Below are 56,533 nucleotides of genomic sequence, written 5' to 3' on the forward strand. Positions count from 1 at the left end.
GGTCGCCCGGGAACTCTACGACGACGCCAACGCGATGCTCGACGACATCATCGCCGACGACCGGTTCACCGCGAAGGGCGTCTACGGCTTCTGGCCGGCGCACGCCGAGGGCGACGACGTCGTCATCCACCCGGACTCCGGTGCGGTGCGCATCCCGATGCTGCGCCAGCAGACGAAGAAGCCGCTCGGCCGGGCGAACCGCTGCCTGTCCGACTTCGTCGCGCCCGAGGGCGACCACCTGGGTGCGTTCGCGGTGTCCATCCAGGGCGCCGAGGTGATGGCGAAGGAGTTCGAGGACGCCCTCGACGACTACAAGTCGATCATGGTGAAGGCGCTCGCCGACCGGCTCGCCGAGGCGTTCGCCGAGTACGCGCACCGGCAGGCGCGGCGCGAGTGGTTCGAGCCCGACGCCGACCAGCCGGTCGAGGAGCTGCTCGCGGAGAAGTTCCGCGGCATCCGCCCCGCCTTCGGGTACCCGGCCTGCCCGGACCACACCCAGAAGCGGCCGCTGTTCGACCTGCTGGGCGCCGAGGAGCTGGGGATCGGGCTGACCGAGTCCTACGCGATGACGCCGGCGGCCGCGGTCAGCGGGCTGATCTTCCAGAACCCGGGCTCCCGCTACTTCACCGTCGGGCGGGTCGGCAAGGACCAGATCACCGACTACGCGCAGCGGCTCGGCATGGACGTCGTCGAGGTCGAGAAGTGGCTCCGGCCGAACCTGGGGTACAACCCGGATGCCTGACCCGACGCCTGAGCTCAGGGGTGTCCTGCTCGACATGGACGGCACGCTGATCGACTCCGAGAAGGTGTGGGAGGTCGCGCTCAACGACCTCATGAAGCACCTCGGGGCCGATCCGCTGCCGGTCGAGGCCCGGCGGGAGTCGGTCGGCGGGTCGCTGGACTCGTCGCTGCGGATCTGCTTCCGGGAGGCCGGGCGGGACCCGGACACGGTGCCGCCCGACGAGTACCGGGAGACCGGGGAGTGGCTCTACGACCGGGCCGGTGAGCTGTTCGCGCACGGCGTGCCGTGGCGGCCGGGTGCCCGCGAGCTGCTGGTCGCGCTGCGCGTCGAGGGCATCCCGGCCGCGCTGGTCACCAATACCATCCGGGTGCTGGTGACCCGCGCGCTGGACACCCTCGGCCCGGAGCACTTCACCGCGATCGTCCCGGGCGACGAGGTGGCCGCGCCCAAGCCGGGGCCGGAGCCCTACCTGCGCGGCGCCGAGCTGCTCGGCCTCGACCCGGCGGGCTGCGTCGCGGTGGAGGACTCGCCGACCGGCGCGCTCTCCGCCGAGCGGGCCGGCTGCGCAGTGCTGGTGGTGCCGTGCGAGCTGGACGTGCCGCCCGGCGAGCGGCGGGTGCAGCGCAGCACCCTCGCCGGGGTGACCCCTGCCGAGCTCGGCGCGATCCTGCGCGAGGTCCGCGCCCGGACCTGACCGGACGGGCCTCCGGTGGCCACGGCGCCGTCGGAGGCCCCGTCCGGGACGGCCGGGTGTTGCGCCGAACCCGCTCGGGCGGCTCGCGAGCGGTTCGGTTCCGTCGACGAACGGCCCGTCCTGCGCCGGTTGGTCACACCGGGTGAACCACCCGGCGCCGTGCGTTGCCCGCATGGCTCCGGAACCCGGGTACCCGCCGGTACCGCCGGACGCACCCTTCACACTGGTGCGGAAAGGGGTCGATGCACGTGAAGACATTCGACGAGCTGTTCGCCGAGCTGCAGGCCAGAGCCCGGGAGCGGCCGTCCGGGTCGGGCACCGTCGCGGCGCTGGACGCCGGGGTGCACGCCCAGGGCAAGAAGGTGCTCGAGGAGGCGGGCGAGGTGTGGATCGCCGCCGAGTACCAGGGCGACGACGAGCTCGCCGAGGAGATCTCACAGCTCCTGTACCGGCTGCAAGTGATCATGATCCAGCGCGGGCTCACCCTCGAGGACGTCTACAAGCATCTGTAGCGCCGCGAGGGCCCGGCACCACCAGCACTTCCCGCACCGACGATTCTCAGGAGAGCGTCATGCTCCGCGTGGCACTGCCGAACAAGGGCACCCTGGCCGAGCCCGCCGCCACGATGATGCGCGAGGCCGGCTACCGCCAGCGCACCGACTCGCGTGACCTCAGCGTGGTCGACGAGGAGAACGAGATCGAGTTCTTCTACCTGCGGCCCAAGGACATCGCGACCTACGTCGGCAAGGGCGACCTGCACCTGGGCGTCACCGGTTTCGACCTGATGGAGGAGTCCGGCAGCCAGACCCAGGAGCTGCTCGCCCTGGGCTTCGGCCGCTCCCGCTTCCACTTCGCCGGCCCGGCCGACAGCGACTGGAAGCTGGCGGACCTCGACGGGCGCAAGATCGCCACGTCGTACCCGCGGCTGGTCCGCTCGTTCCTGTCCGGCAAGCGGATCGGCGCCGAGATCGTGAAGCTCGACGGCGCCGTCGAGATCTCCATCCAGCTCGGCCTGGCCGATGCGATCGCCGACGTCGTCTCGTCCGGCCGGACGCTGCGCCAGCACGGGCTGCAGGTCATCGGGGAGCCGATCGCGACGTCGCAGGCCACCCTGATCGAGCGCGAGAAGCGCCCGGACCGGGTCGAGAACAGCGAGACCACCGCCATCAAGCGGGTGTTCGCCGACCGGCTGCAGGGCGTCGTGCTCGCCCGCGAGTACCTGATGATGGACTTCGACTGCCCCGAGTCGCTGCTGCCCGACGTGGAGAAGGTCGCGCCCGGGCTGCAGGCGCCGACCGTGTCCCCGCTGCGCAAGGCCGGCTGGGTCGCGGTCCGCACCATGGTCCCGGCGAAGGACACCAACCGGGTGATGGACACGCTCGCCCGGATCGGCGCCACCGCGATCCTGACCTCGGAGATCCGCAGCTGCCGCGCGATGTCGGTGAACGGGCACGGCCACGGCTGAACCGCCGGCCGGCCGCGCCGGGCCGCCCGGCCGCCGGGCGGCTCAGCGCGCCCGGACGGTGAGCGCCTGCGCGATCCGGCCCACCTGGCCGTGCCCGTCGAACAGGGTCGCCGAGCAGGTGCCCAGCCCGTCCGGCCCGACGACGGTCGCCGCGTCGACGCCGATCCACTCGCCGGCCGGGGCGCGGTGCAGGTGCACGGTCAGCTCGGTGTTGACGAACAGCCACTCGCGCACGTCCAGCGGGGCCGCGAAGCCGTTCGCGCAGTCCGCGGCGACCATCAGCCGCTCCAGCGGGTCCGGCTGCTCGCCGTCGACCAGCGGCACCCGCATCCGGACCCAGCCGCGGCCCGGGCCGGGATCGGCGAGCCGGCTGCCGTCCAGCCACGACCACTCGACGGCGTCCAGGAAGCCGGGCAGCCAGCCGTCCGGCCGGTCCAGCCCGATCGAACCGGTGTCCGGACCGGGCATCGGTTCGACGGCGCCCTGCTCGACGGCGGCGGTGTCGCCCGCCGCGAGCCGCCACGCCCTGGCGCGCAGGACGTCCCGGTCGCCGGCCCGCATCGTCGCCGAGAGCAGCTCGATGGTGCGCCCGGGCCGCTCCACCTGAGCGGTCACCGTGACCGGCCCGGCGGGCACCGTGCCGAGCACCTCGACGGTGACGCGGGCGATCCGGCGGGGTGCGTCGTCGCGGGCCGGCAGCCTGCGCATGGCCCGGGTGAGCAGCGCCGACGGCGGGCCCATGTGCTGGGCGTCGGCGAACCAGGGGCCGGTGGTCGACCGCGTGGCATCGAACCCGGCTCCGGTCGGGTCGGTCGGGTCGGTCGGGTCGTCGGTCCGGCGGTAGAAGGCGTCCACGACGCTGATCATGCCTCGCCGGTCGGCGCCGCCGCGTCGCCGGGCCAGCCCGGGTAGGGCGGCGGGACCCCGCCCCAGGCCGGGCAGCGTTCCCGGTGGTCGCAGGTCCGGCAGGCCGGTCCCCGGTTCGGCCGGAAGTCCCCGCCGGGTGCGGCCCGCCCGATGGCCGTCCACAGGGCGTCGAGCAGCCGGCCGAACCGGCGCAGCTCGGCCTCGTCGGGCCGGTAGGTCAGCACGGTGCGGTCGGCCAGGTACAGCATCCGCAGCTCGTCCGGCATCCGGCCGCGGGCCAGCAGCACCGCGAGCGCGTAGAACTTCAGCTGGAACAGCACGGCGCCCTCGAAGCCGTCGCCGGGCGTCGAGCCGGTCTTGTAGTCGACCACCCGCAGCGAACCGTCCGGTCCCTCGTCGAGCCGGTCGAGGATGCCGCGCAGCGGGACCGGTCCGCCGGGGCCGGTCAGCTCGGTCTCGATCCGGTTCTCGACCGCGGTGACCGGGACCGCCGCCGGATCCTCCAGGGTGAAGTAGGCGTCCAGCAGCGCGGCCGCCGAGTCCAGCCAGTGCGCCTGCTCCTGCGGTCCCTCGAACAGGGTGGCCGTCTCCGGCCAGGCCGCGGCCAGCTCGTCCCAGCAGGGGCCGAGCAGCTCCCGCGCGACGCCCGGGGTGCGCTGCGCGGCGGGCCGGGCGAACAGGGCCTCCAGCACCGCGTGCACCAGCGTGCCGCGCACCTGCGCCCGGGTCGGCGGCTCGGGCAGCCGGTCCACCGCGCGGAACCGGTACAGCAGCGGGCAGCGGCGGAAGTCCGCCGCGCGGGACGGCGAGAGCGCCGGCGGGCGACGGGCGGTGACGGTCGGGCCGGGGCCGGGGGTGGGGTTGGAGGTGGCGGTGCTGCCCGGGCCCGCGCCGTCCCGCGGCGGGGGAGCGGGCGGCGGGACGGTCACCGGCGCAGGCTAACCCGGCCCACCGACGGTTCCGGCGGCCCGGGCCGACCCCCGGCTCCGGGGCGGCGGCCCGGCGTGGATAGCGTCGTCGCCCGTGCCCGACCCCGTTCCGACCGCCACCGCCCCCAGCACCCCCTCCGCCGGGCCCGAGTCCCAGCGCCGCCGCCGGGGCGGCCCGTTCGTCGCGGGCGACCGGGTCCAGCTGACCGACCCGAAGGGCAGGCACTACACGCTGGTGCTGGAGGAGGGCGGCGCGTACCACACGCACCGCGGCCAGATCGCGCACGACGACCTGATCGGCGCCCCCGAGGGCAGCCTGGTCCACTCCGCGGCGAACACCCCGTACCTGGCGCTGCGGCCGCGACTGGCCGACTACGTGCTGTCGATGCCGCGCGGCGCCCAGGTGATCTACCCGAAGGACTCCGCGCAGATCCTCATGTGGGGTGACGTGTTCCCCGGCGCGCGGGTACTGGAGGCCGGCGCCGGGTCCGGCGCGCTCACCTGCTCGCTGCTGCAGGCGGTCGGCCCGGCCGGGCGGGTGATCTCCTACGAGGTGCGCGACGACCACGCGCCGCACGCCGTGCAGAACGTCGAGACGTTCTTCGGGCACCGCCCGCCGCACTGGGACCTCACGGTGGGTGACATCCGTGAGCACCGGGGCGAGGTGGACCGCGTCGTGCTGGACATGCTCTCGCCGTGGGAGGTGCTCGACACGGTCCGCGACAGCCTCGTCCCCGGCGGCATCCTGGTCGGCTACGTGGCGACCACCACGCAGCTGTCCGTGCTGACGGAACGCTTGCGCGACATGCAGTGCTGGACCGAGCCGGAGGCGTGGGAGGCGATGGTCCGGCCGTGGCACGTGGTCGGTCTGGCGGTCCGCCCGGAGCACCGGATGATCGCCCACACCGCGTTCCTGGTGACCTCGCGCCGGCTCGCGGACGGTGTCACACCGCCCCGTCAGCAGCGCCGTCCGACGGGTCGCTGACACCTCCGTCCGGGGCAGCCGGTTAGCCCGTCAGGGGGTATTGCTCCGATGCGGCACGCCCGGCGTGGAACAAGAACTTCACAAAGTCCCATCCGTGTGGACGTGGCGGTGACGGGCGGGAAGCCGCAGAGTGACGTCATGGTGCCGACCGGCTGAGGCCCGGATCACCGGTTCGACGCACCGCCGCGGTACCCCCGCCCGGGTACCGTGGTTGAACGGAACACGGAGGGAGGCTGCCGTGAACCACCCCTACGACGACGGTCCCGGCAGGCATGATTTCCACGCTGGCCGCGACCTCGGCCCGGCCGAGGCCGCCGAGCAGATCCGTCATCTCGAGAACGAGATCGCGACGCTGCGCCAGCGGCTGAGCGAGACCCCCCGGCACGCCCGAGTGCTGGAACAGCGCCTTGCCGAGACCACGAGCAGGCTCTCCGCACTGAACGCACGCAACGAGAAGCTCACCGAGACCCTCAAGGAGGCCCGGGGGCAACTCGTGGCGCTCCGCGAGGAGGTCGACCGGCTGGCCCAGCCACCGTCCGGCTACGGCGTCTTCCTGGCCCGCTACGACGACGACACGGTGGACGTGTTCACCTCCGGTCGCCGGATGCGGGTCCCGGTCTCGCCTGCGGTCGAGGCGAGCGAGCTGCGCAGCGGCCAGTCGCTGCGGCTGAACGAGGCGCTCACGGTGGTCGAGGCGATGGGCTTCGAGCAGGTCGGTGACCTGTACTCGTTGCGCGAGATCGTCTCGAAGCCCGGCGCCGACGGATCGGCGGGCCGCGGCCTGGTGATCGGTCACTCCGACGAGGAGCGGGTGGTGTGGCTCGCCGCGCCGCTGTTCGACCTCGGCCAGGAGGAGGGCACCAGCCCGCTCAAGGCCGGGGATCACCTCATGGTCGACTCGCGGGCGGGCTACGCCTACGAGCGGGTCGCCAAGGCCGAGGTCGAGGACCTCGTGCTGGAGGAGGTCCCGGACATCTCCTACTCCGACATCGGTGGCCTGTCCCGGCAGATCGAGCAGATCCAGGACGCGGTGGAGCTGCCGTTCCTGCACACCGAGCTGTTCACCGAGTACGAGCTGCGGCCGCCGAAGGGCGTGCTGCTCTACGGCCCGCCCGGCTGCGGGAAGACGCTGATCGCGAAGGCGGTCGCCAACTCGCTGGCGAAGAAGATCGCCAAGCAGCGCGGCGACAACCCGGACGAGGGGCGTGCGTTCTTCCTCAACATCAAGGGCCCGGAGCTGCTCAACAAGTTCGTCGGCGAGACCGAGCGGCACATCCGGCTGATCTTCCAGCGGGCCCGGGAGAAGGCCAGTGCCGGCACCCCGGTGATCGTGTTCTTCGACGAGATGGACTCGATCTTCCGGACCCGCGGCTCGGGTGTGTCCTCCGACGTCGAGACGACCATCGTCCCCCAGCTCCTCGCCGAGATCGACGGCGTCGAGGGCCTGGAGAACGTGATCGTGATCGGCGCGTCGAACCGGGAGGACATGATCGACCCGGCGATCCTGCGGCCGGGCCGGCTCGACGTGAAGATCAAGATCGAGCGTCCGGACGCCGAGGGCGCGAAGGACATCTTCTCCAAGTACCTCACCGAGACGCTGCCCATCCACGCCGACGACGTCGCCGAGTTCGGCGGCAGCCGCAAGGCCTGCGTGGACGGGATGATCCAGCGGATCACCGAGCGGATGTACGACGAGTCCGAGGAGAACCGGTTCCTGGAGGTCACCTACGCCAACGGTGACAAGGAGACCCTCTACTTCAAGGACTTCAACTCCGGCGCGATGATCCAGAACATCGTCGACCGGGCGAAGAAGTCCGCGATCAAGTCGGTGCTCGAGTCCGGCCAGCCGGGCCTGCGGGTCCAGCACCTGCTGGACGCGATCGTCGACGAGTTCGCCGAGAACGAGGACCTCCCGAACACCACCAACCCGGACGACTGGGCCCGGATCTCGGGCAAGAAGGGCGAGCGGATCGTCTACATCCGCACCCTGGTCACCGGCAAGAACGAGTCCACCGGCCGCGCGATCGACACCGCGTCGAACACCGGCCAGTACCTGTAGCACCCCGCTCCACCCGACGGGCCCCGCCGCACTCCGCGGCGGGGCCCGTCGGCACGTCAGGGCAGCTCGAGGGCCAGCAGCCGGGAGCCGAGCGACTTGCCGTGGGTGTCGAGCTCGGTCGAGACGGTCACCCCGCCGCCGCGGATCCCGGTGCAGACGAACTGCAGGCAGGCGACGATCGGGAGCTCGTGGCGGGTCACCGCGCCGCCGACCCAGGGATCGAGGAAGGCGCGCACCCGCTCCGCGGTGAGCTCCGCGACCAGCAGCGGAAAGTCGGCGTCGTCGCGGGGGACGACGGTCAGCGTCGCGACGGTGCCCTTGTCCCCGGCCCGGCACCGGGCGATCTCATGCAGCCGCACGTCGGCCCTCCAGCAGCGTCACCCGCGGCTCGACCGCCGAGCGCGGGACCAGTGTCGACAGCACGCCGACGACCTCGTCGACCCGGGAGCGGAAGCCACCGCCACCGGCCGGACCGTTCGTGTAGAGCGACTCGACCTCGTGCGCGAGCGCGTCCAGCACGTCCCGGTCCGTGCCCCGCGCCGCGAGCCGCAGACGGCAGTCGCCGACGCCGCCGCGGACCTCGATCCGCGGGGCGGCGCCGAGCCCGCGGACCCGTTCGCCGACGATGTCGGCGGCCGACCCGGCTCCGGGCCGCGGCGTTCGGCCCGACGTAGGAGATCTCGGCCTCCACCCGGTGCCCGGCCCGGTAGCCGACGCTGACCTTCAGCTCGTCCGGCCGGGCCCGGCCGGCGGCGCCGTCGACCCGGACCCGGTCCGGACCCTCGTCGGTGACCCGGACCCCGCCCAGGTCCAGCACGACGTCCGGGGTCCGGTAGGCGGTCGGGTCGGTGACCTCGTAGAGCAGCTGCTGGCGGACGGTGTGCCGGTCCAGCCGGCCACCGGAGCCCGCCGGTTTGCCGAACACCGCGCTGCCGTCGGCCCGCACCTTGGCCCACGGGAAGCCGAGGTCGGCGGGCCGCTCGACGTCCGAGTGACCGGGATCGGCGAAGTAGCCGCCGGTCAGCTGGCCGGCGCACGCCAGCAGGTGCCCGACCAGGGTGCCCGCGGCGGCCGCCGGGACGTCGCCGGGCCGCCAGCCGAGACGGTGCGCGAGCGGGGCCAGGAACAGCGACGGATCGGCCACCCGCCCGGTCACGACGACCACGGCCGCGGTGTCCAGCGCGGGCAGCAGCGCGTCCGCCCCGAGGTAGGCGGTCGCCGACACGAGCGCGCCGTGTGCGGCGAGCGGCCTGCCGTCCTCCAGGGCCGGGAGTCCGGGTCGATCCGGTCCAGGACGTCGTCGCCGGTGACGACCGCGACCGGGGCGGTGGAGCTGAGGCGGTCGAGCAGCGACCGCACCACCCGTCCGGCGGCCGGCGGGTTCGCGGCACCCATGTTGGTCAGCACCCGCACCCCCCCTGGCCAGGGTCTCGGGCAGCAGCGGCGCCAGCCGCCGCTCCAGCCGTGGGTCGTAGCCGGCGGCGGGATCGGCCAGCCTGCGCTGCTGGCCGAGCGCGATGGTGCGCTCGGCCAGACACTCCAGCACCAGGTCCTGCAGCTCGCCGGTGCGGGCCAGCTCGACGGCCGGGTCGATCCGGTCACCGGCGAACCCGGCGCCGCAGCCGATCCGGGTGGTGGTGGCCATGCGGGGTCCCGGTGCGCGACTGCCAGGTGCACTCCAGCAGCCCGGCGAGCGGAGCCGCGGGCAGGAACTCCCGGTATCCCACGGCCGCCGAGCCTACGACGCACCGGAGCCCCGGTCCGCGTGGCGCGGACCGGGGCTCCCGGGGGGTGCGGTGGGACTCAGGCGGCCCGCAGGACGGCCTGGATCTCCAGCTCGACGGTGACCTTCTCGCTCACGACGACGCCGCCGCCGTCCATCGGCATCGCGATGTCGACGCCGAAGTCCGACCGGTTGATCGTGGTGGTGGCGGTGAAGCCGGCGCGGGTGCCGCCGTAGGCGTCCGGCCCGAAGCCGTTCACCTCGAGCGCCAGCTCGACCGGCTTGGTGACGCCCTTGATGGTGAGGTCGCCGTTGACGACGAGATCGTCGCCCTTGGCCACCACGCCGGTGGACGTGAAGGTCCAGGTCGGGTACTTCTCCACCTCGAAGAAGTCGGCCGACTTGATGTGGCCGTCCCGCTGCTCGTTGCCGGTGCTCAGGGAGGTCGCGTCGATGGTCGCGGTGACCGTGGAGTCCTCGATCGACTCGCCGGTGACGATCTCGCCGGTCAGCTGCTCGAAGCGGCCGCGGACCTTGCTGACCATCATGTGCCGCACGACGAACGACACGTCGCTGTGCACCGGGTCGATGTCCCACGTGCCTGCGACGTAGTTGGGGATGCTGGTCATGGGGAACGCCTCCGATGTGGTGGTGCTGCGAAACTTAGTTGAACTCTCACTTGTTGAGAGTGATACTAGGACCAACAAGATGAGCGCTCAACAATTCCGGAGGGTGACGTGGAGCACACGCGCTGGCTCGACGACGACGAGCAGCGGACCTGGCGGTCGTTCCTGGCCGCCCAGCGTCTGGTGCTGGACCGCGTCGAACGTCGCCTGCAGTCGAACGCGGGGATGCCGCAGGCGTACTACGAGATCCTGGTGCGGCTCTCCGAGGCGCCCGGGCGGACCCTGCGGATGAGCGTGCTCGCCGAGTCGGCGTGGTCCTCGCGCAGCCGGCTGTCGCACGCGGTGGCCCGGATGGAGGAGGCCGGCTGGGTGGTCCGCCGGTCCTGTCCCACCGACCGCCGCGGCCAGCTCGCCGAGCTGACCGACGAGGGATTCGAGGTGCTCCGCAACGCGGCGCCCGATCACGTCGAGAGCGTGCGGGAAGCTGTCTTCGACGGGCTCACCGCGGCGCAGCAGGCCGGGCTCCGGGAGGCCTGCGAGACCCTCGTCGAGTACCTGTCCGGAACCGGGCAGTGGCCGGTGACCCGTGACGCAGGACCGGACGGCCCCGGCTCGGCCCGGGCGTCCTAGGCTGGGCGCATGCCTCATTTCGACGTCGTCGTGCTCGGAGCCGGACCCGGTGGATACGTGGCGGCCATTCGTGCCGCCCAGCTCGGCCGCAGTGTGGCGGTGATCGAGGAGAAGTACTGGGGCGGCGTGTGCCTGAACGTCGGCTGCATCCCGTCCAAGGCGCTGCTGCGCAACGCCGAGATCGCGCACATCGTCACCAAGGAGCAGAAGACCTTCGGGCTCTCCGGCGACGTGACGCTGGACTTCGGCGCCGCCTTCGACCGCAGCCGCACCGTCGCGGACGGCCGGGTCAAGGGCGTGCACTTCCTGATGAAGAAGAACAAGATCACCGAGATCGACGGCTTCGGCCGGTTCACCGGGCCGGGCGAGATCGAGGTCGACCTCACGAAGGGCGGCTCGGAGACCGTCACCTACGACGACGTGATCATCGCCTCCGGCTCGACGGTCAAGCTGCTGCCGGGCACCGAGCTGTCCGAGCGCGTGGTGACCTACGAGGAGCAGATCCTCACCCGCGAGCTCCCGGAGAGCGTCGTCATCGCCGGCGCCGGCGCGATCGGTGTCGAGTTCGCCTACGTGCTGGCCAACTACGGCGTCGACGTCACCATCGTCGAGTACCTGGACCGGCTGCTCCCGCTGGAGGACGCCGACGTGTCCAAGGAGCTGCTCAAGCGCTACAAGAAGCTGGGCGTGACCGTCCGCACGTCGACCAAGGTGGAGTCGATCGCCGACGACGGCAAGGGCGTCACGGTCACCGTCTCGGACGCCAAGGGCACCCACGAGCTGCGCGCCGACAAGGTCGTGCAGGCCATCGGCTTCGCCCCCCGGGTGGACGGCTTCGGCCTCGACAAGCTGGGCGTGGAGCTGACCGAGCGCGGCGCGATCGCGATCGACGACCGGATGCGGACCAACGTCGAGCACGTCTACGCGATCGGCGACGTCACCGCGAAGCTGATGCTCGCGCACGTCGCCGAGGCCCAGGGCGTCGTCGCGGCCGAGACCCTGGCCGGGGCCGAGACCCAGGAGCTCGACTACAAGATGATGCCGCGGGCGACCTTCTGTTCGCCGCAGGTCGCCAGCTTCGGCTACACCCAGGCCGAGGCCGAGCAGCTGGCCGACGAGAAGGGCTGGAAGGTCAAGGTCGCCCAGTTCCCGTACACCGCGAACGGCAAGGCGCAGGGCATGGCCGAGCCGAACGGCTTCGTCAAACTGATCTCCGACGACACCCACGGCGAGCTGCTCGGCGGGCACATCATCGGTGCCGAGGCCACCGAGCTGCTGCCCGAGCTGACGCTGGCCCAGAAGTGGGACCTGACCGTCCACGAGATGGCCCGCAACGTGCACGCCCACCCGACCCTGTCGGAGGGCCTGCAGGAGGCGATCCACGGCCTGGCCGGCCACATGATCAACCTCTGACACCGCCGTCACGCGGCCGTCGGGCCCGTACCCCGCCCGGGGTGCGGGCCCGACGTGTGCGGTGCGGGGGTGCGGCCGGCGTCAGTCGGTGGGCCGGCCGGGCTCGCGCCCGGCGGAGTGCTCGCGGCGCGTCGACGGGCGCTGTACGTCGCGCTTCTTCTCCTGGCGCTCCGCGGCGAGGGCGGCCTCCACCGCGGCCTGCACGGCGGCGGTGTTCACGTCGGGATCGATCAGCCGGGCGGCGGCGAGCGAGCGGGCCGAGACCGAGATGCTGACCATGCGGGACTCCAGAGTGTTGCGTGGGGGACTGGCGGCGGGTGCCGGTGCGGACCGGGAGGTTCCACGCTGGGCCCTCCCCGTCGTGTCGTCGCGCGACCCGCCGGGTGTTAACCGATCCAGTGCCCGGTGTGGGTGATCTGCGTTACCCGTCGGTAAACGGGCAGGCGGGGACACTATCCGACGGCGTCGCCGAGCCATCTGCGGGTGACCACACGGCCGTCGGGCACCCAGGGGTAGGCCGGTGGGTCGAGCCGGGACCGCAGCTCGTCGAGCGTCCACCAGCCGCCCTCGGCGACCTCGGCGGGCTGGTGCACCACCGGACCGTCGCAGAACGCCTGGTAGGCGTGGATATGCGCGCGCAGCCCGTGCTCGCCGTCGGTGCTGCGCAGCGCGACGGCGGTGCTGGCGTGCCACAGCGACCGGGCGTAGACCTCGCCCCGCTCGGCGACGCCGGTCGGCCTGCCGTCGGCGTCGAGCACCGTCAGACGTTCGCGTGCGGGGTCGGTCACGCCCGCGATGATCGGACAGTGGCCGATGCCGCCGCGCGGCGGGGTCGCGCCGTGCCCGGTGACGGTTAGGCTCGGGTAATGCAGTCTCGCGCAGGGAGCCGGTCGTGACGGCGCGGCGGATCATGGGCACCGAGGTCGAGTACGGCATCGCGGTGCCCGGCGACCCGACCGCCAACCCGGTGGTGACCTCCACCCAGGTGGTGCTCGCCTACGCCGCGGCCGCGGACGTGCCGCGCAACCGGCGGGCCCGCTGGGACTACGAGGTCGAGTCGCCGCTGCGCGACGCCCGCGGCTTCGACCTGTCGTCGCCGTCGCTGGCGCCGCAGCTCGACACCGACCTCGACGACCTCGGTGCGGCCAACGTCATCCTGACCAACGGCGCCCGCTTCTACGTCGACCACGCGCATCCCGAGTTCTCCACCCCCGAGGTGCTGACCCCGCGCGACATCGTGATCTGGGACAAGGCCGGCGAGCGGATCATGCTGGAGGCCGCGAGCCGGGCGGCGACCGTGCCGGGCGCGCCCCGGATGCAGCTCTACAAGAACAACGTCGACGGCAAGGGTGCGAGCTACGGCTCGCACGAGAACTACCTGATGGCCCGCAGCACGACGTTCCCGTCGATCGTCACCGGGCTCACCCCGTTCTTCGTGTCCCGCCAGGTGGTCTGCGGCTCCGGCCGGGTCGGGCTGGGCCAGCAGGGCGACGATCCGGGCTACCAGCTGGCGCAGCGCGCGGATTACATCGAGGTCGAGGTCGGCCTGGAGACCACCCTCAAGCGCGGCATCATCAACACCCGCGACGAGCCGCACGCCGACGCCGACAAGTACCGCAGGCTGCACGTCATCATCGGCGACGCGAACCTCTCCGAGGTCGCCACCCTGCTCAAGGTCGGCACCACGGCACTGGTGCTCGACATGATCGAGCACGGCCGGTCGTTCGAGGACCTGCGGCTGGCCGAGCCGGTGAAGTCGGTCTCCCGGATCAGCCACGACCCCAGCCTGCGGCAGACCGTGCCGCTGGCCGACGGCCGGCAGCTGACCGGGCTGAACCTGCAGGAGGAGTATCTGACCCGGGCGGTCGCCCATCTGGAGCAGACCGTCGGGAACGACCGGGCCGGTTGGGACCCGGACACCCGTGAGGTCGTCGAGGAGTGGGAGTCGGTGCTCACGGACCTGGCCCGGGACCCGATGCTCACCGCGGACCGCCTGGACTGGACGGCGAAGCTCAAGCTGCTCGAGGCCTACCGCGAGCGGGACGGCCTGACCTGGGCGTCCGGTCGGCTCGGCATGGTGGACCTGCAGTACTCCGACGTCCGGCTGGCCAAGGGCCTGTACAACCGGCTGGTGACCCGGGGGTCGATGCGCAGGCTGGTCTCCGAGGAGCAGGTGATGGCGGCGATGACCGAGCCGCCGGAGGACACCCGCGCGTACTTCCGGGGTACCTGCATGAGCCGCTACCCGGTCGAGGTGGCCGCCGCGTCCTGGGACTCGGTGATCTTCGACCTGGGCCGCGAGTCGCTGGTGCGGATCCCGACGCTGGAGCCGCTGCGGGGCACCCGCAAGCACGTGGGGGAGCTGTTCGAGGCGGTGTCCAGCGCCGAGGAGCTGGTGGACAAGCTCACAGCCCACTGAATCGGCACTGAATCGGCACTGAATCGGCACCGGCCCGGCACCGGCCCGGCACCGGCGACCCGGCACCGCCCAACAGGCGATTTTGTCGGTGCCGATCGGTAGGGTGAGTACGTACCGGATGTGCTCCGGTGCGCTCCGGTGGTGGCCACCGGTCGCACCGGTCGGGTCCGGTGGGTCTCGAGTGACTCAGCGCGAGGAGGAGACGTCATGTCGCAGGAGCAGACGAAGCGCCAGGGCGGTGGCGACGGCGACGACGAGTCCGCCGAGGGTGCCTCCGGATCCGGGCAGGAGCGCCGCGAGAAGCTCGGCGAGGACGTGGACACCATCCTCGACGAGATCGACGACGTCCTGGAGGAGAACGCGGAGGACTTCGTCCGGTCCTACGTCCAGAAGGGCGGCGAGTGACCCGATCGCGCCGCGCCGGCTGACCGGCGTCGCGCGGGCGGCACGCCCGTTCCCGTACTACCGTCCCGGCCGGGTCCGCACCAGCGGGCCCGGCCGTGCCGGAGGCCCCGCCGCCCGGCGGCGCGTCCGGCGCACGCAGCTCGAACGAGAGGCACGTACCCGAAGATGGAGTTCCGGCCGTCGGTCACACCCGGGATCGTGCCCGGGCACCACACAGGTCAGCTCGGCACCTTCCTCACCGGATCCGAGTCGTTCACGGATTTCGTCGGGGCCACGGCACCGCACCTGCTGCCGGGCGCCGGGATCGCGGCCTCGCCGGCGCAGGGCGGGAACGCCGCCGACACGCTCGGCGTGCCGCACGGCACCACGATCATCGCCCTCACCTACTCCGGCGGCGTCGTCATCGCCGGTGACCGGCGGGCCACCAGCGGCAACATGATCGCCCAGCGCGACATCGAGAAGGTCTTCGTCACCGACGAGCACTCGGCCGTCGGCATCGCCGGCTCGGCCGGGATCGCCGTGGAGATGGTCCGGCTGTTCAGCGTCGACCTGGAGAACTACGAGAAGCTCGAGGGCGTGCCGCTCTCGCTGGACGGCAAGGCGAACCGGCTCGCCGGGATGGTCCGGCAGAACCTGGGCGCGGCGATGCAGGGCTTCGTCGTGGTCCCGCTGTTCGCCGGGTACGACACCGACATCGCCGATCCGGCCCGGGCGGGCCGCATCGTGACCTTCGACCCCACCGGCGGCCGGTACGACGAGAACCTGGGCTTCCACGCGGTCGGCTCCGGCTCGGTCTTCGCGAAGTCGTCGCTGAAGAAGCTGCACGACCCGGCCGCGGACCTCGCCGGCGCGGTCCGCACGGCGATCGAGGCGCTCTACGACGCGGCCGACGACGACACCGCCACCGGCGGGCCGGACGCCGTCCGCCGGATCTACCCGGTCGTCGTCGGGATCGACGCCGACGGAGCGGTCCGCCGCGGCGAGGACGAGATCGCCGCCGTCGTCGAGCAGGTGATCGCCGGGCGCCGGGAGCGTCCCGGCGGACCCTCCCGCTGACCGACGTCCGCCGCCGCCCGCACCGTACGAGCCACTGGAGCGCTCCCCATGACGATGCCGTTCTACTCCTCCGTCGACCAGCTGCTGCGCGACCGCTCGGAGCTCGCCCGCAAGGGCATCGCCCGCGGTCGCAGCGTGGTCGTGCTCACCTATGCCGGCGGCGTGCTGTTCGTCGCCGAGAACCGTGGCACCTCGCTGCGGAAGGTCTCCGAGATCTACGACCGGATCGGCTTCGCCGCGGTCGGCCGGTACAACGAGTTCGAGAACCTGCGCACCGGCGGCATCCGGATGGCCGACTACCGCGGCTTCACCTACGACCGGCGGGACGTGACCGGCCGGATGCTGGCGAACGCCTACGCCCAGGCCGTCGGCACCGCATTCGTCGAGCAGCAGAAGCCGTTCGAGGTCGAGCTGTGCGTCGCCGAGGTCGGCGAGCGCCCGGACGGCGACCAGCTGTACCGGATCACCTACGACGGCTCGATCACCGACGAGCCGCGGTTCGTGGTGATGGGCGGCCAGACCGAGCCGATCTCGACCAAGCTGAGCGAGACCTACGAGGCGGGCCTGGAGCTGGAGGCGGCGATCGCCGTCGCGCTCGGTGGTCTGCAGGTGCCGGGCGCCGATCCGGCGTCGGGCGGCAACGGCAGCAACGCCCAGCCCCGGGTGCTCGGGGCGGACGCGCTCGAGGTCGCGGTCCTCGACCGGACCCGGGCCCGCCGCACCTTCCGCCGGATCGACCGGGACGCGCTGGCCGGGCTGCTGCCCGCCGCCAACCGCGGGACCGCGGAGGCGGAGCCGGGTGTCGCCGGCGGTGACGACGCCGCGGCCGCCGAGGGCGCCCTGGACGACGGCGGCGACTCCTGACCCGGTTCTCCGCCACCACCGAGTCCGAGGCGGTCGTCACCGCGGACCGGATGGCGGTGTGGCGGGTGCTGACCGATCCGCGGCTGCTGCCGAAGCTCACCCCGCTGCTGAGCCGGATCGACGCCACCGAGGACGACGAGGGCACCTGGTGGCGCTGGCACATGGTGCAGCTCGCCGTCCTCGGCGTCGGCATCAAGCCGGTGTTCACCGAGCGGATGACCTTCACCGAGGGCAAGCGGATCGAGTTCACGCACGTCCCGCCGCCGGGTGTCACCGAGTGGGCGGGCGCGGAGGGCCACTACGCGCTCACCGACGCCGAGCCGGACGCCGACGGGACGCCCGCCACGCACCTGGAGATCGCCCTGACCCTGGACGTCGACCTGCCGCTGTCCCGGCTGGCGGCCCCGGTCGTGACCCGGACGATGCGCGCGACCATGGACATGACCGGCGACCGGTTCTCGGCGAACCTGCTGCGGCACCTGGATGCCCGGGAGCGCTGACCGCGCGGGCTCGGCGTTCGGCCGCCGGCCGCGAGCCGGGATCGGCCAGGAACCGGATGCGCTCGGTCGCCGGGTTGTGCCGGGTGTTCTGGAACGCGGCGATCCGCCACCGCTGCTGGACCGGATCCGGGTGCCGCTCGGCGAGCTGATGGCCGGGCTCACCGGGCCGGAGCGGGCCGGCGTCGCCCGGTACCTGGCGGTGGCCGAACGCGCGTTCCGCGAGGCACTCGACGAACCCGGTCCACCCCTGGAATGATTGAACGAGCAACTACGTTGGGGCGTGCATGAGCGACTACGTGTTCGGACTGGACACCTTCGGCGACGTTCCGACGGACGACGGGGGCGCGCTGCTCTCGCATCCCCGTGCCATCCGGCAGGTGGTCGACGAGGTGGTGCTGGCCGACGGGGCCGGCGTCGACGTCGTCGCCCTGGGGGAGCACCACCGCCCCGAGTACTCGATCTCCACCCCGGAGACGGTGCTCGCCGGGATCGCCACCCGCACCTCCCGGATCCGGCTGTCCTCCGGTGTGACGGTGCTGAGCTCCGACGACCCGGTGCGGGTCTACCAGCGGTTCGCCACCCTGGACGCGCTCTCCGACGGCCGGGCCGAGGTGATCGTCGGTCGCGGCTCGTTCACCGAGTCGTTCCCGCTGTTCGGCTACGACATGGGCGACTACGAGGTGCTGTTCGACGAGAAGCTGGACCTGTTCGTCACGCTCCTCGACGAGAAGCCGGTCAGCTGGCAGGGCAGCACCCGGGCCGCGCTGGACGGCGTCGAGGTGTTCCCGAGGGCGGGCCGGCGGATCCCGGTCTGGGTCGGCGTCGGCGGCTCCCCGGAGTCGGTCGTCCGCACCGCCCACCACGACCTCGGTCTCATGCTCGCCATCATCGGCGGCCCGCCCCAGCGGTTCGCCGCCTACGTCGACCTCTACCACCGGGCCGTCGAGCAGTTCGGGAACCAGCCGCACCCGGTCGGGATGCACGCGCCGGGCTTCATCGCCGACACCGACGAGGAGGCCCGGGAGATCTTCTACGCGCCGTACAAGGCGCAGATGGACCTGATCGGCGCCCAGCGCGGCTGGCCGCCGATGGAACGGTCGCGGTTCGACGCCGAGATCGAGCAGGGTGCGCTGCACGTGGGCTCCCCGGAGACGGTCGCCCGCAAGATCGCCGACTCGGTGCGCGCGGTCGGTGCCCGGCGCTTCGACCTGATCTACACCGTCGGGCCGCAGCCGGTGTCGGCGCGGCTCAAGGCGGTCGAGCTCTACGGGACCCGGGTCATCCCGATGGTGCGGGAGCTGCTGGCCTGATCCCCGGTGCCGCGCGGTCCGTCCCGGGCCCGGGTCCCGGGTCCGGGGCGGCGGCGACCGCGCGCCCGGCGGCGGCCCGCAGCGCCGCGCCGAGCGCGCGTAACGGCGGCAGCGCGGCGTCCTGCTCGCGGGTCGCCAGCACCAGCGACCGCCCGATCGCCGGGGTGCAGGACAGGAACCGCACCCCGTCCGGCGGTGGGGTGACCGCCACCCCGGGCACCACGGCGACCGCCACCCCGGCCCGCACCAGGGCGAGCTGGGTGGCGAAGTCGGCGAACAGGTAGCGGATCTCGGGCTCGACGTCGTTCGCCCGCAGCAGCTGCACCAGCGCCTCGTACGGCTCGGTGCCGGCCGGGCTGGATGCCCACACCTCACCGGCCAGCTCACCCAGCGGGGCCGGGTCGCACTCGGCGACCCGGTGCCCCTCCGGGACGGCGAGCAGCACCGGCTCGGTGACCAGCGTCGTCACCCGGACCCCCGGCGGCAGCCGGGCCGGCCGGTGCGTCCAGCTCTCCAGGAGCACGGCGTCGAGATCGCGGGAGCGCAGCGCGGGCAGCAGATCGACCACCTCGCCGTCGTGCACGGTGGGCACCAGCCGGGGATGCTCGGCCGCCAGCGCGCCCAGCACCTCGGGGAACAGCGCCCGCAGCGCGGAGGCGACCGAGCCGATCCGCAGCGGCCCGGCCACCTCGTCCTGCAGTGCGGCCAGGTCGCGCTCGGCGTCGGCGACGGCCCCGGCGATCGCCGCGGCGTGCCCGGCGAGGACGTGCCCGGCCGCGGTCAGCCGGATGCCGCGGCCGTCCGGTTCGACCAGCCGGGTGCCCGCCTCGCGTTCGAGCCTGCGCAGCTGCTGGGTGACGGCCGGGCCGGTGATGTGCAGCGCGGCCGCTGCCCCGCCGACCGAACCGTGCTCGGCGACGGCGGCGAACACCCGCAATCGGTCCCAGATAATCACGTAGCCACTCTAACCAGTGCACCACACAAACAGTCATTAGCGCTTCCGGGTCTTGCTGGGGACGCTGGATCACGTGACCGCTCCCGCCGCTTCCCGCACCTCCCCGCCCACGCCGACCGACCCGCGGACCATCGGCGCGCTGCTCGCCGGGGCCGCGGTGCTCGCGTGGACCGGGATCCTGGTCACGCTGACCGGGGCCGACCCGGCGACCGCGTCGTTCTGGCGGTGCGTGCTCGCGCTGGTGGTGCTGGTGCCGTGGGCGCTGGCCGAGTACCGCAGGCACGGCCCGGTGACGGTCGCCGCGGCCGGCTGGGCGCTGCTGTCCGGGGTGCTGCTGGGGGCCGACTTCCTGCTGTGGACCCGGGCGGTGCTCGACGCCGGGTCCGGGATCGCCAACGTCGTGCTCAACGTGCAGGTGCTGGCGCTGCCGCTGATCGCCTTCCTGGTCGCTGGGGAGCGGATGGCGCGCACCCAGCTGCTCCCCGCGCCGGTGCTGCTCGGCGGGATCCTGCTGGCCGGCGGGGTGCTCGGCGCCGGGGCGGGCGGACCGGCCCCGGTCCGCGGTGCGGTGCTCGGCACGCTCGCCGGGATCGCCTACGCCGGGTTCCTGTACCTGAACCGCCAGGTGTCCCGCCGGAACCCGCGGCACCTGGTCACCCCGGTCGCGCTGGCCACCGTCGGTGCGGCGGTGACCTGCGGGCTCGTGGGTGTCGGGGGCGCCGGGATCGCGTTCGACCTGCCCGCCGCGAGCTGGGCCTGGCTGATCCTGCTGGCGCTGGCCGGGCAGGTGGTGGCCTGGGTGCTGATCGGGCGGGGGACCGCCGGGATGGCGTCGGGCACGGCTGGGGCGCTGCTGCTGGTGCACCCGGTGCTGTCGGTGCTGCTGGGCATGCTGGTGCTCGACGAGCGCCCGACCGCCTGGCAGCTCGCCGGCTGTGCGCTGGTGGTGGTCACGGTCGCCGCGGTGGCCCGACCGGCGCGACCGGTCGGAACGGCCCGATCGGTCCGATCTGCCCGGCCGCGGGCCACGCGTACCGCGATCCCGGCCTCGTCGGGCTGACCGGCCGGCTCACAGCTCGATGCGCTGCTCCCCGGTGTAGACGTTGCCGGTGTCGCCGCGCAGGAACCCGACCAGGGTCACGCCGGCCTCGTCGGCCAGCTCGACGGCCAGCGACGACGGTGCGGACACCGCGGCCAGCACGGGCACCCCGGCCATCACGGCCTTCTGGACCAGCTCGAACGACGCCCGCCCGGAGACCATCAGCACGGTCCCCGCGGCGGGCACCCGGCCGTCCATCAGCATCCGGCCGAGCACCTTGTCGACCGCATTGTGCCGGCCCACGTCCTCCCGGGCCACCAGCAGCTCGCCGGTGGCGTCGAACAGCGCGGCGGCGTGCAGCCCGCCGGTGGAGCCGAACACCTTCTGCCGCTCGCGCAGCCGGTCCGGCAGCTCCAGCAGTACGGTGCGGGGGAGCCGCAGCGGATCGGCGGCGGGCGAGTAGCGGGACTTGAGCTTCACCGCGTCCAGCGAGGCCTTGCCGCACACCCCGCACGACGACGTCGTGTAGAAGTTCCGTTCGAGCGACACGTCCGGCGGTTCGACGCCGGGTGCCAGACCGACGTCGAGCACGTTGTAGGTGTTGCGGCCCTGCTCGTCGAGCGAGTCGCAGTAGCGTGCCGTCGACAGGTCGTCGCCGGACCCGATCACGCCCTCGGTGAGCAGGAAGCCGTGCGCGAGCTCGACGTCGTGGCCGGGGGTCCGCATGGTGACCGTCAGCGGCGAGCCGTCCACCCGGATCTCCAGCGGCTCCTCGGCCACCAGCGTGTCCGGGCGCCGGCGGGTGGTGCCGTCGGCGTTGAGCCGCAGTACCGGGCGCCGGACCGTCAACCGTCCCATCTCGTCCTCTCCCTCCGGTCGCGACGGGTCGGGCGGATCGGGTCGCGGCCGGACCCCCAGGGTAGGAGCCCGGCCGTAGGATCGCCCGCGTGCGTGGCTACGGGGGGCGCCGGACGGCGGCCGGGATCGTCCTCGCCGGTGGCCGGTCCTCGCGGATGGGTGTGCCGAAGGCCGATCTCGACTGGCACGGTGCGGCGCTGCTGACCCGGACCGTCGCCGTGCTGTCGCGGGCGGTCGACGGCCCGCTGGTGGTGGTGCGTGCGGCCGGGCAGCCACTGCCGGAGCTGCCCGGCGGCACCGAAGTGCTCGACGACCCGGTGCCGAACCTGGGGCCGCTCCCGGCGATCGGGACCGGGCTGGCCGCCGTCGCGAACCGGGTGGACGTCGCGTTCGTCGCCTCCACCGATCTGCCGCTGCTGCATCCGGCGTTCGCCGCGCGCATGCTGGACCGGCTGGCCGGGCACGACGTCGCGCTGCCGGTCGCACACGGCCACCACCAGCCGCTCGCGGCCGGCTACCGGGCCGCGCTGGCCCCGGTGATCGCGGAGCTGACCGACGCCGGTGAGGGGCGGCCGCCGTCGCTGTTCGCCCGGGTCGGCGTGTGCCGGATCGACGAGGCGTCGCTGCGGTCCGACCCCGTGCTGGCCCGGCTCGATCCGGGGCTGGACTCGCTGGTCAACGTCAACACCGCGGAGGAGTACGCCGCCGCGCTGCGCCGGCCGGCGCCTGCGGTGAAACTGCACGGTGCCGGCGGCACGACGGCGGCCCGGGCGGCGACGGCGGGTGGTCTCGGCGGGCCGGTCGTCGCGGTGGGGGAGACGGTGGCCCCGGCCGGGCCGCTGCCGGCCTGGTTCCCGCTCGTCACCGGCGACGAGCTGCGCATCGGATGACGGTGCGCCCGGGCCGGCGGCCCCGGGTGCCCCGTGATCCGGCGGCTCAGGTCGGGTCCGCGTCGCCGCCGGGGATCCGGAGCACGGCCCGCAGGAACCCGGCCAGCGCGTGCCCGACGTGGTCGGCGACCGGTTCCCGGGGATCGAAGCCCCACCACAGCAGCGTGCCCTGCCAGTAGGTCGCGAGCATCCCGCCGATCCCCGGCGGGGCGCCGGACGTGCCGGCCAGGCAGCCGTCGAGCACCCGGGTGAGCGTGCCGCGCCAGACCGCGCCCCGGGCCCTCACCTCGGGATCGAGCAGGTCCTCGCGCAGGACCAGCAGGGCGTCGGCGTAGCTGTCGATCCCGCCGTACTGCTCCGACAGCCCGGACAGGAAGGCGATCGCGCCGTCCGGGGTCGGCTCGGCCGCGTCGCCGAGCTCGGCGGTGCGGTGCTCCAGCCGGTCCCAGGCGTGCAGCAGCGCCCGGCGCAGCAGGCCGGCCTTGGTTCCGAATCGTTGCACCAGGGTGGCCGGCGCCAGCCCGGCCGCCCCGGCCAGGGCGGCGAAGGTGAGCGCCTGCGGGCCGCGCACGTGCAGGAGGCCCAGCGCGTGGTCGAGGACCTCGGTATCGGACATCAGCTTGTGGCGGGGCATGGCGTCATCGTATATATAAACGAGTATTCGGTTATGAAGGAGGGCGCATGACACTCGCCGGGCGGGTCGCGCTGGTCGCCGGGGCGACCCGCGGAGCGGGGCGCGGGATCGCGGTCGAGCTGGGGGCGGCGGGGGCCACGGTGTACTGCACCGGCCGGACCACCCGCGCGCAGCCGTCCGAGTACGGCAGGCCGGAGACGATCGAGGACACCGCCGACCTGGTCACCGCGGCCGGGGGCACCGGGATCGCGGTCCCCACCGACCATCTCGACCCGGCTGCGGTGGCCGCGCTGGTGGATCGCGTCGAACGCGACCACGGGCGGCTCGACGTGCTGGTCAACGACATCTGGGGCGGTGAGCTGATGGTGGAGTGGGACGTCCCGGTCTGGCAGCACGACCTCGCGAACGGCCTGCGGACGCTGCGCCTGGCGATCGAGACCCACCTGGTGACCGCGCACCACGCCCTGCGGCTGCTGTCGCGCACCCCGGGCGGGCTGGTCGTCGAGGTCACCGACGGCACGGCCGACTACAACGCGCAGAACTACCGGCTCAACGTCTACTACGACCTGGCCAAGGTCGCCCCGATCCGGCTGGCCCGCTCCTGGGCGCACGAGCTGCGCGGGTACGGCGGCACGGCCGTCGCCGTCACCCCGGGGTGGCTGCGGTCGGAGATCATGCTGGAGCACTTCGGCGTCACCGAGGACACCTGGCGGGACGCCCTGGAGCGGGAGCCGCACTTCGCGATCTCGGAGACGCCGCGGTTCGCCGGCCGGGGGATCGCGGCCCTGGCCGCGGATCCGGACCGGCACCGGTGGAACGGGCGGTCCACGTCGTCCGGTGAGCTCGGGCGCGAGTACGGCGTGGACGACCTGGACGGGTCCCGGCCGGACGCGTGGCGGTACGTGGTGCAGGTGCAGGACGCGGGGCTGCCCGCGGACACCACCGGGTACCGGTGAGCGCGGTCCGCCCCGGTCGCGGCGCCTCAGCACCGGCCGGGCGGCGAGCGCCGCGGCCGCGAGCACCGCCACCCCCGCGCAGAACCCGATGCCCGCGGTCCGCAGGTCCCACACCTGGCTCGCCGCGCCCAGCCCGATGATCGGCGCCGAGATCGCGACGTGGAGCACCACGAAGTAGGCCGACGTCACCCCGGCCCGCTGCCGGGGGGCCACCCGGGCGCGTACATCGGGATCGGCATCGTGATCCCGATCATGACCATGGCGAAGGTGGTCGCGAGCCCCCGCGAACGCGGCGGACGGTCTCGGGCGGACGATGGTCGGGGCCTTCCGGGGACGTGGGGTTGCAGGATGCAGCGGGCATGATCCTCGTCCGGTTCCGCCGTCGCCGCCCGGCGGCCCGCCCGGCCGCATCCGGAACGCTCCGTCAGCGTGGCGAACGACGCCCACCGGCCGGGCCGGTCAGGGCCTGCGGCGCAGCACGTGCAGGTCCACCCCGTCCGGCAGCGGCCGGGTCCGCACGATCCACCGGTCCTTGTTCTCCGCCAGCCAGCGGGGCGTCTCCGGCCGCCCGGGATCGGTCAGCCACACCGCGGCCCGCCTGCTGGTCACCCGGGGCAGCAGCGCGGTGAGCGCCGCCGCGGCGGCCGCGCCGTAGAGCACGTCGGAGGCGAGCACCAGGTCCCAGCGGGTGGCGTCGAGTACCGGGTCCCGGCCGTCGAACGAGGCGGCGGCGGTCTCCACCCGCAGCCCGGACCGGCGCGCGTTCGCGGCGGCCCAGGCGACCGCCGCGGGTGACCGGTCGGTCGCGACCACCGGCACCGCGCCGGCCCGGGCGGCGACCAGCGACGGCAGCCCGAGGCCGCAGCCCAGCTCCAGCACCCGGCGTCCGGCCAGCCGGGACGGGCCGGCCCGGTCGACGGTCGTCGCGAGTGCCACGGCGGAGGGCCACAGCCGGGCCCAGTGCGGCGGGTGCAGCTCCTCGACGCCCTCGGCGACGGTGACGGCGTCGAACCCGACCGCGTCCGGGTCGGCCGGGCGGAGCAGGGTCAGCGGCCCGCGGGGGAGCGCGATCCGCTCCAGCACGCCCGGCCCGGTCGGTCCCTGCAGCCCGGGCGACGGTGATGTGCCCTCAGAGCCCGGCACGGTGCGTCCAGCGACCCCCGACCAGCGTCCCGGCGACCGGCATCGCCCGCAGCGTCGCCGGGTCGCACGAGGTCGGGTCCGCGTCGGTGAGCACGAGATCGGCGCGAGCGCCCTCGGTCACGGCCGCGACCGAACCGGGCACCACCCCGAAGGACGCGCCGAGCGCGGTGGCACGGCCGATCTCCTGCTCGGGATGCCAGCTGTCCCGCCCGTCGGCCGACCGGTGCACCGCCGCGGCCAGCGCGACCCACGGGTCGAGCGGGGCGACCGGGGCGTCCGAGCCGAGCGCCAGCCGGGCGCCCGCCCGGTGCAGCGAGGCGAACGCGAACGCCCGCCCGGTGCGGCCGGCCCACAGCCGGTCGGCGACGTCCCGGTCGTCCAGCGCGTGCTCCGGCTGCACGCTGGCGACCAGGCCGAGCGCGGCGAACCGGGGCACGTCGTCGTCGGTGAGCAGCTGGGCGTGCTCGATCCGGCCGCGCGCACCGGTGCCCGCGAACGCGTCCAGCACCAGGGTGTTCGCGTGGTCCCCGATTGCGTGCAGGGCGGCGGTGAGACCCGCCGCGTGCGCCCGGGACAGCAGGGGGAGCAGTTCCTCGGGGGGCACGACCAGCAGGCCGCACGGATGGTCGAGGACCACCCCGGGCGGCGCCGGATAGGGGTCGTAGCAGTAGGCGGTGCGCGTGTTCAGCGACCCGTCGGTGATCACCTTCAGCGGTCCGGCGGTCAGCAGCCCGCCGGTGCCGTCGACGACGTCGCCGGAGCGCAGACCGGTCGCGATCATCGCGTCCAGCCGGTCCGGCCAGACCGACGCCTCGACCCGCAGCCCGGTCACGCCGGCGTCGATCCGCCGCTGCCAGTCCGGCAGCGACCAGGGGGCCTCGAAGTCCACGACGCCGACCACCCCGCGGGCCGACGCCGCCCGCGCGGCCTCGGCGACGAAGCCATCGAGCACGTCGGCCGCCACGTCCTGCAGCGCGACGGTGACCTCGAAGAACTCGGACTCGCGGATCCGGCCGGTCGGATGGCCGGGATGCCCGAACCGGGCCGCCGCGGCGCCGTTGAGCCAGCCCTGGTGCAGGTCGCCGGAGACCAGCACGACCGGGACATCACCCGCCGCGGTCCGGGACACGGCGTCGAGCAGCGAGCGGTGCGCCTCGTCGGGCCACAGCGCGTCCCGGAAGCCGAAGCCGACCAGGACCTCGCCGGGCGCCGGCGGGTCCGTGGCGATCCGGTCGGCGACCAGCGCGGCGCACCGGGCGGCCGACCGGGCCCCGGACAGGTCGAGCCGGCGCCGGGCCAGCGACCACTGCGCCATGTGCACGTGGTGGTCCCACAGCCCGGGCAGCAGCGAGCGGCCGTCGCACTCGACGGTCTCGATCCGGGTGCCGGCCGGTTCGAGCCCGCGCCCGACCGCAGCCACCCGGTGCCCGGACAGCAGCACGTCCACCGGCTCGCCGAGGCCGTCGCAACCGGGCAGCAGCGGGCGGACCGACCGCAGCAGCAACGGCGTCATCCCTGGTAGGGGCGGTCGCGGCCGGTCCAGCGGTCCTCGTCGCGCCGGTAGACCGGGATGGGCCGCTCGGCGACCCGGAACGTGTAGCGGCCGGCCTCCTCGACCACCTCGCCGTCGGTCGCCAGCATGCTCGGCTCGAGCAGCTCCACGTCCAGGCGCGGCACCTCGCGCTGGTGGTAGACCCGGCTGTGGCCGAGCGCGCCCAGGATCAGCGCCAGCACCACCCGCAGCCGGGAGAACCGCACGTCGGCGCGCAGCCAGCGGATGTCCAGCAGGCCCGAGTCCAGCGTCGGCCGCCAGGCCGGCACGGCACCGCGCGGGTGGTAGGGGCCGTTGCCGACGAACAGGAACCACACCTTGTACCAGCGGTCGTCGATCTTGACGCTGATCTTCTCCGAGCGCCGCAGCACCGTGATCAGTGCCGCCGCGAAGGCCGGCCACTTGCCGTAGCGCGGCTGCCACTGCTCGCGCAGCCGCACCAGCTCCGGGTAGGAGCCGATCGAGGCGGTGTTGATGAAGTAGCGGGTGCGGGTGACCGAGGCGTCCTCCGGATCGTCCAGCCGCCCCGGGTGCGCCTCGACGAGTGCCAGGTCGACGGCGACCGCCTCACCGGCCTGGGTCGCGTCCACCGCCTCCTGGGTGTCGTAGACGCCGACGTCACGGGCGAAGTGGTTCAGCGTGCCGCCCGGGACGACGACCAGCGGCAGCCCGTACCGGTCGGCCACCGCCGCGGCGGTCGCCACCGTGCCGTCCCCGCCGGCCACGCCGACCGCGCGCACCCACTGCCCGCGCTGCGCGATCGCGTCCTCCAGCATGTCCTCGACCTTCAGCCCGTCACCGACGACGAGATGGTGCGCGGCGGGCAGCCGCTGCCGGACCTCGTCGGAGACGTCGTGGTCGGGCGGCCCGGAGAACGGGTTGGACACGATGACCAGGCCGTCGCCGTGCGGCAGCACCGGCACCGTGTCGATCGGCCGGGCCCGCGCCTCGTCGCTCGGCCGGACCGGCCACCAGCGGCGGGTCAGCTGCGCGACGCCGGTCCCGACGGCGGCGCCGGCCAGCACGTCGGAGGTCCAGTGCACCCCGACGTGCACCCGCGACCAGCCGACCAGCGCGGCCAGCGGCACCACCACCGGCGCGGCCCGCCGGTGCTCCAGCACCACCGCGGTGGCGAACGCGGCGGCCGACGCCGCGTGCCCGGACGGGAACGACGACGACGACGGCGGGTCGCTCACCGTCCGGTACACCGGGAGCCCGGCCGCGGCCGGCCGGCGCCGGGGCAGCAGCGGCTTGAGGACCGCGTTCGCGGTGAGGCTGGTCAGCGCGATCGACGCGACGCCGCGCAGCGCCGCCTTGCGGCTCGCCCCGCGCCGCGCCGCCAGGATGCCGGCGACGGCGAACCACAGCAGGCTGTGATCGGCCGACCGGGTGAGACGGCGCAGCGTGGTGTCCACCCGGCTCGGCGGGCGGCTCGCGATGAAATCGGTGATGCCCTGGTCGACCTGCGAGACCGTCGCGATACCCCCGTCCACCCGGCGGGACCGACGTGCGACGCGCTCGAACCATCCGCTCACAACACTGACAGTAGAGGGGGTCGGGCGCCTACCCTGAAGGGCATGCAGCGTCGGATCTTCGGGATCGAGACGGAGTTCGGTGTCACGTGCACCTTCCACGGGCAGCGCCGTCTGTCCCCGGACGAGGTGGCCCGCTACCTGTTCCGGCGGGTCGTGTCGTGGGGCCGTTCCTCCAACGTCTTCCTCCGCAACGGTGCCCGTCTCTACCTCGACGTCGGTTCCCATCCCGAGTACGCCACCGCCGAGTGCGACTCGCTGACCCAGCTCGTCGCGCACGACAAGGCGGGCGAACGCATCCTCGAGGACCTCCTGGTCGACGCCGAGCGCCGGCTGGTCGACGAGGGCATCGGCGGTGACATCTACCTGTTCAAGAACAACACCGACTCGGCCGGCAACTCCTACGGCTGCCACGAGAACTACCTGGTCGCCCGGCAGGGCGAGTTCTCCCGGATCGCCGACGTGCTGCTGCCGTTCCTGGTCACCCGGCAGCTGATCTGCGGCGCCGGGAAGGTGCTGCAGACCCCGCGCGGCGCGGTGTACTGCCTGTCCCAGCGGGCCGAGCACATCTGGGAGGGCGTCTCCTCGGCGACCACCCGGTCCCGCCCGATCATCAACACCCGCGACGAGCCGCACGCCGACGCCGAGCGCTACCGCAGGCTGCACGTCATCGTCGGCGACTCGAACATGTCCGAGGTCACGACCCTGCTCAAGGTGGGTTCGGCGACCCTGGTGCTGGAGATGATCGAGGCGGGCGTCCAGTTCCGGGACTTCACCCTGGACAACCCGATCCGGGCGATCCGGGAGATCAGCCACGATCTGACCGGCCGCCGCCCGGTCCGGATGGCCGGCGGCCGGGAGGCCAGCGCGCTGGACATCCAGCGCGAGTACCACGCCCGCGCCGTCGAGTACCTGCAGAGCCGCGGGCACGAGGACAAGGTGATGGAGCGGGTCGTCGAGCTCTGGGGCCGCACACTGGACGCGGTCGAGCAGCAGGACCTCTCGCTGATCGACCGCGAGATCGACTGGGCGATCAAGCACCGGCTGGTCGAGCGGTACCGCAACAAGCACGACATGGAGCTGTCCAGCGCCCGGATCGCCCAGCTCGACCTGGCCTACCACGACGTGCGGCGCGGCCGCGGGCTGTTCGACATGCTCCAGCGCAAGGACCTGGTGGACCGGGTGACCGACGACGGCGAGATCGAGGCCGCCAAGGACACCCCGCCGCAGTCCACCCGGGCCAAGCTGCGCGGCGACTTCATCGCCGCCGCCCAGGCCGCCGGCCGCGACTTCACCGTCGACTGGGTGCACCTGAAACTGAACGACCAGGCCCAGCGGACCGTGCTGTGCAAGGACCCGTTCCGGGCCGTCGACGAGCGGGTGGACCGGCTGATCGCCTCGCTGTAGCCGCGCTGCGGGTGGCCGCCGCGGCGGCCACCCGCAGCAGGGTTCAGGACTGGATGCTGTCCGGCTGCGCGACCCGCCCGAAGCGGGACTCCGACGGATCGGCGAACACGTGCAGGCCGAACCGGCGGGACAGCTCCCGGCAGACGGCCACGCCGCGCACCGAGTTGCCGTGCCGGTCCAGCCCGGGGGAGTAGACGCCCAGGCCGAAGTACCGCGGCAGGGTCCCCATGATCCCGCCGGACACCCCGCTCTTCGCCGGGATGCCGACGTCGTGCGCCCACTCGCCGGCGGCGTCGTACATGCCGCACATGCTCATCACGCTGATCACCGTGCGCAGGTGCTCGCGGTGCAGCGCCGTCTCGCCGGTCAGCGGGTTGACGCCGCCGTTGGCCAGGGTCGCCGCCATCACCGACAGCTCCGGCGTGGTGACCGTGATCGAGCAGGCCGACAGGTAGACGAACAGGTTGTCGTCGATGTCGCCGTGCAGCATGCCGAGGCTGCGCATCAGGTACGACAGGCCCAGGTTGCGGTCGTTGGAGACCAGCTGCTCGTCCAGGATCTGCTGGTCGACGGCCAGCTCCGGGTTGCCCGTGTAGGCCCGGTAGCGCTCCAGCAGCCGGGCGACGCGCTCCTCCTTCGACGACCCCTCGACCAGGTTCGCCGCGACCAGCGCGCCCGCGTTGATCATGGGGTTGAACGGGCGGTTGTGCACGTCGTCGAAGGTGATGGAGTTGAACGGGTCCCCGGAGGGCTCCACGCCGACGGCGTCCAGGGTGGCGTCCAGCCCGTTGTCCTCCAGGGCGAGCCCGTAGGTGAACACCTTGGAGATCGAGTGCAGCGGGAACCGGATGTCGCAGTCACCGACCCGCCACTGGGTGCCGTCGATGTTGGTCCCGGCGAGCCCGAACTCGTCGGCGCGGGCCTCCATCTCGGCCGGGTAGTAGCTGACGACCTCCTCGCCGGGCAGCAGGCTCCCCCGGCCCGCGGTGCAGGTGTTGCGCAGGTCCTCGAGCTGCTCCTGGACCAGCTCGCGTTCCTTCTGGGCGACCATGTCGTCCCTCCCCGTCGACGATGTGGACCACCGCAACGTAGAGGTCCGGCGGCCGGCTCGCGCTACAGCCCCTCCGGCAGCCAGCCGTCCCCGGACGGGTACATCTCGGTGGCGTCGTCCCGACGGCCCGGTCGCACGATCCGGCCCAGCCGGGACTCCGACGGATCGGCGAACACGTGCAGCCCGAACCGGTCCGACAGCGCCCGGCACACCGCGACCCCGCGGGCGGAGTTGCCGTGCCGGTCCAGGCCGGGGGAGTGCACGCCGACCCCGATGGCGTCCGGGATGACGGCCAGGATCGCACCGGACACGCTGGACTTGGCCGGGATGCCGACGTCGTAGTGCCACTGCCCGGCGGCGTCGTACATGCCGCACATGCTCATCACGCTGAGCACGTCGCGGGTGTAGGTGCGAGGCAGCGCCGGGACGCCGGTGAACGGGTTGGCGCCGCCGCGGGCGATGGTGGCGGCCATCGTCGAGAGCTCGACGCTGCTGACGCACACCGAGCAGGCCGCCAGGTACACGTAGAGGTTGTCCTCGATGTTGCCGTGCAGCATGCCGAGGCTGCGCATGAGGTAGGACAGCGAGACGTTGCGGTCGTTGGAGACGAGCTGCTCGGCGAGGATGTCCTCGTCCACGGTGAGATCGGGGTTCCCGGCGTAGATCCGCAGCCGGGTGAGCAGCCGCTCGACCTTCTCCTCCTTGGTCGAGCCGTGCACGAGGTTCACCGCGACCAGCGCCCCGGCGTTGATCATGGGGTTGAACGGGCGGTTGTTGACCTCGTCGAAGCTGATCGAGTTGAACGGGTCGCCGGAGGGCTCCACGCCGACCCGGAGCATGACCTCCTCGCGGCCGTTGTCCTCCAGGGCGAGGCCGTAGGTGAACACCTTCGAGATGGAGTGCAGCGGGAACCGGACGTCGGCGTCGCCGACCTGCCACTGGGTGCCGTCGACGTCGGTGGCGGCGATGCCGAACACGTCGGCGCGGGCCGCCATCGACGGCGGGTAGTAGGAGACCACCCGGCCGTCCGGGATGCCGCCGGGGCGGCCGACGACCTGGTGCAGCTCCTCGAGCTGCTGCTGGACGATCTCGCGCTCGGTCTGCTCCATCCGCCCCCTCCGCCGTCGCTCGGCGCGGGGGCCCGTCCCGCCGCGACCGGTGCGCAGCGGAACCTAGATCACGCGGACGGCTCACTCGATGCCGGGCATGATCCTCCGCCGGAGCTCGGCCAGCTCGTCCTGCACCTCCGGGTCCGCGGGGCCGGCCTTCTCCGGGGCCGGTGCGATCCCCATCGCGCGCAGCAGCCCGGTCGCCGCGGCCGCCGGGTCGCCGGTCTCGCCGAGGACCGGGTGCAGCCCCTGTTCGGCGAGATGGTGGAACACCAGGTTCACCACGGTCCACGGGTTGTACGTCTCCTGGTCGGGCGTCACGGGGCCACCTCCACGTCCGGCGTCGTCGCCGCCGACGAGCCTTTCCCCAACACGCAGGGCCGTCAACAGCCCTGTCGCAGGATGAGACACCCGGTCGCGCCCGGTCCGGTGTGTCCGGGGCGACCGGTGCGGGCGGGTGCGCGCGGATACGATGCCGGGGTGTCCTCCGCCCGCGCCGAGCGACTGGTGAACCTGGTGCTCTGCCTGATGTCGACGCGGCAGTTCCTGTCCGCGGAACGGATCCGGGCGACCGTGCCGGGCTACGCCGAGGCGGCGAGCGACGAGGCGTTCTTCCGGATGTTCGAGCGGGACAAGGCGGAGCTGCGCGAGCTGGGCGTGCCGCTGGAGACCGGGCAGAACTCGGTGTTCGACACCGTCGAGGGTTACCGGATCGCCCGCGCCGACTACGAGCTGGGCGAGATCGAGCTGACGCCGGACGAGGCGACCGTGGTGGCGCTGGCCGGGAACCTGTGGGACTCCCCGGAGCTGGCCGGTGCCGCGCACGGGGCGCTGGTGAAGCTGCGGGCGGCCGGGGTGGAGGTCGCGGAGAACCCGGCGGCGACCGTCCGGACCGGCCTGCACGCCGGCGAACCGGCGCTCGCGCCGCTGCTGGCGGCGACCCGGACCGGGCGCGCGGTGCGGTTCGCGCACCGCCGCGGCGGGCCGGCCGGCGAGCCGGTCCTGCGCGAGGTGGAGCCCTGGGGGGTGGTCTCCTTCCGCGGCCGCTGGTACCTGGTGGGGCACGACCGCGGCCGGGACGACGTGCGCTGCTTCCGGCTGTCCCGGATCCACGGCGAGATCCGGACGACCGGGCCGGAGGGCGCGGTGCGGGTGCCGGACGGGATCGACCTGCGGGAGATCGTGCGCCGCTCCGCGGGGCCGCCGCCGGTCTCGGGCACGGCGCGGGTCTGGGTGGCCGGTGGCCGGGCCGCCGGGCTGCGCCGGCTGGGCCGCGAGATCGGCCCGGCCGAGCACGCCGGGCGCGCCGGGATCGAGATCGAGCTGGACGTGCGGGACCGGGAGACGGTCGCCCGCTGGCTGGCCGGGCACGGGCCGGACGTCGCCGTGCTGGACCCGCCGGAGCTGGCCGGTGCGGTCCGCGCGCTGTGGGCGGGCGCCGCGGACCTCGCGACCGGGGCCGCCCGGTGACCCGGCACGGCGTCGCGCAGCGGCTGCCCCGGCTGCTGTCCCTGGTGCCCTACCTGCGGGCCCGGCCCGGGGTGCCGGTCGCCGAGGCGGCCGCCGACTTCGGCGTCGACGAGAAGCAGCTGCGCCGCGACCTGGAGCTGCTCTGGATGTGCGGGCTCCCCGGCTACGGCCCCGGGGACCTGGTCGACCTGTCGTTCGCCGGGGACACGGTGGACGTCGTGTTCGACGCGGGCCTGACCCGGCCGCTGCGGCTCACCACCAGCGAGGCGACGGCGCTGCTGGTCGCGCTGCGGGAGCTGCACCAGGCGCCGGGCGTGGTCGACTCGGACGCCGTCGCCCGGGCGATCGGCAAGATCGAGGCCGCGGTCGGGACGGCGGGGGAGCGGGCCGGCGTGGTGAGCGTCGAGTCCGGGACCGCGGACCGGGAGACCACCGCGGTCGTCCGGGGCGCGCTGGACCGCGGGCGCGCCCTGCGCATCGTCTACTTCACCGCGGGCCGGGACGCGGTGTCCCGGCGCGACGTGGACCCGATGCGGCTGGTCGTCGCCGAGGGCCGCGGCTACCTGGAGGCGTGGTGCCGGCGGGCGGCGGGCGTCCGGATGTTCCGGCTGGACCGGGTCGAGCAGGCCGAGGAGCTCCCGGAGCCGGCCCGCCCGCACCCGGAGGCCGAACCGACCGACGTCACGCACGGCCTGTTCAGCCCGCGCTCGGAGCACCGGCACGCGGTGCTGGAGCTGGACCCGCAGGCGCACTGGGTGGCCGAGTACTACCCGGTGGACGACGTGCGGGCCCCGGAGCCGGGAGCCGACGGCCCGGCGCCCGGGCCCGGCGGTGTGCTGCGCGTGCTGATCCGGTTCGCCGACCCGGACTGGCTGGTCCGGCTGGTGCTGGGGCTGGGCGGGCGGGCCCGGATCGTCGAGCCCGCCGAGCTGGCCACGGCGGTGCGCGAGCGCGCACGGGAGGCCCTCGCGATGACTGACGGAGCGTGACAGTACGATCACGTTCGGCTTCGTCGCGGGGACGTGAACTCGCGATGACGATCGCTTGGTTCATGCCGGGCACACAGGGACGGCACAGGTGCCGTGCGTAGACTCGGCCAGGTCGAGATCGACGGAGGTTGACACCATGCCCGGTGGCTACGAGTGGCTCATCATCATCGCGGTGCTGCTGCTGCTGTTCGGCGCGAAGAAGCTCCCCGAGATGGCGCGTTCGGTCGGCCAGTCCGCCCGCGTGTTCAAGGGTGAGATGAAGGGCCTCAAGGAGGACGACGCCCGCGCGTCGGGCACCGAGAAGGCCACCGCAGACACCCCCGGCACGACCACCGCACAGGCCGTGCCGCAGGAGCTCCCGGCCGCACAGCGCCAGGGCGAGCCGTCCGCGCAGCAGCCGCAGGAGCGCGGCGCGGGTTCCACGAACTGAGGTATCCAGCGCCGTGAAGTCACCGTTCCGTCGGAAGCGCACCGTCAATCCCGACGGGACCATGACGCTGATCGAGCATCTCTACGAGCTGCGCAACCGGCTCGGGATCTCGCTCGCCGCGATCGCGGTGACCACGGTGTTCGGCTACATCTGGTTCGAGGTGTCGTTCTTCGGCTGGTCCAGCCTGGGCGAGCTGCTCAAGGAGCCGTACTGCTCGCTCCCGGCGACCGCGCGGGCGTCGTTCAACGCCGACCCGAACTCGTGCACGCTGCTCGGCACGACGCCGTTCGACCAGTTCATGCTGCGGCTGAAGGTCGGCGCGACGGCCGGGGTGATCCTGGCCTGCCCGATCTGGCTCTACCAGTTCTGGGGCTTCATCACGCCGGGGCTGCTGAAGAAGGAGCGGCGCTACGCGCTGAGCTTCGTCTCGGTGGCGGCGCTGCTGTTCGTCACCGGCGCCGTGCTCGCCTACCTGATCATCCCGCAGGCGCTCGGCTTCCTGCTGACCATCGGTAGCGAGATCCAGACGACGGCGCTGACCGGCTCGTCGTACTTCTCGCTGGTCGTCAACCTGATCGTCATCTTCGGCGTCAGCTTCCTGATCCCGCTGGTCGTGGTGGCGCTCAACGCCGCCGGGGTGGTCACCTACGCGGCGCTGGCGAAGGCCCGCCGCGGCCTGGTCTTCGGCCTGTTCGTGTTCGCCGCGATCGCGACGCCCGGGCAGGACCCGATCTCGATGCTCGCCCTGGCGTTCGCGCTGACGCTGCTGTTCGAGGGCGCGATCCAGATCTGCCGGTTCAACGACCGCCGCAAGGCCCGCCGGCGGGTCGAGGAGGGCTGGGACGGGCTCGACCCGGACACCCCGTCGCAGATCGACACCACGCCGTCCCGGCTCGACGGGCCGTCCCGGATCGACGAGCCGTCCGACGCCGCGGGCAGCACCCGGACCGCCGCGCCGCCGGTGGCGACCCGCCCGCCGGACCCGACGCCGCCGCAGCGCCGTGACGACCCGGCCCCCGGCTACGACGACATCACCTGAGCCCTCCGCACCGTGTCCCCCCGCACCGCGGGTGGTCGCGGACACGTCCGTAGGCTCGTCCCGGACCGGGATCGGCGGGCAGGACAGGCGAGGAGTGGGTCGGGGCGCATGAAGTACAACCGGGTGGTCATCAAGCTCAGCGGGCAGGCGATGGCCGGTGACGACGGCTTCGGCTTCTCGGCCCCCGCGCTGACCCACCTGGCGTCCCAGATCCAGCAGGTCCGCGCGCTGGGCGTGCAGATCGCCGTGGTCGTCGGCGGCGGCAACGTGTTCCGCGGGAACCGCTCCGACTCCTGGGGCATCGACCGCGTCGAGGCCGACAACATCGGCATGCTCGGCACCGTCATCAACAGCCTGCTGCTGCGCGGCAAGCTCTCCGCCGGCGGCGAGGACAACGTCCGGGTGATGACCGCGATCCCGATCAACGCGGTCGCCGAGCCGTTCCTGCGGCTGCGCGCCAAGCGGCACCTGGACAAGGACGCCATCCTGATCTTCTCCGGCGGGAACGGGCAGCCCTTCATCACCACCGACTACCCGAGCGTGCAGCGGGCGCTGGAGATCGGCGCGGACGCCCTGCTCGTCGCCAAGCACGGCGTCGACGGCGTGTACGACACCGATCCGCGCAAGGATTCCGACGCCCGCCGCTACGAGCGGCTGCCCTACGACGAGGTGCTCTCCCGCCGGCTCGCCGTGATGGACCAGACCGCGTTCATCCTGGCCCGTGACCACGGTCTGCCGCTGCACGTGTTCGACATCGAGAAGGACGGCCTGATGGCTGCGATCTGCCGTGGTGAGCACCACGGGACCGAGATCAACTCCGACATCGTGGAGCCGGAGTTCGCGCAGGACGTGTGAGCGGCGGCCCGGTGTGAGGGCACTCACTGGTCTCACTCGTCCGGGTTTGTCACCATGAACCACGATGGGCCAGTCCGCGACGTTCCGTGAACGCCGTCATGTCGATCTCCGTCGGCAGGCGAGCGCGATCTGTGGTGGGCACGGCCGGGATCGGGGCGCCTGCTGAACCGGGCGGCGTCCGGTCGGGCCGTGCGCGACCGGTAGCCACCACACCGCGCCCCCGGAGACCCGCCATGCCAGCGCTGCGTCCTCGCCCCGCCACGCGCCCGTCGTCCGCCGCGACCGTCCGAACCGGGCGCCGCGGAACGAACGCCTCCACGGTCCTCCGCTGCATCCTCGAGGACGGCCCGGTGGCGCGCAGTACGATCGCCCGCCGCACCGGACTGAGTGCCGCGGCGGTCACTCGCCTCTACCAGGATCTGGCGGCCCGCGGGCTGGTCCGGGAGCTGCCGGTGCGAGCCCCGCGCCCGGGTCTGGGCCGGCCGCACGAGCCCGTCGACATCGACGAACGGCACGTGGTCGCCGCGGGCGTGCACGTCGCCGTCCCGCACACCACGCTCGCCCTGACCGACCTGCGTGGCCGGGTCCTGGCCCGGGACGTGCTGCCGCACGGTGCGACCGGCGCGACGGGGACGCTCGCGCGGGCGGCCGACCGTCTCGCGGGGATGCTCGGCACCGTGGGGGCCGGCCGCCGGCTGCTCGGGATCGGGCTGGCCAGCGGCGGCCGGGTCGACAACGCGTCCGGCGACATCGTCTTCCACAACCAGCTCGGCTGGCGCGACGTCCCGGCCGGGCGCCTCCTCGCCGACCGGCTCGGGGTACCGGTCGTGGTGGAGAACCACGCGCACGCCCTGACCCGGGCCGAGCTGCTGTTCGGAGCTGCCCGTGAGCGGGCCCGCCGCAGCGCCGTCACCCTGTTCGTCGGGAACATGCTCGACGCGGCCCTGACCACCGGCGGCGTCGTCCACCACGGGCCGGGAACGACGGCCGGGGAGATCGCACACCTGCCGCTCGGTGAGCCCGCCGACCACTGCTCGTGCGGCCGGAACGGTTGCCTGCAGGCGACGGTCTCGGACCGCGCGATGGGGGAACGCGCCGCCGCGGCCGGCATCATCGGCGCACCGTCGTTCGATGCCCTGCTGGGCGCGGCCCGGGCTGGCGATCGGGCTGCCGTGGATCTGTTCCGCCTCCGCCTGCGGTTGATCGGCCGGGCCGCTGCGGTCCTGCTGGACCTGGTGAACCCGGACGTGCTGTTCGTCGTCGAGGGCGGGACCGGGCTCGTGCCCGAGCTCGCACCGCAGCTGCTCGCGGAGCTGCACGCGGAGGTCGCGGGCCGATCGTCCGCCTGTCCGGATCCCCGGTCGGTGGTGGTGCCGGGCAGCTTCGGAGCGGACGTGCTCGCGGTCGCGGGCGGGGCGTCCGTGCTCGACCGGGTGCACAGCGATCCGCTGGGGTCGCCGGTCCTGGACCTGCGCCATTCCACCGCGAGTTAATTTCATAAATCGCAAAATTGACAGCTGGGTTCGCACGACGCAGGATCGAGTGGTGAGCATTCCGGCCGACCGCGGCACCCACAGCACCCACCGGTGTTGTGCCCGCTGCGACTGTCGCCGCTCCCGCCGCGCCTGAACGGACTCAGGTAGAGGTCTCCTGCGCTGGTCAGCGCCACTGCCAGAGGTTATCCGGTTTCTCCCTTCCGCATCGCGGGCAGAGCCGCCCGATCTGCGGACCTCGTCTCCGGACGGTGCCCCCGGAAATGTCGTCCGGCCGCTCCGTCGTCCTTTCCTGCCCATTTCCGGATACGTCTCCGGAAATCCTGTCCACTCCGAGGAGCATCATGTCCGTCACCACTGAACGTCCGGAAACCACACCGGGCATCGAGGTCCACCCGGCCGCGGGCCACATCGGCGCCGAGATCCGCGGCGTCGACCTGCGCCAGGAACTGGACGACCGGACGGTCGCCGGTGTCCGCGCCGCGCTGCTGCGGCACAAGGTCCTGTTCTTCCGGGACCAGCCGATCGACCACGACCAGCAGATCGCCTTCACCGCACGCTTCGGGAAGGTCACCCCGGCCCACCCGTACAGCTACGACAACGGTGCCGCCGGGCAGACCCACCCGGAGATTCTCGCCGTCGACAGCAGGCTCTACGCGGCCCGGGCCGGCACCAAGCGCTACAGCTACGCGAGCTTCTGGCACACCGACGTCGCCGCGCTGGTCAATCCGCCCGCGGCGACGGTGCTCCGCTCCGAGATCGTGCCGCCGTACGGCGGTGACACCACCTGGACCAACCTGGTCGCCGCCTACCAGGGGCTGCCCGAGCCGCTGCAGCGCTTCCTCGACGGCCTGCGGGCCGAGCACCGGTTCGGCGGCCGGACACCGCGCTGGGAGAGCGGCAGCGAGTCGGAGCGGCTCGTCGCGCAGACCCCGATCGTCTCCGAGCACCCGGTGGTCCGGGTGCACCCGGAGACCGGCGAGCGGGCGCTGTTCGTCTCGCCCGGGTTCACCAGCCGGATCGTCGGGCTCAGCGCCTCGCAGAGCGACCGGCTGCTGGACCTGCTCTTCGAGGAGATCACCAACCCGGCCTACACGGTGCGCTTCGGCTGGAAGCCGGACAGCATCGGGTTCTGGGACAACCGGGTCACCGCGCACCTGGCCCCGACCGATCTCGACCATCTCGACGTCACCCGGGTCCTCTACCGCACCACCATCGAGGGCGACATCCCGGTCGGTGTCGACGGCACACCGTCGCGGTCGATCTCCGGCGAGGCGTTCCGTGCCGTGGCGGCCGGGTCGTGAGCGTCGAGGGGGGCACCCACACCCAGGCCCCCGTGGTGCGCCGGGTGGCCGGGCACATCGGGGCCGACGTCGCCGGCGTGGACCTGGCCGCGCCGCTGGGTGACCAGGCGGTCCGGACCCTCACCGAGGCACTGCACCGGCACAAAGTGCTCTTCTTCCGGGACCAGCGGCTCGACCACGCCGCCCAGGTCGCCTTCGGCCGGCAGTTCGGCGAGCTCACCCACGCCCACCCGCACGAGGACGCGCCACCGGAGGACCAGCCGGAGATCCTGACCATCGACCCGCGGCGCTACACCGCGAAGTACGGCGAGGAGTTCCGCGCCGAGCAACGCCGCCGCTACAGCTACTACGCGGGTTGGCACACCGACGTCACCGCCTCGGTCAATCCGCCGGCGGCGTCGATCCTGCGCGCCGAGGTGGTTCCCGAGTTCGGCGGCGACACCACCTGGACCAACCTGGTCGCCGCCTACCAGGGGCTCTCCGAGCCGGTCCGGGCGTTCGTGTCGACCCTGCGCGCGGTGCACCGGTTCGGCGGTGAGGAGGGTGTCCGCGGCGATCGCTACCGACGCCGGATCGAGGACAACCTGCTGCTCGCCGAGCACCCGGTGGTGCGGGTCCACCCGGTCACCGGGGAGCACGGCCTGTTCGTCAACCCGGGATTCACCAGCCACGTCGTCGGCCTGGCGCCGCGGGAGAGCAAGGCCGTGCTCGACCTGCTCTACGCCGAGCTGGCCCGGCCCGAGTACACCGTCCGGTTCCGCTGGGAACCCGGCAGCGTCGCGTTCTGGGACAACCGGGCGACCGCCCACCTCGCCCCGACCGACCTCGACCACCTCGACGTCCGGCGGACCCTGCACCGGATCACCCTCGTCGGCGACGTCCCGGTCGGGCCGGACGGCCGCGAGTCCGACCTGCTCGCCGGGACACCGTTCACGGCGACCCGCACCGAGGTCGTCGTCTCCGGCTGAGCCCCGCATCCCGCCGACACACCCGGGGTGGGTGCGCGCTCCCCGCGCACCCACCCACCCGTCCCCGAGAAGGAATCCCGTGTCCCTCCCCTCCCGCCCCCACCAGCCCGCCCACCGGGCCGGCCGCGGACTGCGCACAGCGCTCGCGGCCGCCACCGCCCTGTTCCTGCTCGCCGGATGCGGCGGTGCCGACGCCGCTCCGGCCACCGACGGCGGTCCCGAGACGCTGACCCTGCGCTACCAGGGCAGCCCGAACGCGGTCACCCTCGCCGAGCTCGCCGAGAACCTCGGCTACCTGGAGCCGGTGACCCTCGAATGGGTCGGCAACACGACCAGCGGCCCGCAGGACATCCAGTCCGCGGCGACCGGCCAGACCGACTTCGGCGGGGCCCACGGCGGCGCGGTCGCCAAGCTCATCGAGTCCGGTGCCCCGGTCACCGCAGTGATCAACTACTACGGGATCGACGAACAGACCTACACCGGCTACTACGTGCTCGACGGCAGCCCGATCCGCGGCCCGCGCGACCTGATCGGCAAGAAGGTCGGCGTCAACACCCTCGGTGCGCACCACGAGGCCGTGATCGACACCTGGCTGAAGGAGAACGGGCTCACCCCCGAGGAGATCGACCAGGTCGAGCTCGTCGTGGTCCCGCCGATCAACACCGAGGAGAGCCTGCGGCGGGGCCAGATCGACGTCGGCACCCTGTCCGGCCCGTTGCAGGACAGTGCGCTCGCCGTCGGCGGGATCCGGCCGCTGTTCAGCGACGTCGACCTGCTCGGTCCCAGCAACAACGGTCAGCTCGTCGTCCGCGACGACTTCCTGGCCGAGAACCCCCGGACGGCCGAGATCCTGGTGACCGGTGTCGGCAAGGCCATCGAGTGGCAGCGGGTCACCCCGCGGGACCAGGTCATCGCCAAGTTCACCGAGATCATCGAGAACCGCGGGCGCAACGAGAGCACCGCGACCCTGCAGTACTGGAAGAGCGTCGGGCTGGCCGCGCGCGGTGGGCTGATCACCGACCGCGACTTCGAGATCTGGGAGCCGTGGCTGCGTGACACCGGCGCGATCACCGGCGACCTGGACATCCCCTCGCTCTACACCAACGAGTTCAACGGGTACCGCGACGGGCAGACCCCGGACGGTGCCCCCGGAGGTACGGCCGGATGAGCACCTCGATCAGCCTGCACTCGGTCACCCGCACCTTCCCGGCCCGGGACGGCGGCGAGTCGTTCACCGCGCTGGAGCAGGTCAGCCTGGAGGTGGCGGCCGGTGAGTTCGTCGTCCTGGTCGGGCCGAGCGGCTGCGGCAAGTCCACCCTGCTCGATCTCGTCGCCGGCCTCGCGCCGGTGACCTCGGGCGAGGTGCTGCTCGACGGGAGGCCGGTCACCGGCCCGGGGCTCGACCGGGGGGTGGTGTTCCAGCAGTACGCGCTGTTCCCGTGGCGCACCGCGCTGGGCAACGTCGAGTTCACCCTGGAGGCGAAGGGGCTCGGGCGCCGCGACCGGACCCGGGTCGCCCGGGAGGCGCTCGACCTGGTCGGGCTGCGCGGGTTCGAGCAGCGCTACCCGCACGAGCTCTCCGGCGGCATGAAACAGCGCGTGGCGATCGCCCGCAGCCTCGCCTACGAACCCGAGGTGCTGCTGATGGACGAGCCCTACGCGGCGCTCGACGCGCAGACCCGCGAGGGGCTGCAGGACGAGCTGCTCCGCATCTGGCGGCGCACCGGAACGACCGTCGTGTTCATCACGCACGGCATCGACGAGGCCGTCTACCTGGGACAGCGGGTGGCCGTCATGACCTCGCGGCCCGGCCGGATCAAGGAGGTCGTCGACATCGACCTCGACCGGCCCGCCGACGCGACGTCGGACCTGCGATCCGAACCGGAGTTCGCCCGGTACCGCCGGGAGATCTGGGAGCTGCTGCACGACGAGGTCCGCGCCGCGGGCCGGCTGGAGGAGGCTGGAGTCCGATGACCGTGTCGACGACCACCGGCGGTGCCACCGCCGGCCATCCGTCCCCGGCGCGGGATGCGGGGCAGAGCGGCCGGCCCGATCCCGGTCCGCCGCACGCCCCGGCGGCCGCACCGGTCGGGTCACCGGGCGGGTCCGGGCCCGCCGTGCGGGCGACCCTGCGGGTGCTGCGCCGGATCGTGGTGCGCAGCGCCGCGATCGTGGCCTTCCTCGCGCTGTGGGAGCTCACCCCGCGGGTCGGGCTGGTGGAGGCCACCTGGCTGCCACCGTTCAGCACGGTCGCGGCTGCGATCGCCGATCTCGCGCTGAGCGGGGCGCTGTTCGAGCACGTCGCGATCAGCCTGCAGCGCTCGCTGCTCGGGTTCCTGATCGCGATCGCGGTCTCGGTGCCGCTGGGCCTGCTGATCGCCTGGTACCGGCCGCTGGCCGAGGTCCTCGATCCGCTGCTGGAGATCTTCCGCAACACCGCGGCGCTCGCCCTGCTGCCGGTCTTCGTGCTGATCCTCGGCATCGGCGAGCTGTCCAAGGTCTCGCTGATCGTGTTCGCCTGTGTCTGGCCGATCCTGCTGAACACCATCAGCGCGGTCCGTGACGTCGATCCGCTGCTGATCAAGTCCGCCCGCTCGATCGGGCTGTCCAGCCCCCGGCTGTTCCAGAAGGTGATCCTCCCCGCCGCGGTTCCGACGATCTTCACCGGCATCCGGCTCGCCGGAGCCGTGTCGATCCTGGTGCTCATCGCCGCGGAGATGGTCGGCGCCAAGGCCGGGCTCGGCTACCTCATCAACGCCTCCCAGGTGAACTTCCTGATCCCGGAGATGTACGCCGGCATCGTCACCGTCTCCGCGATCGGCGTCGGCTTCAACTACGTGCTGGTGCGCATCGAGCGCCGGCTCTCCCGCTGGAGGACCTGATGACCCGCGATCCGCGCCGCGAGCTCCATCTCAACGCCTTCATCCAGCCGGCCGGGCACCACGAGGCCGCCTGGCGGCACCCGGCGACCACCCCGGAACGGATCTTCGACGCCGACTACTTCCACGGCATCGCCCGCACCGCCGAGGACGCGGCCTTCGACGCGATCTTCTTCGCCGACATCCCGGCGCTGAACGGGGGCGTCGAGCACAACGCCACCGGCTTCCTCGAGCCGATCACGCTGCTGGCCTCGATCGCGGCCGTCACCTCCCGGATCGGGCTGATCGCGACCGCGTCCACCACCTATCACGACCCGTACAACCTGGCCCGGTTGTTCGCCTCGGTGGACCACCTGAGCAAGGGCCGGGCCGGCTGGAACATCGTGACGACCGCGATCGGCGACGCCGCCGCCAACTTCGGCTTCGACGCCCACCCGGACCCGGCCGAGCGGTACGCGCGGGCGACCGAGTTCCTCGACGTCGTCACCAAGCTGTGGGACGGCTGGGAGGACGGCGCCGTCCTGCTCGACCGGACCCGCGGCCGGTACGCCGATCCGGACCTGATCCATCGGGCCGACCACACCGGACCGCGGTTCCGGGTCCGCGGCCCGCTCACCGTCCCGCGCTCGGCGCAGGGACATCCGGTGCTGGTGCAGGCCGGCTCGTCGAACGACGGCCGGGCCTTCGCCGCCCGGTTCGCCGAGGCGATCTTCACCGCGCACCAGCGGCTCTCCGACGGCCAGGCGTTCTACGCCGACATCAAGAACCGGGCCGCCGGCTACGGGCGGGACGCGGCGGACATCGCGATCCTGCCCGGGATCAGCCCCTTCATCGGCGACACCGAGGAGCACGCACACACCCTGGAACGCGAGTTCAACGAGCTCATCGTGCCCGAGTATGGACTGCGCCAGCTGGAGGGTCTCACCGGGGTGCGGCTCACCGAGTCGGCCCTCGACGAACCGGTCCCGGCCGGGCTGTTCGCCGGGGCCGGCGACGTCACCGACAACGCGCGGAGCCGGCTGCAGGTCGTCGCCGGGATCGTCGAACGGGAACGGCCGACCGTGCGCGGTCTGCTGCACCGGCTGGCCGGCGCCCGAGGCCACCGGGTGTTCACCGGCACCGCCGAGCAGGTCGCCGACACCATCGAGGAGTGGTTCACCCACGGCGCCGCGGACGGCTTCAACGTGATGCCGCCGTTCTACCCGGGCGGGCTGGAGCTGTTCACCTCGCGGGTGGTGCCGCTGCTGCGCGAGCGCGGCCTGTTCCGCTCCGGCTACACCGGCTCGACCCTGCGCGACCATCTCGGCCTGCGGCGACCCGCGGGCCGGTACGCCCCGGACGTGGCGGGCACGGCGGTCGGGGCGTGAGTCCGGATCGGATCGGTCTCCCGGGTGGGCGGCAGGTGGGTCGGCCACCCGGTGTGGACGCCGCGGGGGCGGGTCCGCGGCGGCGGGCTGCCGGGTGAGCGCCGGCGGGGCGCCACCCGGCGGTTCCGCCGGTCCGGCCGCGGCCCCGGACAGCTCGCTGCGGCCGCTGCTGTGGACGGTGTTCCTGCCCGCCGCCGTCTACGGCGTCGGGCAGGGTGCCGCCGCACCGGTGATCGCGCTGACCGCCCGCGACCTGGGTGCCTCGGTCGGGCTCGCCGGGCTGAGCGTCGCCGCGGTCGGGCTCGGGCTGCTGCTGGGCGACCTGCCCGCCGGCCGGATCGTCGCCCGCTTCGGGGAGCGGATCGCGATCGTCGGTGGTACCGCGGCGGGTACCATCGGCGTGCTGGCCTGCCTGTTCGCGCCGAACGTGGCGGTGCTGCTCACCGGGGTCGTGCTCACCGGGCTGGCGAACGCGGTGTGGGGACTCGCCCGGCAGGGCTATCTCGCCGAGGCGGTGCCCTACGCCCGCCGGGCCAGGGCGATGGCCGGGCTGACCGGCATGATGCGGCTCGGCTTCTTCGTCGGGCCGTTCCTGGGTGCCGCGACGATCCTGCTGGTCGGGGTCCGCGGCGGGTTCGTCGTGCAGCTGGTCGCCGTGGGGGTCGCCGGGGTGCTGATGGCCCGGCTGCCCGACCCGCCGCGGCAGCCGCCCGCCGGACCCGCCCCGACCGTCACCCGGGTCGCGCTGCGGCACCGACGGCTGCTCGGCACCCTGGGCGCCGGCTCGTTGCTGATGGGGGCCGCCCGGGCGTCCCGGGAGGCGGTGCTGCCGCTGTGGGCCGACCATCTCGGCCTCGACGCGGCCACCGCGAGCATCGTGTTCGGCATCGGGGCGGCGATCGACCTCGCCTGCTCCTATCCGGCCGGGCAGCTGATGGACCGGTTCGGCCGGAGCATCGTCGCGGTGCCGTCGTTGCTGGTCATGGCGCTGTCCTACGCGCTGGTGCCGCTGGCGGTCGGGCCCGCGTCGCTGACCGCCGTCGCGGTGGTGATGGGCGTCGGGAACGGCCTCGGCAACGGCGTGATCATGACGCTGGGTGCCGATGTCGCCCCGGCCGGGACACGCGCCGAGTTCCTCGGTGCCTGGCGGCTCACCCACGACGCCGGGATGTTCGTCGGGCCGCTGCTGGTCGGGCTGGTCGCCGCGGCCGGCTCGCTGGTCGCGGCGGTGGCCGCGCTGGGCGCCGTCTCCGCGCTCGGCGCCGCCGTGCTGGGCCGCACCATCCCGGTGCACGCCCCGGCACCGGCCCGGCCCGCACCAGCCGACCAGCCCACCGCCCCCACCCAGACCGGGAGGTCCGCATGAACCAGCAGGACACGATCCGCGCCGACGTGCTCGTCGTCGGCGGCGGGCCGGCAGGCACCTGGGCTGCGCTCACCGCGGCAGCGACCGGCGCCTCGGTGGTGCTGGCCGACAAGGGCCACTGCGGCTCCAGCGGCGCGACCGCCGCGGCGGGCACCGGGATCTGGTACGTCGATCCGGATCCGCAGGCACGGGCCGCGGCGAAGGCGTCCCGCGAGGCGCTCGGCGGGCACCTCGCCGACCACCGCTGGATGGACCGGGTCCTGGACCGCACCTGGGAGCTCGTCGACGACCTGTCCCTCCGCGGCCGCTACCCGTTCCCGCGGGACCCGGCGGGGCGCGAGGTCCGGACCGGCGTGCAGGGGCCGGAGTACATGCGCCGCATGCGGATCCGCGTCCAGCGGGCGGGCGTGCGGATCCTGGACCACGCGCCGGTCACCGAGCTCCTCGCGGACCGCTCCGGCACGGTCGCGGGGGCGGCCGGGATCCGCCTGCGCGGCGGGGACGGCTACCGGGTGCAGGCCGGCGCGGTCGTACTCGCGGCCGGCGGCTGCGCGTTCCGCTCCGGGACGCTGGGCTGCCACCCGAACACCGGTGACGGTGCGCTTCTGGCCGTCGAGGCGGGTGCCGAGCTGTCCGGGATGGAGTTCTCCAACGCCTACGCGATCGCCCCGGAGGGCACCTCGCTCACCAAGACCGCCTACTACGCCTTTGCGACGTTCCTGCACGCAGACGGGTCCGTCCTGGACGGTGCGGGCGGTGCCCGCGGCCGCTCGGTGATCGCCAGGGCGCTGGCCGACGGCGAACGGGTGTACTGCGTGCTCGACCGCGCCGACGACGACGTCCGGGCGGCGATGCGGCTCGGTCAGCCGAACTTCTTCCTGCCGTTCGACCGGCTCGGGATCGACCCGTTCACCGAGCCGTTCCCGGTCACCCTGCTGCTGGAGGGCACCGTCCGTGGGACCGGCGGCGTGCACGTCACCGGCGACGACTGCGCCACCGCCGTACCGGGCCTCTACGTGGCTGGCGACACCGCGACCCGGGAGCTGATCTGCGGCGGGTTCACCGGCGGCGGCAGCCACAACGCGGCGTGGGCGATGTCGTCGGGCAGCTGGGCGGGGGAGGGCGCCGCCGCATTCGCGACGTCCCGGCCCGCGCATCGGTGGGGCCTGCGCCCGCTCGGCGGCGCGGGGTTGCGGCCGGCCGCCGGTCCCGCCGGACCGGGCGCCCCCGGCGCGGACGAGGTGGTCACCGCCGTCCAGCGGCAGGTGCTGCCCTACGACATCAACCTGTTCCGCACCGGCGCCGGGCTCACCGCCGCGCTCGCGGAGCTCGACATCGTGTGGGCCGCCGTGCGCACCGGGCTGCGGCCGGCCTCGGCCGCGGCCCGGGACGTGCTCCGGGCCCGGGAGGCCGCCGCGATGACCGCACACGCCCGCTGGATGTACACCGCGGCGCTGGCCCGCACCGAGTCCCGCGGGATGCACCGGCGCTCCGACTTCCCGGCCACCGATCCGGCGCAGCACCGCCGGCTGCGGGTGCGCGGGATCGACACGATCGCCGTCTCACCGGACCGGGTGCGCCAGGCGGTGGGCGCATGATCGAGATCGTCGACCGGGACCGCTGCATCTCCTGCGACCGGTGCGTCGAGGTGTGCCCGACAAACGTCTTCGACACCGACGACGCGGGCATCCCGTTCCTGGCCCGCCGGCAGGACTGCCAGACCTGCTTCCTGTGCGAGGCGTACTGCCCGGCCGACGCGCTGTTCGTCGCGCCCCGGACGGCGCCCCGGGACACCGGCCCGGTGCCGGTCCGGCTCGGCGGGTACCGGGAGGCCATCGGGTGGGGCCGGGGCCGGGCGCCCGGTGCGCGGTCCGCCATCGGTCCGCCGCTGCCCGCCGAGCCCCCGCCGCGGCTGCCCGCCGCCGCACCTCGTCACACCCGCTGCGACGGCGGATCGTCGGGGGTGTGTGACAGCCTGGGGCCGTGAGTACCCGTGCAGGGAGCAGCGACCCGGCCGCCGCCTACGCGGCGGCGAAGGCGAGGGCCGCGCATCCGCGGCTCGCCGAGTTCACCGGTCTGCTGCCGTTCGAGCTGGACGGTTTCCAGCGGGAGGCGTGCGAGGCCCTGGAGGACGGGCACGGCGTGCTGCTGTGCGCGCCCACCGGCGCCGGGAAGACGGTCGCCGGCGAGTTCGCCGTGCACCTGGCGCTCACCGAGGGCCGCAAGTGCTTCTACACCACCCCGATCAAGGCGCTGTCCAACCAGAAGTACGCCGATCTCGTCGACCGCTACGGCGCCGACGCGGTCGGTCTGCTGACCGGCGACACCGCCGTCAACGGGGACGCGCAGGTGGTCGTCATGACCACCGAGGTGCTCCGGAACATGATCTACGCCGACTCCGACGCCGCGGCGAACCGCAGGCTCGACCATCTCGGCTACGTCGTCATGGACGAGGTGCACTACCTCGCCGACCGCTTCCGCGGCGCGGTCTGGGAGGAGGTCATCCTCCAGCTGCCCGAGCACGTCGCCGTGGTCGGGCTGTCGGCGACGGTGAGCAACGCCGAGGAGTTCGGCGACTGGCTGGTCGAGGTCCGCGGGGACACCACCGTCGTCGTCGACGAGCACCGGCCGGTCCCGCTGTGGCAGCACATGATGGTCGGCAACCGGCTGTTCGACCTGTTCGGCGAGCGGCGGCGGCCCGACGACGGCGCGGCCGAGCTGGTCGTCGATCCGGATCTCGTGCGCTACACCCGCGAGATGCAGCGCCGGGACTTCGCCGGATCGCGGGCCGCCGACCGGGCCGGCGACCGCGGCCCGCGCTCCGGCGGCGGGCGCGGCCGCGGCGGCCCGCGGGACCGCACCCGCACCCGCGGCGGGCGCGACGCGCGCACCGACGCGACCGCCGTCGTCGGGCGCGGGCCGCGGCCGGGCGGCCCCGGCCGGTCCGGCGGGTTCCGGCCGCCGTCCCGGGTCCAGGTGATCGACCGGCTGGACCGGGAGGGACTGCTCCCGGCGATCACGTTCGTGTTCTCCCGGGCCGGGTGCGACGCCGCCGTCGGGCAGTGCGTGCGGGCCGGGATCCGGCTCACCGAGCCGGACGAGGTCGACGAGATCCGCCGGATCGTCGAGAAGCACACCGGCGACCTCCCGCAGGCCGATCTCGGGGTGCTGGGGTACTGGGAGTGGCGGGAGGCGCTCGAGCGCGGCGTCGCCGCGCACCACGCCGGCATGCTGCCCGCGTTCAAGGAGACCGTCGAGGAGCTGTTCGTCGCCGGCCTGGTGCGGTGCGTGTTCGCCACCGAGACCCTGGCGCTGGGCATCAACATGCCGGCCCGCACGGTGGTGCTGGAGCGGCTGGTCAAGTTCAACGGCGAGGCGCACGTCGACCTGACGCCGGGGGAGTACACCCAGCTCACCGGCCGGGCCGGGCGGCGCGGGATCGACGTCGAGGGGCACGCGGTCGTGCTGTGGACGCCCGGGATGGACCCGGAGCAGGTCGCCGGGCTGGCGTCCACCCGGACCTACCCGCTGCACAGCTCGTTCCGCCCGGTCTACAACATGTCGGTCAACCTGGTCGGCCGGCTGGGCACGGACGCCGCCCGGGAGCTGCTGGAACGCTCGTTCGGCCAGTTCCAGGCGGACCGCTCGGTGGTCGGCCTGGCCCGCCGGATCGACCGCAACACCGAGGCGCTCGCCGGCTACCGGGAGTCGATGACCTGCCATCTCGGTGACTTCGCCGAGTACGCGGAGCTACGCAGGCGGATCTCCGAGCGGGAGAAGTCGCTGCGCAGGCAGAACACCGCGGTCGCCCGGGAGGAGACCGCCGAGTCGCTGCGCGAGCTGCGCCCCGGCGACGTGATCGCCGTCCCGTCCGGCAGGCGGGCCGGGATCGCGGTCGTGCTCGACCCGGGTGTGGGCGCGGTGTCCGCGAACGGCCGCGACGATCCCGAGCCGCGGCCGCTGGTCTGCACCGAGGACCGCTGGGCGGGTCGGCTGTCCGCGGCCGACTTCCCGGCGGCGGTCGAGGTGCTGGGCCGGATCAAGCTGCCGAAGCGGGTCGAGCACCGGTCCCCGCAGGTCCGCCGGGACCTCGCGTCGTCGCTGCGGAACTCGCGCATCCGCCCGCCGGACAGCGGCGGCGGCCGCCGCGGCAGGCACGGCGCGCAGGACGATCCGGAGCTGGTCACGCTGCGCCGGGCGCTGCGCGTACACCCCTGCCACGGCTGCGACGACCGGGAGGCGCACGCCCGGTGGGCCGAGCGGCACCAGCGGCTGGAGCGGGAGACGGAGTCGCTGCGGCAGAAGGTCCGGGCGACCACGAACTCGCTGGCGCGGGCGTTCGACCGGATCCGGGCGCTGCTGTCCGAGCGCGGCTACCTGGTCCCGGCCGACGAGGCCGGGCCCGGCGAGGACGAGGTGACCGCGCACGGCCGGGTGCTCGCCCGGCTGTGGGGCGAGTCGGACCTGCTCGCCGCGGAGTGCCTGCGGCACGGCGTGTGGGATGGGCTCGAACCCGACGAGCTGGCCGCGGTGGTCTCGGCGCTGGTGTACGAGTCCCGCCGGGACGACGCGCCGATGCCGCGGCTGCCCGCGGGACCGGTGGCCGACGCGCTGGAGCGGACCGTCGCGCTGTGGGACGAGCTGGACGCCGACCAGCGCCGGCACAAGGCGGAACGCACCCGTGCCCCCGACCTGGCGTTCGCCTGGCCGATGCACCGCTGGGCGCGCGGGGAGTCCCTCGCACAGGTTCTGGAGGCCGCCGAACGGAACGGGCACGAGCTGTCCGCGGGCGACTTCGTACGCTGGGCCCGACAGGTGCTCGACCTGCTCGACCAGCTCGCCGGCGTCGCCGGCCGGTCGAGCGGCGTCGGGCGGGCCGCGCACCGGGCGTCCGGTGCGGTGCGCCGCGGCGTCGTCGCGGCGGGCATGGAATGAGGCGCCCGGTGCGACATCTCCGGGCGGACGACGGACGGGCGAGAGGTCGGCGATGAGCAACCCGCAGGGACCGGAGCGGCGTGGCGCGGACGACGCGGACGCCACCGAGCAGACGGGGGAGATCCCGGCGTGGGGCACCCCGCCGCCGGGCGGGTGGGGTGCCGACCCGGAGCCGACCGGGGCCTGGGCACCCGGGTGGGACGGCGACGAGGACCGGGCCCGGCAGGCGGACACCGGCGGATGGCCGCAGCAGGACGCCGGCGGCCGGGCGGGTACCCGGCAGGACGGCGCCGGCGGTGGCTGGGCGGGTACACCGCAGGACGCCGGTGGCGGCTGGGGCGCCGCGCAGCAGCGGGATCCCGGCGCCGGGGACCCGGCGGGCGCGCAGCAGGACGGCGCCGGGAGCTGGGTCGGCGCGCAGCAGGACGGCGCGCCCTGGGGCGACGAGGCACCGCAGGCCCAGGACGACACCTGGGCCGTCCCGACCGGGCGCCGCCGCAGGCGCCGGGCGGCCGAGGAGCCGACCGACGCGGTGCCGGCGTCGTCCCCGTCGTCGGCCTGGGCCGGGGACACCACCACCGCACGGCCCGCCGACGGTGGCTGGGGCGCCGACCAGCCGTGGGCGCCGCCGGAGAAGGTGCAGCGCCCGTCCGGCACCCGCACCTGGATCCTGGCCGGCGGCGCCGTGCTGCTGGTCGCCGCGCTCGCGCTGTCCGCGTTCGTCTGGCCGGCCTGGGCGATCACCCGCCAGCTCGACCAGACCGCGCTGCAGGCGGGCGTCAACCAGGTCCTCACCGAGGACTACGGGCTCGAGGTCGGCGCCGTGCAGTGCCCGGACGACGTCGTCGTGTCGGCCGGGACGGCGTTCTCCTGCCAGGCGGTGGTGGACGGCGAGCAGGTCGAGGTCCCGGGCCTGGTCACCTCCGACGAGGGCGACTACCAGGTCAACCGGGTCTGACCGGAATCGGGTGGCGGCCCGCCGCGGCACCCGGAAGGCTCGGCGGACGTGAGCGCAGAGCACGACGTGGCAGTCCTGACCGATCCCGCCGACCGGCGCGCCGCCTACGAGGTGTTCCGCCGGACCCTGCACCGCGGCCCGGTCCCGGAGGCCGACTGGGAGTCGCACGGCCAGTCGCCGGACGAGCACTGGCTGGGGGTGCGCGGCGCCGGCGGCGAGCTGGTCGGCAGCGCGTTCTCCTTCCCGTCCCGGCTGACCCTGCCCGGCGGCGGCCGGATCGACGCGGCCGCGGTCAGCGCGGTCGGTGTCCGCGCCGACCACACCCGGGCCGGCCGGCTCACCGCGCTGATGCGCACCCAGCTGGGCGCCGCCCGGGACCGCGGCGACGCCGCCGCCGTGCTGCGGGCCAGCGAGGCCGCGATCTACGGCCGGTTCGGCTACGGCATCGCCTCCCGCGGCAACGACGTGCAGGTCGCCGCCCGCCCGCGGTGGCGGCCGGACGCCCCGGCGCCGGGCCGGGTCCGGATGCTCGGCGCGACCGAGGCCGGCAAGCTCCTGCCCGAGCTGCAGGACCGGCTCGCCGGGTCGCGGCCCGGCGCGATCACCCGCAACGCCCGGTGGTGGCGGCGCGGGATCGACCCCGGCGGCGAGTCGGCCGCCGAGTACCGGGGCATCGCCGTGCACACCGGCCCGGACGGCGACGACGGGTTCGTCGTGTGGGGCGTGCGGGACGGGAAGCGGTTCGGCGAGGACGAGGTCGTCGTGCACGACCTGTGGGCCGGCTCGCCGTCGGCGACGTCGGGTCTGTGGCGGTTCCTCACCGGGATCGACCTGTCCACCGGGGTGCTCGCCTGGGCCCGGCCGCGCGACGAGGACCTCGACCTGATGCTGGCCGATCCGCGCCTGCACCGGATCGTCGGCCGCGGCGACGACCTGTGGCTTCGGATCGTCGACGTGCCGGCCGCGCTCGGTGCCCGCAGCTGGGGCGACGGCGACCCGGTGGTGCTCCGGCTGCACGATCCGCTGTTCGACCATGCGGGGACCTGGCGGCTCGGCCCGGACGGAGCCGTCGCCGCCGGCGGCGCCCTGCCGGACCTGGAGTGTGGCCTGGAGTCGCTCGCGCAGGCGTTCCTGGGCGACCGGCCGCCGTCCGCGCTGGTCGCGGCCGGCCGCTGGACCGAGCAGACGGCGGGAGCCGGGGCCACCGCGGACGCGCTGTTCGCGGTGCCCGGCCCGGCACCCTGGTCCGGCACCTTCTTCTGACGCCGCGCCGGTCAGGCCCGCGCGGCCCGGCCCTCGGCGTAGGTGAGCGCGACCGTCAGCGCCGCGAGATCGGCCGGATCGGCCGGGTCCCGCCCGGTCACCGCCCGGATCCGGCCGATCCGCTTGCGCACCGAGTTCGGGTGCAGGTACATCCGCCTGCCGCACTCGCGGACCGAGCCCGCGCAGGGGGACGGATCGGGCAGGTCGGTGGCCTGCGCCCAGCGCACCGGGCGGTCCAGGCCGGTCTCCGCACCGACCAGCCGCAGCCCGGGCGCCCAGCCCAGCACGTCCTGCACCACGATGAGCGGTTCGTCCGGTCCGGCGAGCACGCCGTGACGCTAGGCGCGTGCGGTCACGCGGGTGTGAACCCGGTTGTCCGTCGTGTTGCCGGGCGGTGTGCCATCGGACACCGCCCGACGGTGATCGGGTGCGATCGGGACAGGACCGGGCCCCGCCCCTGGTGGCCGGCCGGTCCGGGACCGTCCCATCAGGGGCCCCCGTCGTCCCCGAACCCGTCCGAGGTGTCCCGTGGCCACTCCACCGACCTCCGCTGCGCCGGCCCGCACGGCCATGATCGACCGGGACCGGCCGCTGGAGCGGATACCGGTCGCCGAACGCAAGGGCGTGGCGTCGGTCGCCGTCGTCATCGCCGGGTTCGGCTTCTTCACCCCCACGATGATCACCGGTGGCGCGGTGGCGTCGGAGTTCTCGTTCGCCACGTTCGCGGTGCTCGCCCTGACCGCCGCGGCCGTGCTGGCGCTCTACATCGCCGCGCTCGGGATCGCCGCCGGGCGCACCGGGCTCACCACGGTGCTGCTGTCCCGGCTGGTGCTGGGCCGGCTCGGCGGGAAGTGGGCGTCGATCCTGCTCGGCGGCACCCAGGTCGGCTGGTACGGGATCACCATCGCGGTGCTCGGCGACCTGCTCGGCACCGCGCTGGGCATCCCCACCTGGCCGGTCGTGCTGCGCGGCGGGATCGCGATGGCGGTCACCGCCTACTACGGCTTCCGCGGCATCGAGTTCCTGTCCTGGATCTCGGTCCCGCTGATGACGCTGCTCTGCGGGTGGATCGCGGTCGGCGCGGTCGGCAACGCCGGCGGCTGGTCCGGGCTGCTGGCCCAGGACGGCGCCGGCACGCTCAGCGTCGGCGCCGCGCTGACCCTGCTGATCGGCACCTTCGTCAGCGGCGGCACCCAGATCGGCAACTGGACCCGGTTCGCCGCGGGCGGCCGGCTCGCGTTCGGCGTGACCGCGGTGACGATCATGGTCGTGCAGTCGGCGATGCTGCTCTTCGGCGGCATCGGCGCCATCGGCTTCGGCGAGCCGGACTTCTCCGGCATCCTGATCATGACCGGCTCGATCGGGCTGGCCGTCTTCCTGATCATCTCGAACCTCTGGACGACGAACGACAACGTCGCGTACGCCTTCGGGGTGGCCGGCGCCGAGCTGACCGGCCGGCCGGACAAGCGGCCGTTCATCGTCGGCGGCGTGGCGGTCGCGATCGTGCTCGCGCTGACCGGCGTCACCGACGGCCTGACCACCTTCCTGGTCGTGCTCGGCGTGCTCATCCCGCCGCTCGGCGGGGCGATCATCGGGACCTTCCTCGGTCCGTGGCGGCGCCGGGACCCGGGCACCGCCCTGGACGCGGTCGGCCCGGTGCGCCTGCCCGGCCTGCTCGCCTACCTGGGCGGCACCGCGGCCGCCGTCGTCGGGGCCTGGTTCGACGTGGGCATCCCCGCGGTGCAGGGAATCCTCGTCGCGGCGCTGCTGGCGGCTCTGCTGCCTGCTCTGCTGCCTGCGCCGGGCACCGGCCGCCGGGCGGTGCGGCGCTGATGGCACTGGTCCTCCGCGACGCCGAGGTCCTCACGATGGACGCCGACACCGGGGCCACCCCGGTCCGGCGCAGCATCCGGATCGACGGCGACACCATCACCGAGGTCGGCGCGCGGGTACGCACCGACGACACCGACACCGTGCTCGACGGCCGGGACCGTCTGGTCTGCCCCGGCTTCGTCAACGCCCACACACACTCCTGGGAGTACCTGGCGAAGGGCCGCTACGACAACCTGCCGCTCGAGCTGTGGATGCTGTACAGCTACCCGATCCTCGGCGCCCGCCCGCTGCCGCCGGACCTGGTCCGGCTGCGCAGCCTGCTGTTCGCCGCCGAGTCGCTCAAGTCCGGGGTGACGACGCTGGTCGACGACGTACTGGAGACCCCCGGCCAGGACCTCGACCAGCTCGACGCCGTCGTCGACGGCTACGACCGGATCGGGATCCGCGCCGACGTCTCCGGGCACGTGATCAACCGGCCGTTCGTCGACACCGTCCCGTACGCCGCCGACCGGCTGCCGGCCGACGTCGTCGCCGAGGTGCGGGCCCGGCCGGTGCCGACCGCGGGGGAGTACCTGGCGTTCAGCGAGGCGGCCCTGAAGCGGTACCGGGACCGGGCCGGGGGCCGGGTCCGGTACATGCTCGCGCCGTCCGGCCCGCAGCGCTGCACCGACGACCTGATCAGCGGCGCGGCCGAGCTCGCCGTCGCACACGACGTGCCGTGCCACATCCACGTGCTGGAGACCAAGGTGCAGGCCGTCACCGGCCGCGAGTTCCACGGCCGCACGCTGGTCGAGCACCTGCACCGGATCGGCGGGCTGGCCCCCAACACCACCCTCGCGCACGGCATCTGGGTCACCGACGCCGACATCGACCTGCTCGCCGAGCACGACACCTGCGTCGCCCACAATCCGGTGTCGAACCTCAAGCTCGGCTCGGGCATCGCGCCCTGGCGGAGCTACCACCGGGCCGGGGTGACGCTCGGGCTGGGCACCGACGGCTGCTCCAGCAGCGACACCCCCCGGATGCACGACGTGCTCAAGGCCGCCGCCCTGCTGCACAAGGCCACCGGGCCCGACCACCACGAGTGGCCGCGGGCCGACGAGGTGTTGCGGGCCGCGACGGCCGGCGGCGCACGCACCGCGCGCCGGCACCGCGAGATCGGGACCATCGCCCCCGGCATGCAGGCCGATCTGCTCGTCTACGACCTGTCCACCCTCGCCTTCACCCCCCGCAACCGGGCCGAGCTGCAGCTCGTCCACTCCGAGAACGGCTCATCGCTGCGCCGGGTGCTGGTCGCCGGCCGCACCGTCGTGGAGGACGGCAGGCTCACCACCGTCGACGAGGACGCGCTGCGCGCCGAGCTCACCGCCCTGCTGCCGGACATCCGGGCCGGGCAGGACCGCGTCGAACGGCGGAACGACGTCTTCGCCGCGGCGTTCGAGTGGATGCACCGGACCTGCGCCGCGCAGGACGTGGGGGTGCACCGCTGGTCCGGCCCGGACCCGTCACGGAGCCGGGACGGCTGAGGAACCGGGCCGGAGCACCTGGGCCCGGCCCGGCTCCGGTCCGGC

At 73.8% G+C, this 56,533-nt stretch carries 58 protein-coding genes and 1 pseudogene; 40 read left to right on the forward strand and 19 right to left on the reverse strand.

Translation table 11 applies throughout. The annotated features are described in order from the left end of the window. The 4 genes from ABZ881_RS25480 to hisG all read left to right on the forward strand — a co-directional run. A partial coding sequence (locus tag ABZ881_RS25480) for a vitamin B12 dependent-methionine synthase activation domain-containing protein (protein WP_358488134.1) occupies positions 1 to 742 on the forward strand: 742 nt, incomplete at its 5' end. Next, a complete protein-coding gene (locus tag ABZ881_RS25485) occupies positions 735 to 1,436 on the forward strand; it encodes an HAD family phosphatase (RefSeq protein WP_358488135.1) in 702 nt (233 codons plus the stop codon). The genes ABZ881_RS25480 and ABZ881_RS25485, both read left to right, overlap by 8 nt. 248 nt (positions 1,437 to 1,684) lie before the next feature. Further along, the gene (locus ABZ881_RS25490) at positions 1,685 to 1,948 is read left to right on the forward strand and encodes a phosphoribosyl-ATP diphosphatase (RefSeq protein ID WP_358488206.1); all 264 of its coding nucleotides are present in this window, start codon (positions 1,685 to 1,687) and stop codon (positions 1,946 to 1,948) included. A 59-nt stretch (positions 1,949 to 2,007) separates the two neighbouring features. Then, positions 2,008 to 2,901, forward strand: coding sequence for an ATP phosphoribosyltransferase (gene hisG, locus ABZ881_RS25495; RefSeq protein WP_358488136.1), 894 nt, complete (start codon positions 2,008 to 2,010; stop codon positions 2,899 to 2,901). Between the two features lie 42 nt (positions 2,902 to 2,943). On the opposite strand, the gene ABZ881_RS25500 is transcribed toward hisG, so the two are convergent. Further along, a complete protein-coding gene (locus ABZ881_RS25500; protein WP_358488137.1) occupies positions 2,944 to 3,768 on the reverse strand; it encodes a thioesterase family protein in 825 nt (274 codons plus the stop codon). Next, positions 3,765 to 4,697: a PD-(D/E)XK nuclease family protein gene (locus ABZ881_RS25505; RefSeq protein ID WP_358488138.1), complete on the reverse strand. Its 933-nt coding sequence runs from the start codon at positions 4,695 to 4,697 to the stop codon at positions 3,765 to 3,767. The genes ABZ881_RS25500 and ABZ881_RS25505 overlap by 4 nt, the downstream gene beginning before the upstream one ends. Before the next feature lie 94 nt (positions 4,698 to 4,791). On the opposite strand from ABZ881_RS25505, the gene ABZ881_RS25510 reads away from it, so the two are divergent. Continuing rightward, positions 4,792 to 5,682, forward strand: a complete 891-nt coding sequence (locus ABZ881_RS25510) for a tRNA (adenine-N1)-methyltransferase (RefSeq protein WP_358488139.1) — start codon at positions 4,792 to 4,794, stop codon at positions 5,680 to 5,682. 238 nt (positions 5,683 to 5,920) lie between these two features. Beyond that, positions 5,921 to 7,741: a proteasome ATPase gene (gene arc, locus ABZ881_RS25515; RefSeq protein WP_358488141.1), complete on the forward strand. Its 1,821-nt coding sequence runs from the start codon at positions 5,921 to 5,923 to the stop codon at positions 7,739 to 7,741. Between the two features lie 56 nt (positions 7,742 to 7,797). Here arc and ABZ881_RS25520 read toward each other — a convergent pair whose 3' ends face one another. The 5 genes and pseudogenes from ABZ881_RS25520 to ABZ881_RS25540 all read right to left on the reverse strand — a co-directional run bounded on the left by ABZ881_RS25520 (position 7,798) and on the right by ABZ881_RS25540 (position 10,093). Further along, on the reverse strand, positions 7,798 to 8,100 hold the full coding sequence (locus tag ABZ881_RS25520; RefSeq protein WP_358488142.1) for a hypothetical protein: 303 nt from the start codon (positions 8,098 to 8,100) through the stop codon (positions 7,798 to 7,800). Then, entirely contained in the window at positions 8,040 to 8,966 is a 927-nt protein-coding gene (locus ABZ881_RS25525) for an acyclic terpene utilization AtuA family protein (protein ID WP_358488207.1), read from the reverse strand. Before ABZ881_RS25525 ends, ABZ881_RS25520 begins: the two co-directional genes overlap by 61 nt. After that, positions 8,894 to 9,136 (reverse strand): acyclic terpene utilization AtuA family protein, encoded by a 243-nt coding sequence (locus ABZ881_RS25530; protein ID WP_358488208.1) that lies wholly within the window; start codon positions 9,134 to 9,136, stop codon positions 8,894 to 8,896. Before ABZ881_RS25530 ends, ABZ881_RS25525 begins: the two co-directional genes overlap by 73 nt. Positions 9,137 to 9,209: 73 nt before the next feature. Next, positions 9,210 to 9,386 (reverse strand): annotated as a pseudogene (locus ABZ881_RS25535) (acyclic terpene utilization AtuA family protein); the annotation flags it as partial. A gap of 158 nt (positions 9,387 to 9,544) precedes the next feature. After that, entirely contained in the window at positions 9,545 to 10,093 is a 549-nt protein-coding gene (locus ABZ881_RS25540; protein WP_344017480.1) for a YceI family protein, read from the reverse strand. Between the two features lie 108 nt (positions 10,094 to 10,201). Between ABZ881_RS25540 and ABZ881_RS25545 the strand changes: the two genes are divergently transcribed. Together ABZ881_RS25545 and lpdA are read left to right on the forward strand one after the other, a co-directional pair. After that, a complete protein-coding gene (locus ABZ881_RS25545; protein WP_344017481.1) occupies positions 10,202 to 10,720 on the forward strand; it encodes a MarR family transcriptional regulator in 519 nt (172 codons plus the stop codon). Positions 10,721 to 10,729: 9 nt separating this feature from the next. After that, positions 10,730 to 12,133 carry a dihydrolipoyl dehydrogenase gene (lpdA, locus tag ABZ881_RS25550; protein WP_344017482.1) on the forward strand — a complete coding sequence of 468 codons (1,404 nt, stop codon included), beginning with the start codon at positions 10,730 to 10,732 and terminating at the stop codon, positions 12,131 to 12,133. An 81-nt stretch (positions 12,134 to 12,214) separates the two neighbouring features. Here lpdA and ABZ881_RS25555 read toward each other — a convergent pair whose 3' ends face one another. Next, positions 12,215 to 12,412: a hypothetical protein gene (locus ABZ881_RS25555; protein WP_358488143.1), complete on the reverse strand. Its 198-nt coding sequence runs from the start codon at positions 12,410 to 12,412 to the stop codon at positions 12,215 to 12,217. Positions 12,413 to 12,585: 173 nt separating this feature from the next. Beyond that, a complete protein-coding gene (locus ABZ881_RS25560) occupies positions 12,586 to 12,921 on the reverse strand; it encodes a hypothetical protein (protein ID WP_358488144.1) in 336 nt (111 codons plus the stop codon). 122 nt (positions 12,922 to 13,043) lie between these two features. On the opposite strand from ABZ881_RS25560, the gene dop reads away from it, so the two are divergent. From dop to ABZ881_RS25595, 7 genes are all read left to right on the forward strand, one after another. Continuing rightward, on the forward strand, positions 13,044 to 14,552 hold the full coding sequence (gene dop, locus ABZ881_RS25565) for a depupylase/deamidase Dop (protein ID WP_358488209.1): 1,509 nt from the start codon (positions 13,044 to 13,046) through the stop codon (positions 14,550 to 14,552). A 207-nt stretch (positions 14,553 to 14,759) separates the two neighbouring features. Continuing rightward, positions 14,760 to 14,957: a ubiquitin-like protein Pup gene (locus ABZ881_RS25570; RefSeq protein WP_085912278.1), complete on the forward strand. Its 198-nt coding sequence runs from the start codon at positions 14,760 to 14,762 to the stop codon at positions 14,955 to 14,957. 165 nt (positions 14,958 to 15,122) lie between these two features. Then, positions 15,123 to 16,013 (forward strand): proteasome subunit beta, encoded by an 891-nt coding sequence (gene prcB, locus ABZ881_RS25575; protein ID WP_358488145.1) that lies wholly within the window; start codon positions 15,123 to 15,125, stop codon positions 16,011 to 16,013. A gap of 48 nt (positions 16,014 to 16,061) precedes the next feature. Further along, positions 16,062 to 16,877: a proteasome subunit alpha gene (prcA, locus tag ABZ881_RS25580; protein ID WP_358488146.1), complete on the forward strand. Its 816-nt coding sequence runs from the start codon at positions 16,062 to 16,064 to the stop codon at positions 16,875 to 16,877. Continuing rightward, positions 16,874 to 17,377: an SRPBCC family protein gene (locus ABZ881_RS25585; RefSeq protein WP_358488210.1), complete on the forward strand. Its 504-nt coding sequence runs from the start codon at positions 16,874 to 16,876 to the stop codon at positions 17,375 to 17,377. The genes prcA and ABZ881_RS25585 overlap by 4 nt, the downstream gene beginning before the upstream one ends. A gap of 76 nt (positions 17,378 to 17,453) precedes the next feature. Further along, on the forward strand, positions 17,454 to 17,633 hold the full coding sequence (locus ABZ881_RS25590; RefSeq protein WP_358488147.1) for a hypothetical protein: 180 nt from the start codon (positions 17,454 to 17,456) through the stop codon (positions 17,631 to 17,633). A gap of 28 nt (positions 17,634 to 17,661) precedes the next feature. After that, positions 17,662 to 18,687 (forward strand): LLM class flavin-dependent oxidoreductase, encoded by a 1,026-nt coding sequence (locus ABZ881_RS25595; RefSeq protein ID WP_358488148.1) that lies wholly within the window; start codon positions 17,662 to 17,664, stop codon positions 18,685 to 18,687. On the opposite strand, the gene ABZ881_RS25600 is transcribed toward ABZ881_RS25595, so the two are convergent. Beyond that, a complete protein-coding gene (locus ABZ881_RS25600) occupies positions 18,656 to 19,642 on the reverse strand; it encodes a LysR family transcriptional regulator (RefSeq protein ID WP_358488149.1) in 987 nt (328 codons plus the stop codon). The genes ABZ881_RS25595 and ABZ881_RS25600 overlap by 32 nt on opposite strands. 73 nt (positions 19,643 to 19,715) lie before the next feature. On the opposite strand from ABZ881_RS25600, the gene ABZ881_RS25605 reads away from it, so the two are divergent. Further along, a complete protein-coding gene (locus ABZ881_RS25605) occupies positions 19,716 to 20,702 on the forward strand; it encodes a DMT family transporter (protein ID WP_358488150.1) in 987 nt (328 codons plus the stop codon). Positions 20,703 to 20,711: 9 nt separating this feature from the next. Here ABZ881_RS25605 and fdhD read toward each other — a convergent pair whose 3' ends face one another. Then, positions 20,712 to 21,539: a formate dehydrogenase accessory sulfurtransferase FdhD gene (gene fdhD / locus ABZ881_RS25610; protein ID WP_358488151.1), complete on the reverse strand. Its 828-nt coding sequence runs from the start codon at positions 21,537 to 21,539 to the stop codon at positions 20,712 to 20,714. Between the two features lie 89 nt (positions 21,540 to 21,628). Here fdhD and ABZ881_RS25615 point away from each other — a divergent pair, with 89 nt between their 5' ends. Continuing rightward, positions 21,629 to 22,429 (forward strand): molybdenum cofactor guanylyltransferase, encoded by an 801-nt coding sequence (locus ABZ881_RS25615; RefSeq protein WP_358488152.1) that lies wholly within the window; start codon positions 21,629 to 21,631, stop codon positions 22,427 to 22,429. Between the two features lie 46 nt (positions 22,430 to 22,475). On the opposite strand, the gene ABZ881_RS25620 is transcribed toward ABZ881_RS25615, so the two are convergent. Beyond that, a complete protein-coding gene (locus ABZ881_RS25620; RefSeq protein WP_358488153.1) occupies positions 22,476 to 23,063 on the reverse strand; it encodes a TetR family transcriptional regulator in 588 nt (195 codons plus the stop codon). Between the two features lie 47 nt (positions 23,064 to 23,110). Between ABZ881_RS25620 and ABZ881_RS25625 the strand changes: the two genes are divergently transcribed. Continuing rightward, positions 23,111 to 24,019 (forward strand): SDR family oxidoreductase, encoded by a 909-nt coding sequence (locus ABZ881_RS25625; RefSeq protein WP_358488154.1) that lies wholly within the window; start codon positions 23,111 to 23,113, stop codon positions 24,017 to 24,019. Positions 24,020 to 24,478: 459 nt separating this feature from the next. Here the strand turns inward: ABZ881_RS25625 and ABZ881_RS25630 are convergent, their stop codons facing one another. From ABZ881_RS25630 to ABZ881_RS25640, 3 genes are read right to left on the reverse strand one after another with little or no spacing between them, the layout of a single operon-like run. Then, a complete protein-coding gene (locus ABZ881_RS25630) occupies positions 24,479 to 25,162 on the reverse strand; it encodes a methyltransferase domain-containing protein (protein WP_358488155.1) in 684 nt (227 codons plus the stop codon). Next, entirely contained in the window at positions 25,149 to 26,675 is a 1,527-nt protein-coding gene (locus ABZ881_RS25635) for an amidohydrolase family protein (RefSeq protein WP_358488156.1), read from the reverse strand. Before ABZ881_RS25635 ends, ABZ881_RS25630 begins: the two co-directional genes overlap by 14 nt. Continuing rightward, on the reverse strand, positions 26,672 to 28,249 hold the full coding sequence (locus ABZ881_RS25640) for a phosphatase PAP2 family protein (protein WP_358488157.1): 1,578 nt from the start codon (positions 28,247 to 28,249) through the stop codon (positions 26,672 to 26,674). The genes ABZ881_RS25635 and ABZ881_RS25640 overlap by 4 nt, the downstream gene beginning before the upstream one ends. Positions 28,250 to 28,291: 42 nt before the next feature. On the opposite strand from ABZ881_RS25640, the gene pafA reads away from it, so the two are divergent. Continuing rightward, a complete protein-coding gene (gene pafA, locus ABZ881_RS25645) occupies positions 28,292 to 29,653 on the forward strand; it encodes a Pup--protein ligase (protein ID WP_344017511.1) in 1,362 nt (453 codons plus the stop codon). 43 nt (positions 29,654 to 29,696) lie between these two features. Here the strand turns inward: pafA and glsA (ABZ881_RS25650) are convergent, their stop codons facing one another. From glsA (ABZ881_RS25650) to ABZ881_RS25660, 3 genes are all read right to left on the reverse strand, one after another. Next, complete coding sequence (glsA, locus tag ABZ881_RS25650) at positions 29,697 to 30,704, reverse strand: glutaminase A (RefSeq protein WP_358488158.1); 1,008 nt, start codon at positions 30,702 to 30,704, stop codon at positions 29,697 to 29,699. Between the two features lie 62 nt (positions 30,705 to 30,766). After that, positions 30,767 to 31,813, reverse strand: coding sequence for a glutaminase A (gene glsA, locus ABZ881_RS25655; RefSeq protein WP_358488159.1), 1,047 nt, complete (start codon positions 31,811 to 31,813; stop codon positions 30,767 to 30,769). Positions 31,814 to 31,894: 81 nt separating this feature from the next. After that, positions 31,895 to 32,134 (reverse strand): hypothetical protein, encoded by a 240-nt coding sequence (locus tag ABZ881_RS25660; RefSeq protein WP_344017514.1) that lies wholly within the window; start codon positions 32,132 to 32,134, stop codon positions 31,895 to 31,897. A 159-nt stretch (positions 32,135 to 32,293) separates the two neighbouring features. Here ABZ881_RS25660 and ABZ881_RS25665 point away from each other — a divergent pair, with 159 nt between their 5' ends. From ABZ881_RS25665 to ABZ881_RS25755, 19 genes are all read left to right on the forward strand, one after another. Next, complete coding sequence (locus ABZ881_RS25665; RefSeq protein WP_358488160.1) at positions 32,294 to 33,283, forward strand: WYL domain-containing protein; 990 nt, start codon at positions 32,294 to 32,296, stop codon at positions 33,281 to 33,283. Further along, positions 33,280 to 34,272, forward strand: coding sequence for a YafY family protein (locus ABZ881_RS25670; protein WP_344017516.1), 993 nt, complete (start codon positions 33,280 to 33,282; stop codon positions 34,270 to 34,272). Before ABZ881_RS25665 ends, ABZ881_RS25670 begins: the two co-directional genes overlap by 4 nt. Positions 34,273 to 34,408: 136 nt before the next feature. Beyond that, positions 34,409 to 34,702: a Sec-independent protein translocase subunit TatA gene (gene tatA / locus ABZ881_RS25675; RefSeq protein WP_358488161.1), complete on the forward strand. Its 294-nt coding sequence runs from the start codon at positions 34,409 to 34,411 to the stop codon at positions 34,700 to 34,702. A gap of 13 nt (positions 34,703 to 34,715) precedes the next feature. Further along, positions 34,716 to 35,741, forward strand: a complete 1,026-nt coding sequence (gene tatC / locus ABZ881_RS25680) for a twin-arginine translocase subunit TatC (protein WP_358488162.1) — start codon at positions 34,716 to 34,718, stop codon at positions 35,739 to 35,741. Positions 35,742 to 35,849: 108 nt separating this feature from the next. Continuing rightward, positions 35,850 to 36,596, forward strand: a complete 747-nt coding sequence (pyrH, locus tag ABZ881_RS25685) for a UMP kinase (RefSeq protein WP_358488163.1) — start codon at positions 35,850 to 35,852, stop codon at positions 36,594 to 36,596. Positions 36,597 to 36,660: 64 nt separating this feature from the next. Continuing rightward, entirely contained in the window at positions 36,661 to 36,762 is a 102-nt protein-coding gene (locus tag ABZ881_RS25690; RefSeq protein ID WP_358488164.1) for a putative leader peptide, read from the forward strand. A gap of 76 nt (positions 36,763 to 36,838) precedes the next feature. Then, positions 36,839 to 38,089, forward strand: coding sequence for an ROK family protein (locus ABZ881_RS25695; RefSeq protein WP_358488211.1), 1,251 nt, complete (start codon positions 36,839 to 36,841; stop codon positions 38,087 to 38,089). Positions 38,090 to 38,433: 344 nt separating this feature from the next. Next, entirely contained in the window at positions 38,434 to 39,393 is a 960-nt protein-coding gene (locus ABZ881_RS25700; protein ID WP_358488165.1) for a TauD/TfdA family dioxygenase, read from the forward strand. Then, complete coding sequence (locus ABZ881_RS25705) at positions 39,390 to 40,361, forward strand: TauD/TfdA family dioxygenase (protein ID WP_358488166.1); 972 nt, start codon at positions 39,390 to 39,392, stop codon at positions 40,359 to 40,361. The genes ABZ881_RS25700 and ABZ881_RS25705 overlap by 4 nt, the downstream gene beginning before the upstream one ends. A 160-nt stretch (positions 40,362 to 40,521) precedes the next feature. After that, positions 40,522 to 41,529 (forward strand): ABC transporter substrate-binding protein, encoded by a 1,008-nt coding sequence (locus ABZ881_RS25710; RefSeq protein ID WP_358488212.1) that lies wholly within the window; start codon positions 40,522 to 40,524, stop codon positions 41,527 to 41,529. Further along, positions 41,526 to 42,335, forward strand: coding sequence for an ABC transporter ATP-binding protein (locus ABZ881_RS25715; RefSeq protein WP_358488167.1), 810 nt, complete (start codon positions 41,526 to 41,528; stop codon positions 42,333 to 42,335). Before ABZ881_RS25710 ends, ABZ881_RS25715 begins: the two co-directional genes overlap by 4 nt. Further along, entirely contained in the window at positions 42,332 to 43,243 is a 912-nt protein-coding gene (locus ABZ881_RS25720) for an ABC transporter permease (RefSeq protein WP_358488168.1), read from the forward strand. The genes ABZ881_RS25715 and ABZ881_RS25720 overlap by 4 nt, the downstream gene beginning before the upstream one ends. Continuing rightward, positions 43,243 to 44,607, forward strand: coding sequence for an LLM class flavin-dependent oxidoreductase (locus ABZ881_RS25725; RefSeq protein WP_358488169.1), 1,365 nt, complete (start codon positions 43,243 to 43,245; stop codon positions 44,605 to 44,607). Before ABZ881_RS25720 ends, ABZ881_RS25725 begins: the two co-directional genes overlap by 1 nt. 94 nt (positions 44,608 to 44,701) lie before the next feature. Further along, complete coding sequence (locus tag ABZ881_RS25730) at positions 44,702 to 45,973, forward strand: MFS transporter (RefSeq protein ID WP_358488170.1); 1,272 nt, start codon at positions 44,702 to 44,704, stop codon at positions 45,971 to 45,973. Continuing rightward, on the forward strand, positions 45,970 to 47,571 hold the full coding sequence (locus ABZ881_RS25735) for an FAD-binding protein (protein ID WP_358488171.1): 1,602 nt from the start codon (positions 45,970 to 45,972) through the stop codon (positions 47,569 to 47,571). Before ABZ881_RS25730 ends, ABZ881_RS25735 begins: the two co-directional genes overlap by 4 nt. Further along, positions 47,568 to 47,960 carry a ferredoxin family protein gene (locus tag ABZ881_RS25740; protein ID WP_358488172.1) on the forward strand — a complete coding sequence of 131 codons (393 nt, stop codon included), beginning with the start codon at positions 47,568 to 47,570 and terminating at the stop codon, positions 47,958 to 47,960. The genes ABZ881_RS25735 and ABZ881_RS25740 overlap by 4 nt, the downstream gene beginning before the upstream one ends. Continuing rightward, the gene (locus ABZ881_RS25745; RefSeq protein WP_358488173.1) at positions 47,957 to 50,908 is read left to right on the forward strand and encodes a DEAD/DEAH box helicase; all 2,952 of its coding nucleotides are present in this window, start codon (positions 47,957 to 47,959) and stop codon (positions 50,906 to 50,908) included. Before ABZ881_RS25740 ends, ABZ881_RS25745 begins: the two co-directional genes overlap by 4 nt. Before the next feature lie 52 nt (positions 50,909 to 50,960). Continuing rightward, entirely contained in the window at positions 50,961 to 51,866 is a 906-nt protein-coding gene (locus ABZ881_RS25750; RefSeq protein WP_358488174.1) for a DUF4333 domain-containing protein, read from the forward strand. A gap of 48 nt (positions 51,867 to 51,914) precedes the next feature. Next, positions 51,915 to 53,129: a GNAT family N-acetyltransferase gene (locus tag ABZ881_RS25755; protein WP_358488175.1), complete on the forward strand. Its 1,215-nt coding sequence runs from the start codon at positions 51,915 to 51,917 to the stop codon at positions 53,127 to 53,129. 11 nt (positions 53,130 to 53,140) lie between these two features. Here ABZ881_RS25755 and ABZ881_RS25760 read toward each other — a convergent pair whose 3' ends face one another. Further along, on the reverse strand, positions 53,141 to 53,458 hold the full coding sequence (locus tag ABZ881_RS25760) for a helix-turn-helix domain-containing protein (RefSeq protein WP_358488176.1): 318 nt from the start codon (positions 53,456 to 53,458) through the stop codon (positions 53,141 to 53,143). Between the two features lie 199 nt (positions 53,459 to 53,657). Between ABZ881_RS25760 and ABZ881_RS25765 the strand changes: the two genes are divergently transcribed. Both ABZ881_RS25765 and ABZ881_RS25770 read left to right on the forward strand, forming a co-directional pair. Then, complete coding sequence (locus ABZ881_RS25765; RefSeq protein WP_358488177.1) at positions 53,658 to 54,962, forward strand: cytosine permease; 1,305 nt, start codon at positions 53,658 to 53,660, stop codon at positions 54,960 to 54,962. Next, positions 54,962 to 56,488 (forward strand): amidohydrolase family protein, encoded by a 1,527-nt coding sequence (locus ABZ881_RS25770; protein WP_358488178.1) that lies wholly within the window; start codon positions 54,962 to 54,964, stop codon positions 56,486 to 56,488. The genes ABZ881_RS25765 and ABZ881_RS25770 overlap by 1 nt, the downstream gene beginning before the upstream one ends. The last annotated feature ends 45 nt before the right edge of the window (positions 56,489 to 56,533 follow it).

Origin of the sequence: Pseudonocardia sp. NPDC046786, from assembly GCF_040645415.1 — a bacterium.
GTDB classification, from domain to species: domain Bacteria; phylum Actinomycetota; class Actinomycetes; order Mycobacteriales; family Pseudonocardiaceae; genus Pseudonocardia; species Pseudonocardia kongjuensis.

Coding starts and splice junctions, on each gene's coding strand:
- ABZ881_RS25485 (WP_358488135.1), top strand. CDS start 735: ATGCCTGACCCGACGCCTGAGCTCAGGGGTGTCCTGCTCGACATGGAC.
- hisG (WP_358488136.1), top strand. CDS start 2,008: ATGCTCCGCGTGGCACTGCCGAACAAGGGCACCCTGGCCGAGCCCGCC.
- ABZ881_RS25500 (WP_358488137.1), bottom strand. CDS start 3,768: ATGATCAGCGTCGTGGACGCCTTCTACCGCCGGACCGACGACCCGACC.
- ABZ881_RS25530 (WP_358488208.1), bottom strand. CDS start 9,136: ATGGGTGCCGCGAACCCGCCGGCCGCCGGACGGGTGGTGCGGTCGCTG.
- ABZ881_RS25540 (WP_344017480.1), bottom strand. CDS start 10,093: ATGACCAGCATCCCCAACTACGTCGCAGGCACGTGGGACATCGACCCG.
- lpdA (WP_344017482.1), top strand. CDS start 10,730: ATGCCTCATTTCGACGTCGTCGTGCTCGGAGCCGGACCCGGTGGATAC.
- ABZ881_RS25555 (WP_358488143.1), bottom strand. CDS start 12,412: ATGGTCAGCATCTCGGTCTCGGCCCGCTCGCTCGCCGCCGCCCGGCTG.
- dop (WP_358488209.1), top strand. CDS start 13,044: ATGGGCACCGAGGTCGAGTACGGCATCGCGGTGCCCGGCGACCCGACC.
- ABZ881_RS25570 (WP_085912278.1), top strand. CDS start 14,760: ATGTCGCAGGAGCAGACGAAGCGCCAGGGCGGTGGCGACGGCGACGAC.
- prcB (WP_358488145.1), top strand. CDS start 15,123: ATGGAGTTCCGGCCGTCGGTCACACCCGGGATCGTGCCCGGGCACCAC.
- prcA (WP_358488146.1), top strand. CDS start 16,062: ATGACGATGCCGTTCTACTCCTCCGTCGACCAGCTGCTGCGCGACCGC.
- ABZ881_RS25595 (WP_358488148.1), top strand. CDS start 17,662: ATGAGCGACTACGTGTTCGGACTGGACACCTTCGGCGACGTTCCGACG.
- fdhD (WP_358488151.1), bottom strand. CDS start 21,539: ATGGGACGGTTGACGGTCCGGCGCCCGGTACTGCGGCTCAACGCCGAC.
- ABZ881_RS25620 (WP_358488153.1), bottom strand. CDS start 23,063: ATGCCCCGCCACAAGCTGATGTCCGATACCGAGGTCCTCGACCACGCG.
- ABZ881_RS25625 (WP_358488154.1), top strand. CDS start 23,111: ATGACACTCGCCGGGCGGGTCGCGCTGGTCGCCGGGGCGACCCGCGGA.
- ABZ881_RS25635 (WP_358488156.1), bottom strand. CDS start 26,675: ATGACGCCGTTGCTGCTGCGGTCGGTCCGCCCGCTGCTGCCCGGTTGC.
- pafA (WP_344017511.1), top strand. CDS start 28,292: ATGCAGCGTCGGATCTTCGGGATCGAGACGGAGTTCGGTGTCACGTGC.
- glsA (WP_358488158.1), bottom strand. CDS start 30,704: ATGGTCGCCCAGAAGGAACGCGAGCTGGTCCAGGAGCAGCTCGAGGAC.
- glsA (WP_358488159.1), bottom strand. CDS start 31,813: ATGGAGCAGACCGAGCGCGAGATCGTCCAGCAGCAGCTCGAGGAGCTG.
- tatA (WP_358488161.1), top strand. CDS start 34,409: ATGCCCGGTGGCTACGAGTGGCTCATCATCATCGCGGTGCTGCTGCTG.
- pyrH (WP_358488163.1), top strand. CDS start 35,850: ATGAAGTACAACCGGGTGGTCATCAAGCTCAGCGGGCAGGCGATGGCC.
- ABZ881_RS25690 (WP_358488164.1), top strand. CDS start 36,661: ATGGGCCAGTCCGCGACGTTCCGTGAACGCCGTCATGTCGATCTCCGT.
- ABZ881_RS25700 (WP_358488165.1), top strand. CDS start 38,434: ATGTCCGTCACCACTGAACGTCCGGAAACCACACCGGGCATCGAGGTC.
- ABZ881_RS25715 (WP_358488167.1), top strand. CDS start 41,526: ATGAGCACCTCGATCAGCCTGCACTCGGTCACCCGCACCTTCCCGGCC.
- ABZ881_RS25720 (WP_358488168.1), top strand. CDS start 42,332: ATGACCGTGTCGACGACCACCGGCGGTGCCACCGCCGGCCATCCGTCC.
- ABZ881_RS25725 (WP_358488169.1), top strand. CDS start 43,243: ATGACCCGCGATCCGCGCCGCGAGCTCCATCTCAACGCCTTCATCCAG.
- ABZ881_RS25735 (WP_358488171.1), top strand. CDS start 45,970: ATGAACCAGCAGGACACGATCCGCGCCGACGTGCTCGTCGTCGGCGGC.
- ABZ881_RS25740 (WP_358488172.1), top strand. CDS start 47,568: ATGATCGAGATCGTCGACCGGGACCGCTGCATCTCCTGCGACCGGTGC.
- ABZ881_RS25750 (WP_358488174.1), top strand. CDS start 50,961: ATGAGCAACCCGCAGGGACCGGAGCGGCGTGGCGCGGACGACGCGGAC.
- ABZ881_RS25770 (WP_358488178.1), top strand. CDS start 54,962: ATGGCACTGGTCCTCCGCGACGCCGAGGTCCTCACGATGGACGCCGAC.